Here is a 40,889-nt window from a genome sequence, read left to right on the forward strand (position 1 = left end):
CCGAAGAGGTCGGCGGCGACACGGCGGGCGCTGCGGAGATCGCGACGGCCGAGTTCGATGGCTATCCTCTCTTGATGTGCGACCCGACCGCCAACCGGATTCCGGCCGCCGCTCTCGATCGCTGCGCCGCCTGGATCGCCGACCAGCCCGGCGAAGCGGCAGCGGGAAAGGCCATGCCGCGCGATGTGTCGCAGATCCTGGACGGTCCGCATTACACGGAAAGCCCGGTGCTGATCGGACCGGCGCCGATGATCTGCGGTGTGCTTTGCCGACCGCGCGAACGCCAGACCGAGGCCGAGCCGGTGATCTTCCTCAATGCCGGTGGCGTGCCGCATGTCGGCTGGGCGCGCGGCACGGTGGAAGCGGCGCGAGCCCTGGCGGCGGAAGGCGTAGCCTCGCTGCGCGTCGACCTGCCCGGACTTGGCCTCAGCGATCCGACCGAGGAAGGGCGCCTGTTCCTTTATGACCGGCGCACGCGCCATGATGTAAGTCGTGCGATCAACTGGATGGAGCGAGCCGGCTACCCCGGGGTCGGCCTGGTCGGCACCTGCGCCGGCGCGTTTCAGGCTTTTCACGCCGCGCGAGCCGATCGGCGGGTACGGATGCTGACCATGATCAACCCGCTCTGCTTCGCCTGGAACAGTTCCTACGCGCTGGAGATGGCGGTCTGGAAGACTTACGAGACCTCCAAGGCCGTGCTCGGGCAGAACGCTGGCGCCATGCAGGAGAGCCGCGAGCCGGCCGCCCCCGCATGGCGCGGGATCGTTTCGCGATGCGCCCGGCTGATCATCCGGCGCGGGCTGGAGGCGATCAAGTCCACATTGTCGATGCTGCATCCGGCCGCGCTGCTTGGACAGCGGCGGGTGGAACGCTGGATGCGCGACCTATGCGGCCGCGGCGTGCGGGTCCTCCTCGTAACCTCGGAAGGCGATCTGAGCCTCAAGGAGATCGCCCGCCATTTTGGCTCGGAGGAAGAGCGGCTCGATAGCATTCGCGGCGTGACCAGGGTCTCGCTGCCGAATGCCGACCACACGCTGACGCCGTATCACGCACGGCGCGCCGTGATCGCTCGCCTGATCGACCATGGCGGCATCAGGCGTGACGGTTATGCTCGTTCCGAGCCGGTGCGCGCGACGGCAAGCCCTTCCTTCCTGGCGCCGTAGGCGATCATCAGTTCGGCTTGAGCATTGATATGCGGCAAGCGCGTCGCGTCTTGAAGCATCACGCAGCGATACGGTTCTCTGCGCGAAGCCGAAAGGTTTGAATAATCAGGGAAACTAAAGACTTTCGGGAGATTTCGTTCTGGTCGGAGTGGCAGGATTTGAACCTGCGACCCCATCGTCCCGAACAAGCTGTCTTGCCAGAAGAAGCCCGGAATTCCGGGCTTTTGCGATTAATGATCGGCCGTTTTTGGGGCCTTTGTTCACGTTTGTTTCCGGGGTTTCAGGTGGGTTTCAGGTGGGAGACGCCCGATCGGACGATGTTGCTCTTCTGGCGCGGCGCCGGCGCCTTGGCGGTGATCGCCGCGGCGGCGTCGGCCTGGAAATCGGGGTGATGGTGGTAGTAGTGCTTGCGCAGCACGGCTTCCGTCATGCCGCAGAAGTCGGCTGCCTTGGAAAGCTCGACGCCGTTCTGCATCAGCCAGGTCGCAGCTGTATGGCGCAGCGTGTGCGGGGTGACGTCGGTGACGAACACTTGCGTCTCGACGCCCTTGACGATCCGCGCCTCGTACCAGCCGAGGCCAGCGCTCTCGCAGGCTGACTTGAACGCCTTGCGCACCGATCGAACCGGCCCGCCTTCCCATTCGACGATGAAATCGTGCGCGATCATGCGGCCGATCGTGCGGCTTTTGCCGCGTCCCTTGGTCTTGATGTCAACCGGGGTGCGCGCCCAGCGGCGCATGTGCGCCAGCAGCCGGTCCGGCAGCCTGACCGGCGGCTGTCGCTTCCTGGTCTCGACCATGTCGGCGGCTCGCCTGAAGAAGACGCCGCGCTCAAGGTCGACGAAGCCGCGCCCCACTGTCGGCCGTGTCGCGGCCCCGCAGATGGCGGCGGATCGCGTGCCGGTGTAGAGCCCGGTCAGGATGAAGCGCGCCACGTGCCGGCCGGTCCGGCGATCGCTCTCTTGCCCCTTCCAGGTCTGCCGCATCTGCCAGGCTGCCCAGAGCAGCCTCGCCGCCTCAGATCGCGTCAGCGCGCGCTTGGCCTTCTCGGAGCGCGCCGGCAACACGATCTTCGGCACGGCCGTGATGTATTTTTCGGCGTGATAGTGGTTGATGGCCGCGCGCAGGTCCTCCAGCTGCCGGCGTGCCATCGCCGGCGTCGGCAGGATCCGGCCCTTCTTGGCCGGGCCGTTGACATATTCGCGGCAGAGTGCGCCTGAGATGTCGGCGACCGTGCCTGTGAAGAAAGTCAGAATGGCGAGCAGCCGCGCGGCCGTTTCCTTGCGATAGCTCTGCGACGGATTGAGCGCGACGACGTCCTCGGCATAGACATTGATGACGTCCGCGATCTTTACTTGGTCCGGGTCGCGGTTGCGCTGGCGCGTTGGCTGATGTTTTTCGCCGATATAGTCGGCGAGCTGCCTTTGAGCTTCAACAAGCTCGCTCTTGCCGCAGCCAGTGGGATGTCGTCTTCCGGCGTCCTCGATGTACCAGCCGGCCTTGCTGCGCAAGCTGCCGTCGGCCTTTCGGCTCTCGGACCGCCAGACGAGTCTAATTCCCTTGCTTGGACGCGGCATAGCTTCCTCATTCTCCCGATTGCTGCGAGTGTGGTGTATTCCTTGCCGGCGATGATTTCCGTCTCTAGCCGCCCGCGGTCGCGCTCCTTGCGCAAGCCGGCTGGGCCCATCGAGCCATCAGGGAAAGCAATCCGGGCCGCGATGTCCAGCCGCAGCGGCGCGTTTTCCGTGTACTCATCGGACCCGTTCATGGAGTGCCGTTGCCGCTGGTGTTCATGGCGAAAACTGCACGTTCAGCACGCCCGCGCCCCGATGCCGAGATAGCGCTGCAGGCGGTCGATGAAGGCATGCTCTGCTTTCATCGCGCCCCACGGTTCGATCGCGCCGACAAGCTTTGGCGGAGGCAGCGAAACGCGCGGCAGACAAGCGCTGTTCGGCCTGGTTCCGAACAGGGCCGCGGCCTCGGCAACCAGCATGCGATTATCCATGTCGCGGATCTGACGGCCATAGGCCGGCACGGTGTCGATATTGGGCAATTCAGCCGCCTGGTAGATCGCAAGGTCGATGCTGCGCTTGGCCGACGCGATCGCGCGGTGGGCGAGCTGGTCGATGAAATCTGCAGCCAATCCCGCGTCGCTCGCCAGTCGGCAGATGTGATGCTGGATCAGATCGACTGCCGGCCTGGTGATGTCGCCGAGCGCGTATTCATGCCCGTCATGAAGAAGGAAATAGCCGGCGGCCAAGCCGTCGCCGGTTTCGCGGAACAGCGCGTCGGCACCCATCACGCAATGCTGCGCCACGGAGTAGGCCGGGCAGCGATAGAGACCATTGAACCGCGCGAGCTTGGACAGCGTGTTGGCCATATCGGCGAAGCTGATGTCGGACGCCTTCGGTTCGAGGAGGTCGAAGGCCGACCCATCCGGCTTGAACGTTGGGATCATGGCGGGTCTGCCGCCAAGCGCCTTGCTGGCGGGCCTCATTGGTGCACCTGCGGCATGGCTGCTTCGACGGCGTTGATAACGCTCGAGCGAATGGCCGGGAAGATCGGCAGCCGGTCGAGGTAGCCCGACAGCACCGAAATGCAGCGTTCGCGTTGACCCGACCAGGGGTCGAGCAGCAGGGCGCCGTGAGCCGCACAATACTGGCCCCAGGCCAGGATGAGGCTCTGTGTAGGCTGCGCGTCGCCGGGCAGCGGTGGCCGATTGGGCGCGGCGTGCCGGGCCTTCTCAATCATGTCCGCAAGCAGATCCGGGCGAATGGTGATCTGCTTGGTGCTGGCGAGCAAAGCCAGACGTGCGGCGCTGTCCTGAAATTCGATGATTTCGGCGCTGGTGAAGCCGGCCCCGATCAAGTCCTCAAGCCGGACGCCGCCGCCAACAGCAAACAGATCGCGCATAGCCTCTGACATTTCCAAGCAGCGCGGATGGGTGTCGAACCCGGCTTCCGGAAACTCGCGGAGGGTTTGCGATGAACGTTGAACTTTATCGAGCAAGACGGGTCTCCTTGGACGGAAATCAGAGGGCGCCAACGGTGACAGCGGCGCAGAACAGGGTGGCGGCAATGAAGGCAATAGCAGCGAGCCGCTTCGCGATGGCTTCATCCTTGTGATAGCGTTCAAACCGTGCGCTACGGGCAGGGGGTATCGGATGAGAAAGTCGGTGCGAGCTGTCGTCTCGCTGTTCGTCATACCGGGGCCAGCCTTTGCCTACAGCGATGGGCAAATGGCGATTATGTCCCATGTCGGGCAGGCGATCGCCGGCACCAGGATCTGTCCGAAACTGGAAATCAACGAAGGCGCCATGGCGCTGATGCTGGCCGCCGAGGACGTCAAGCTCGACGACCCGACGGTTGCCGCGGTCATTCGGAGCAAGGTCAAAGAAACCGTCCGGGCTTGGGAGGGCAAAAGCGAAGACCTCGCCTGCGCGGCAGTGCTGATGCTCTACGGGCCGAGCGGAAAGATCGCGGGACTGCTGCGCTTCAGAAACTGATGTCACGGTCCGCCTCCATTCGGTCACATTGCAATGGTAGGTATTACCTACCTACCTTGTCAAGCCTAGTAGGTTCGTTCTGCAGCCTTGGGCTGTGGATTTGTCGCACCGACCCACTGCGTTTGTACTTGTTTTGTTCCGGTAGCCGAGTCAGATTGACGCGGCTAAGGAGGCGGCATGTGCTGACGTATTTTGTGGTTCAGAGATTCGATTTCACGCCCAAGGGAGCGATCACCGCTGGAGCGGCGGTGGAAGTCCAGGACATCGAGCATGCTTTGCGACTGGCAGAGAAACTGGCGGACTGTTCGGCCGGCGTCGTGGCGTTCAGCCGTACGGGTGATCCTTCGAGCGGCGAGTTCGACGATGCCATCATTCTCTACGCCAACGGGATCGTTCCAGCGCTTGAGGCTGAAATACCGGTAGCCTGTTGAACGTTGAGCCACCCTCAGCCACGGCGGCTTTGCGCCGCATCTCGGTCATTAAAGTTGCGGTGTCACTGCCTTAAAGCGGACATTGCCGGCGACTGCGCTGGAGGTCGCAAGTGCGCCACGAGCCGCCATTTGGCTGAAGTAGGGTTCAACGTCAGCTAACTCCTCAAAGGCCGACATTTGCACGCGCCATAGTTCTGCTTCGCGAACACGGTCGACGACAGTCGAGCGATTGGCGATGAGCCAGTTCGGCGGGGGTTAGCCGCACAACCTCGTAGGGGTCGATCGACGCAGTCGCCAGGCCAGCAAGGTGGAGGGTCGCACCGCTGACCATCACCAGCGCGTCGACGCCTGCACCATTCTCCCTCTTGCCAGCCTGCTCGACGCGGCGGGCGAAATTTACCTCCGAACCGACCAGAAAAGAGAAATCCCACTGGCGATCGTTGATGAACATCACCTCGCCGGAGTGTAAGCCGATCCTGATGCGGCGGGACAGGGAACCCGTAGAACGCTTCCAAGCGTTGCCGAGCGAGATTTGCGGTACCAGTTCCGCGACGGCGGCCAGCGCCTTTAGCGCCGTTTCGCTAGGCGTCATTTCGCTCCCCGGCCAGAGCGCTAGCACGCCGTCGCCGGTAAAGTTTTGAACGGTCCCCCCATGGGCCACCACGACCTGGCGGGTCAAGGCGAAGTGCTCGATCATGAACCGCGTGGTTTCGACCAGGCCAAGCGCGTTCGCCAAGCCGGTCGAGTCCTCCACGTCGGTAAACATGATGGTGGCGATGGCGCGCTGGAATTTCGTTTCACCGATGCCGAATGACGGGAGCACGCGGTCAGTCTGTGAATTCGTATAGGCAGTGATCGGATGCATTGGAGTCCGGCCCCGAGCGATTTCAAACGTCGCTCGAATATGACTGGACGGCGTAGGCGGATCGTAAGCCTGCCGTGGGGGGCACGTCAGAATTACGTCAGAAATCCATTCAGGCCGGCTTTAGCGGCTTGCAGGCGACCTTTTTAGTCAAATTCGGCGGGACCCTCAGCTCAACAACTTACGGAGGTCAAGCAGCCCCGCTCCAAACTGCTGATCGAACGAAGGCACCCTTCTCTCGCAATTAGGGCTATCTGGTAGAATCGGAACGTTAGCTTTTTCAAGCCAAGGCCATGAAACCTCCTTTGCGCCCGACTGGATCATCTTCGCCTTAACTTCTATGCCGTTGAGCGGCCTACCCGTGGAGCGATGTTTCGACTGCAACAAAGCGGCTGCTCCCGCGACGATGGCTGAGGCGGCAGATGTTCCGCCAAACACCGTGTACAGCCCGGCGCGGTCTCTGCTTTCGACGCTCGGTGGCTGGATCCCTTCCAACTGTCCGCCGGAATAGCCGTGGTAGCCCGGGATGTCGGTGGTGAGCACACCCTGCGGCGCGTATTCAACCTGGGGGAGCTTCTCATAGATATCGAAATTGTGGTCACGTGAACGCGGCGACTCCCTGTCCAGTCGTATTTGGCAGCGCGTGCACACCTCCTGGTCGTCGGATGGCGCGGAAATGGTGACGGAATTGTCGGTCGGATCGCCGCTGTAGTTGGAATATGCTGAACGTCTCGCCCGATAAGTGACGGCCGCTACCGCAATCACGCCGTTGCTTTCGCCGGCCTTGCTCGCCGGGTAAATCAGATGGTCGTAGCCATCGTTGCCGGCTGCGCAGATGATGGGGATTTCCTCGCTGATCGCCTCGAAAAGCTTCTCGAAATAATCCCAAATTGGCTTTGCCTGTTCGACCGAAGTATATCTGCTGTCGCCATATCCAGGATAGGAACGGTGCGCTCGCCATGGATCGGGTACTTCCCGGGGAAAGTGTATGACTGAAACCTTCTGGTCGCGGGCATAGAGGAACGCCAGAATGAGCTGCGCTGCGTCGGGCCGTGCGGAAATCTCGATCGGCAGGAGTTCAGCGCCTGGGGCGGCGCCCCAATAAGGTATCGCGCCTTCACCGTTGCCAAATTGCCTCAACTTCGCAGGCGAGGCCTCAGGGGCGCCGACCATCAGCCCGGCGCAGGCGGTCCCGTGCGCTGAGTAGCGCATACGCGAGGTCTCAGCAGTCTCCTGAATTACGCCGCGCCCATCTTTCAGTGCTCGAAGCAGCGATTTCTGAACCTCGGCTTCCTGCGCATTGTTTCTCGATTCGATCAGGCCTGCCGCCCATGCCCAGGTATCGTCGCCCACAAAGCTCTTGCTCTGCTGTTTTTCCGGCCCTCGCAAGACGGCCGGTTGCTGCTTGGGTGTGACGTAACTCAACCCGAATGGGTGAGCGGCGAAGCTGACCGCAGGACGGATACGAGGGTCGAGATTGGGATGGCTTGAGTTCACCCCCGTATCAATCTGGGCAATGACCTCGCCGTAACCGGGCTTGTCAGTAGCCAACAAATCCCAGGCGTCGGCCTCCAGCAGGTATGCGGCCTCGTGCGGCAACCGCGTTTCAGGGATGCGCGGACGATCGCGTAAGGCGCCGATTGCGATCAGGTGCCAGAGGTAGTGATACCAGTCATAACAGAGATGGCCTTCGCCCTTCTTGATGTCGTCCGTCATGGCACCCTCCTACCATTCGCTCTGGGCACGTCGGATCGTTTCATCCATCGCGTCCACCAAGTACGGAGAAATGCGCGCAGCCAGTTCCTCGCCGGCATCGGTGTCGCTGGCGTAGTGCAGCCCTGCCCATTCCCTGTTCTCGGCCACCCGGCGGGCGCGCGCATAAAGCGCGGTTACGCCTGCGTGCTCGGGCAACATGCGTTGCAGAACGTTCGCCACCGCAAATGACTGAAATGAATGGTTGGACGGGTAGGAAGCGTGCGAAGGAACCGGAAGCGCCGGCCGCAGCCTCTGCTCAATGATGTTGGGCCGCGGCCGATTGAATCGATCTTTGTAGTTGAGCCCGATCTCCTCTGTGAGTTCGAGGATCGCAACAATCAATGCGCATGTCCCCTCGAAGCCCGCGAGAGTGTCTATTCCGAGCGGTGCCGTGTAGTCCAAAATCCCGAACGATGCCTGGCGGACGATCTCCTCGCGCCGCACCGGGTCACCTTCCCTCCTCTTCTGCAGATCGAGAAGCGCTTCTGTCTCCCTGAGGCTCTCTGAAGGTCCGGGCGGGGGATCGATAAGAATGTCCTCCCAGATCGCGCCGAGATATTTGTTGGCGACGCTTAGTCCGATCGTGTGCAGGGCACGCTTGTCGTGCCACGCCGGCAAAGCCTCCTCGCCAGTTTCGAAAGCCGTCTGCCCTCTGCCGCGTCCCCGTCCTCGTCCGCGCCCTCTGCCCCTGCCTCGACCTCGACCTGCGCTCGGCCCCGCCCGGAAGGCTGGCGAAAGGCGCATGACACCCTCCACAGGGTCATCAGAAATCGTTATCACGATCTGCTCATCTTGAATCGACAGAACGCTGCTCTTGGCCATCATGGCCACGAAAGGATGCAGTTTTTCGCCGCCTCTATTTTTGATGTATTCTTCAAGAGCTTTTTCAGGTTTTGCGTCACCCAATATCAACGGATATTGTCGTATGTCCGATCCTCTGACCAGGAAGCGGGCGTTAAACAACTTGTTGTTAAGATCAATTATCGACATCATGTCCACCCCTCAACTAAAGCTTGCAAGTTCGATCCGCGTGACTTGGTGGTCGGGGCCTCGACGTAAGTGCGGTGCGCAACGCTAGGGCGCGTACCTTGGCAGCGTTATCCGCGACAGCCCGCTCTGGATAACCGAAACTCCGAGTACGCCTGCAATTGGATAATTCTCGTCCGAAAGCAGCTCGAGCGAGAAATCCGGCTCCGAGGCGCGCAGGCGTTCGACAGTTCTAACTGCTTCCAGAGTCTGCCCCAGATGCCCGTGGCAGGCAGCCGAGTATCTCAAAGCGGGTAGGTATGTAGGTTGCTGCGCAAGGACACGCTCGCCGTGACGTATCCCCTCCTCGAAGCGCCCGTTCAGAGTTGCCAAGATGCAGCACGTGGTATCGATGCAGTAACGATAAAGGGGAGGCCCGCCCAGTGCACGTGCGCGCATCGCATCCTCATATCCACGCTTCACCTCGCCGAGATAGCCGAGCGTCAGGGCCCGCATGTCCCAGCAAATGGCTTGCAGCGGGTTAGCGGCTATCGCTCGATCGGCGAGTTCCAGTGCCTGTGCGTATTCACGAAAGACGAACGAATGGGCATGAGCGGCCAACGCCAGCGTGATAGGATTGAAGGGGGCCGCTTCGACGGCGCGACTGGCGCAATCCCGAACCTGATCGTGAAAGGTGCCCGAACGGCCGACCCGTCTTTCGCCAAAGCGGGTGACAAACACAAACAGCTGCCACCCCAGATATGTGCTGCGCGGGTCGAGCTCATATGCTTCGGCGAGCATGCGCTCCGCCGAATCCAGGTCCGTATCGCGCATGCGGAACACCTGTCGCAGCGCTGTCAATGCAAGCCGAGACGCCCGGTGTCGGGGCTCGTCGCGGATGGACTTAGGATTGAGAACGAATTCGAGGATCGAAAACACGATCTGATTGACCAGCGACATCAGCTTCTGGCTCGCCGGGCCAGTCAGCTCGGCAAGCTCGAGAAAATCCGTATGCGACCACAGGAGCCGGCTGTCACCGGGCGCAATCAATCCAAATGTCAGGCCCACTCTGTTGCCCACCACCGTTGCCCTGGTTTGCAACAGCCAGTCCGGTAACGCAGTGCCAGGCGCTTGGGTCAGCGGTCCCTGCGCTTGAAAATCCACGACGTCGACCACTTCGAAATTCAGGATCGATCGAACCACAAGATCCAGGACAAGGTCGCCGACGGCCCTGTTAGCGGAGCCCTCCGTCCACCTGACATCGCGAACTAGGCCCAAGCATAGCCGCGACGAATTCAGAGGTGAGGCGATTTGCTGTCCGGACAATGGATCTGCCGCGCCAACAGGACAGATGTTTGCTGGCACTGTGCGAGGTCGGGGCCATTGGCTTCTTTGCTCACGAAGCCAATCCTCGAACTCTGGGTCGCGAATATCGAGGCCCTCAAGCAGATCACGCGTGGCAGAGCCTTCGGGCGGATCCTTCAAATCGATGCCGATCGAAGCGACGTCGAGTCGAACCACATCACGATCGGTCGAGATTAGATCAAGGCCGGCGTTGCGGAGCGACTTCCGAACCTCGGACAGTTCCTGCCGCAAGCTTGCCGCACCCTGCTCCTCGCCGCGAGTGCTCCAGAGCTTGCTTTGCAGCCATTTTCGGCTCCGCGTACCGTTGGGTGCCAGGGCAAGCATGGCCAAGAGCGCTTTGGACCGTCTGCCATGCGGCGTAACGTCCGCGCCATCCGCGCGCTCAATCGCGAATGGCCCAATCAATCTAAGGAAAGGACGGCCATCCGAGTACACTAGCGGCCCCTCGCGTCCATTGTCCCCTAATATATGATCCACTAATATAAATCTGTCTGTAGCTCTCGGCAATTCTCGATACGTCCGCTTCTATCGTCAGCATTTCAAGCTGCCTGACCGGCACCGGCCCAAAATCGGCTTCCCCGGACCGAGCCTAACTGCGCTTTTTCGCGAATGCCCACACCATCAGCGGGTATTCCTCGTCGTTGCTGAGATCCCGCCACAGGCCGTAGGCCCGCACCGGCCCGCCGATATGCGCCCTCGCACAGGCCTTGTTGCCCCAGCCGAAGGCCTGCACGTCGTCTTCTGCGAAGCCGCCCTCGATCATGACCTGCTTCAATCCCGCCGGCGTCCAGCGGTTGTAGTCATGCGGGCGTGCATGCACCCGGAACAGGAACGGTGTCGCCACCATTGCCCAGCCGCCCTGTTTGGTCATTGAATGGATGTTGGCGGCGGCCGCGAGCGGCCGCTGCACGTGCTCGAGCACCTGGTCGGCAATGACAATCGAAAATTGCTCGTCGGTGCGGTCGCGGCAGATGTCGAACTCGGGGAAATCGACCGAGCGGTAGTTTGGGCACATCGCGCGCCAGTAGCGGTTCCAGCCGGGGGAGATTTCGATGACGTCGCGGGATTTGCGGTTGGCTGCTTCGAGGAAGGCGGTGAAAGCCTCGATCTGGCGAATGCGCAGCCAGTTGCGGGAATCGTAGCCGATCAGCCGTTTCACCGCGCGCTTGCCACGGTCCTTCAGCGCGCCGGCAAGGGTCGTCGTCATCTCGACCTCCTCTGCAGCCCGCCGCAGAGACGATTTTACATCGAGAAGCGTACAAAAGGATGACGGAAGAGGGGAGCCGGCGCAGAAAACGCCGTCTCCCATAGCCAGTCACTCAAAGGATCAATAATCGCCGTTGTAATACCGGTCGTCGCAGGGCGCGGTGTAGATCTGGCCGTAGCGGTCCCGATAGCGGCAGAGCTGCTCGCCGCGGCGCTGCGGGGTCGTGGCGCTGCCAACGACGGCGCCGAGCAGCGCGCCGCTCGCCGCGCCGATCACCGTCGACTTGGTGTTGCCGCCGATTGCCTGGCCGACCAGTGCGCCGCCGGCGCCACCGATCAGCGCGCCGGTGGTGGCACGCTGCTGGCCCTCCGTTTGGGTCTCGCATCCGGCAAGTGCCGCGGTCATCAGCACCGCCACAAAAACCTTCTTGATCATCATCTCCAGAACTCCTTCAAGCCCCAAAGACCAACTAAAACAGGGGCGTACCTGGCCGAAGTGGGCTCGCATTGCGGCGGAACGGCGGCGGAGCCTGCTCACGAAATGAGTCAGGGTTTCCCGGTGGTTGAAGGCCATGGTTGCCAAACGGCAAAGGCGACCCTCTCGGCAGTAACCCTTCAGCGGGTCCTCAATGGAACAATGATGGTCGCGAGCTCCTGATTGTCGGCGTCAGCCATGATCTGTTCAAGAGAGCTAGGTTCTGGGATCGCCTCGCCATCATCAATCAGACCCTCAACATGAAAGGCGAGAGCCTGTTCGGCCAAGTCGCGCGCTTCGCCGAGGCTAGCGCCGGCGGTAACGACGCCGGGGAAGTCAGGAAAGGACACTCCGTAATCGCTGGCGTCTTCTTTGTGGATCAACCCGATGTACTGGCGCATCGTTTCCTCTTGCCGCGCGGCGGCCGGCCCCTAGCTTAGAACACCCGCACGACGGTGCAAGATGGACAAGTCTGCAACGGCTCCCGCCGGCCCCCTCGGGAGGCCAAGGATCCGTGCGGCCGAGTATCTGCGCATGTCCACAGACAGGCAGATCTACTCGATCGACAACCAGAGAGATGCGATCCGCAATTATGCGAAGGTCATGGGTTATGACATTGTTGCGACCTATGAGGATCCCGGGCGAAGTGGCCTCAGCCTCGTGGGACGCCCAGGCTTGCAGCAGCTGTTGGAAGATGTGGAAAGCCGGCGAGCCGATTTCGAAACCGTCGTTGTCTACGATGTGAGCCGTTGGGGGCGCTTCCAGAATACCGATGAAAGCGCCACCTATGAATACCGGTGCCAGATGGCCGGAGTGCGGATCGAGTTCTGCGCCGAGCTGTTCGTCAACGATGGGAGCATCGGGTCCGACGTCCTGAAGGCAATCAAACGCAGCATGGCCGCGGAGTACAGCCGCATGCTGTCGAACAGGGTCTTCGCCGGTCAAAGCCGGATAGTCGCACTGGGTTTCAGCGGCGGTGGCCCCGCCGGCTATGGCTTCAGGCGCCTTCTTGTTGACGGCTCCGGAAATCCCAAGGCGATGCTTCATCGCAACGAGCGAAAAGGGCTGGCAAGCGATCGCGTCATTCTAGTGCCGGGGCCAAAAGAGGAGGTCTCCACCGTACGGTGGATGTTCAATCAATTCGTGACGAAGGGAAAAACGGAAGCCGAAATTGCGACCGCATTGAACGCTCGCGGCCTGGTTACTGAACGCGGCCGACCATGGACCAAAGCATGCGTGGGCACGATACTGACGAGCGAGAAGTACATCGGCAACAATGTCTGGAATCGAATATCCCATAGGCTTCTGCACGACCGGGTAAGAAATCCGCCAAGCGCATTTGTTCGCGCCGACGCTGTCATCGAGCCGCTCGTGACCCGGGCGCTTTTCGATCGTGCGCAAGCTATCAGGCGCGCGCGCGCTTACCTCAGGCCCGATGAGGAGCTGCTTGCCGATCTGACCAAGCTCCTGAAAGAGCGGGGGAAGCTGTCGAGCCCAATCATTGACGCCGCCCCCTTCTGTCATTCAGCCTCCATTTACGCGCACCGATTTGGAAGCATGAAGGCCGCCTACCAGTTGATCGGATACGACGCCTCGGCGAACTATCGGAAACTCGATGTCAGCAACCGGCTCAAACAGATCCGGCAGCAAGTCGTCGAGGAATTGATGTCGAACATCGACAAGGTTGGTGGTTCGGCACTGTACGATCCCAAAACAAAGCTTTTGTGCGTCAATGACGAATTCTCCATCGCGATATGGATCGCGCGCTATCGGATTATCGTCACCGGTTATCCACGCTGGATATTTTGGAACCGCGGTCTCGTTGGGCCAGATGTGACGATTTTGATCAGAATGGAGCCTGATCATCAAACTGTTCGTGACTTCCTCATTGCGCCCGCGCATGAAGCTCAATCCGCCCTTCGCATGCTCAACGCAAACAACGGCGTGCGCCTTGATGCCTTCCTCTTCGCTTCGCTCGATCCTGTCGTGGAGATGGCGAGACGAGAATCGATTTCGGCGATCCCGTGACAGTAACCAAGGCCGAGCTTCGTCGCTTCGTCGAGAACAACCGGCATGCCGCCCGTCTGACGAGCAATTTGCAGGCGCCGCAGAATCCATTGCGTGGCCCGGCATTCTTGCGGACCTATAAACGCCAATTCGATCGGATGCAGGATTTCATCAGAGAAGCCGTCGCAGCGCGGCATCAACTGCAAGTCGTCGTCAATGCCACCGGTCAGATCCTGGCCAACGCGGCGTTCCGCGCCTTGCTGCAGGCGCATGATCTCGCAACGCTGCCTTGGATCCTGGCGCAAGTTTCGCCAACCGGACCCGATTCCCGTTCTCAAGAACAGCACGGCCCGTCGTGCTTCACAGCCGAGCCGCAGCTTGTCGGCGGTGTCTGTCTCGAGGCTCTCGACCTCCTGAACGATTTCGGCGCCCCCGTGAAGATTTTCCCCTTGTTGCGAGAGGTCGTCCCGAGCCGGCAGGTTGAAATCGTGCGTCTCATGCTAGCGTTGGACCGGGTGCAATTTCGAGTGGCGAGAGTGTTGATCGCGCTCACACCACGAGCGCAGCTCACCGATCCTTTTGCGCCCAGAAAGCAATATGAGGGCATCTCCCCGACGCGCTTGGCTGACATGCAAACTGACCTGGCCAAGGTCAGCCATGAATATCTGAGCGCCGCCAGCACCCATGGCGCAACAGTGCTCAACCTGATCGCCGTTACCGGTTATATTGACAAATTGCTGAACAACCCCGCGCTAGTGCGGTTCATGGCGCGCAATTTTGCCGGGCACCTTGAGGTGTATCAGGAATTGCTCGACTTTCGCGAAAGTGGGTTTCAGAAACGTGCACCTATCGCTGAACAAAGCGCGTGGATTTGAGCTCTCCAATCCCCGCGAGGACCCGCTTCTCTGACGTTTTCAGCTCGCTGAGAACCGTCCTCTTGCGCTGACGGGGCACCGGAGCGGCGCTCCCGCCAGGATGCACCCGTCAGTCGAGAACTTTGACGATCGTATAGCTTTCGAGGTCCACGACCACGATCCGATTGTCGATGACCGTGTATTCGTATTTCACGTTGTCCGGCGAGCCTTGTGAAGCTGATCGATTAGCGGCCGCGACGGCCAAGCCACTTGAGCCCGGGCCGTTAAAACGAAGAACGCCGGGCGATGCCGGCGTTCTAAACTCAACTCGCTTGCTACGGCTAGAACTTCAGGCCGATGCCGACGCGGAAGTCGTGAGCCTGTACCTTGTGCTCCAGCACGCAACCGCCGCCGCAATAATCGAAGCTCTTCTTGCCGAAGAAGGAAAAGTCGTACTCGCCGCGCAGGAAGACGTTGTGGGTCAGCGGCACGTCGATGCCGGCCCCGACAATCCCGCCAACGATCGTTCCGTCCCGTTCCGCAAAGCCGACCGCGTCGGTTTTCAAGTCCGACACCGTTACACCCGCCGTCAGGTAGGGCAGGTATCCGCCCAGGTCCATGCCCACGCGGCCCTTGAGCGAGCCGAAGAGACCGAGCGACTCGTCGAGGTCGCCAGGGCCTGGCACGTCGTGGAAGTGGCCCTTCTTGAACCGGTAGCCCAACTCGCCTTCAACGCCGTAGACGATGTTGCCCGACTGGAAGTTGTAGCCGACAAAACCGCCGATCGTCGGCGAGCCTACGTTGTGCGTCACGCTGCCGATGTCGGGCTCGCGGATGTTATAGTGCTCGAGCGTTCCGGCTCCGAAGGCACCGGCATAGGCGCCCTGCCATGTCCATTCGCTTGTCACAGCCGGTTCTACGATATCGGCCGCCATAACAGGGCCGCAGACAGCAAGGCCGAATACGCAAGCAAGCAAAAGAGATTTCATGTTTTGTCCCACCGCAATTTTACGTTGACTCGAGATATACCGCACAGCGCGCCGAATTGCTGTTGCGAAAATATCACGGTGCAGTGGTTCTGAGGTCGGCCGGTGGATAACTGACACTCTGATCGCGACTTCTTATGGGTCTCGCGCCCCACCTGCCCATGGAACAAGCGGGGGCTGGATCAGGTCTCACGGGCCGATAGGTCGGCTCCGCCTGGGCAATTCTGCTGGTCTGCCCTCAGGCGCTAAAGCGGATTCGACAGCCAAATACAAATGGAGCACTATCGTCTTCGGTGTCGGGGGATGCCTCAATGTATGTAAAACTGGATTTTGCCGCGGCGAGTGTGCTCCCGGTGTCGAGCTGTGCTGGCCGATCTGCCGAAAGCCGCCCGGGCGGCGCGATGTGATCGGGATCGACAAGTCCCGTTACGACGACCGCTCTAACCAGTGGCGGCGTCGCACTGGCGCGCGACGCTCACGATCCGGGCGCTGGGCAAGCGTGCCGCTTCGTCTTGTGCTCGTGACGGTGGCTGCAATTTCTGCGTTGGTCACGCAATTCGTCATGCATAACAGCGGGTCGCTGCCGGAAATCAACCTGCAGAACATCATCAAGCCGAGGCCGGCATCGGTCGGCGGGGTCGCCTCGGTGATCGACGGCGACACGATCGAGATCCACGGCCAGCGCGTGCGCTTCAACGGCATCGACGCACCGGAGAGCCGCCAATATTGTGACGACGCGAAGGGCTTCGAATATCCCTGCGGCCGCCGCTCCGCCGAAGCGCTGGACAAATTCCTGGCAGCTTCCAGGCCGATGCAATGCTCGTTCGTGACATGGGACCGCTACGGGCGCTTTGTCGGCAATTGCACACGAGCCGACGGCGCGGACGTCGCCGCCTGGATGGTCGAGCACGGGCAAGCGCTGGACTGGCCGAAATACAGCGACGGCGCTTATGCAGCGCAACAGGCCAAGGCGCAGGCGGCGAAGCTCGGCCTATGGGTGGGCAACTTCCAGGCGCCATGGGATTGGCGGGCGCAGCACAGCGATGATGTGCAGGCGCCGGCCACACCAACCTTCGCACTCGGCAGCGGCAACACCGGCTGCACCATCAAGGGCAACATTTCCGCCGAAGGCGAACGGATCTATCACCTGCCCGGGCAGAAATATTACAGCGCCACCATCATCAATCAGGCCAAGGGCGAGATGTGGTTCTGCTCAGAAGCCGAAGCCGTTGCGGCGGGGTGGCGGCGTTCTAAGCGCTAATGCCACCAAATGCGTTGGATGGGGTTCTTTGCAGGGTTGTTCACGTAAGCGAGTTGTTTCGTCAGATAGAAAATTGCAGTGATACCACCGCCCCCTATCCCAGAACATTGGGATGAAGTGGTCCCAAAGGTTGGAGAAGGTCCATGCTGTCCAGTTTAGATTTGACGAATTTTCGGGCGTTTAAGTCAGCAGCATTTGAGTTTTCCCGTTTGAACATTTTCGTCGGGCCCAACAATGCGGGTAAGTCGAGTGCGCTTAGTGCCATAAACGTGCTTGCCCAGTCGTCCACGGCCGACAATTTGGGCAGCGGTCCAGTCATTCTGAATGGTCCATTCGATCAGCTCGGCACTTATAAGGACATGGTCCACGGCGGCCGGGCCAACACGCCGATCCGCTTGGCTATGAAGATCGGCAACTATTTTTGTGACTTTGAGTTAAAATATAGGACTCAGCGTAGAGAAATTGAGCTATCGAGAATCAAACTATCGCACAGCAATAAGCCTCTATATGAATATTCGTCGTCAAAAGATCGTTACAATATTCTGATAGCCGGGCGGGATGTTGAGGAGATAGGTGCTGGTATAAAAAAGACGCGCCCGCTGATGGTTGGCTTCGTTCCGTTGTTTCAGGAAGCATTTCGCTATGACAGACAGGCAAGACAGTCGTCCGGTGGTGCAAATTATTCTGATGAAATATTCGACTTCCTAAGATATAATGAAAGGTTGATTATAAATTTCAGAAGAGCCGTTCTAGATACCTTTGAAAACTACGACACTTTGGGTGCATTTCGTGAAATGCCCCAGAGGACTTACTTACTTTCTGGCGAAACAGCGTCGAAGATTGGGCGCGCCGGTGAAAACACCGTTACCATGCTGGCGAGCGACGCCTCCAAACGAGGTAACGAGCAGGTCGGTTTCGCCGACGAGATATCAAGGTGGCTCAGGGCAACCGGTATCGCAGCCGGAATCCGAGTTAAGTACCTCACCGAACGACATTTCGAATTAGTTTTGGTCGGAAGGGATGGTTCAGACCACAACATATGTGACGTAGGATTTGGATGCAGCCAAGTGCTCCCGGTTCTTGTCGCAGGCATAGAGTTGGCTCACCGTGCCAGGCAGGGCTCATCGGCAACTCCCATATTGATGGTCCAGGAACCCGAAATTCATCTACACCCCAATGCGCAAGCAGCTCTTGGCTCGTTTTTTGCCTCGCTCTCAAGATTGCGGTCCCAAGTTTTCATCGAGACACATAGTGACAGCCTCGTGTTGCGAGTCGCTACACATGTTGCTGCGGGCGACATCAGCAGGGAGAACGTTCGGATATTTTATGTCCAGGATGTCGACGGACCAAACCGGGTGACTCCTATACAAATCTCAGACAATGGGTCCTTCGAGCCGCCGTGGCCGGGTGGGTTCTTTCCTCAAAGACAGGCGGAATCATTTGAACTAGCCAAAGCCGCAGCTGCTGGAAAATCGACAAGACCCGAGCAGCAGTCTTTCGACTTTTTCTATCCGGGAAAGCGATAGACAATGCCGACCGTAATTGATGCGAATTGCTTCAAAGGCTTTCAAGAAGAGCGAGTCGGGGACCTGGTCGGATGTTACTCGACTGTCGTGAATCTAGCTATCGAGCGTGGTTGCATTGCAATTGATGATGAGGACATGGCTCTTCAGGAATATCATGACTGCTGCCGGCCGGCGGCGGTGGGTCTCAATCTGCGCGACTGGATAGCAGATCAGCTGGTGAATAAGGTGATCGTCATGTTCCCCATGGATCGCAAAGCGGAAAGAGAACTAAGGGAGCTTGGTGTGCCGAAAAAGGATAGAAAGTGGCCCGCCATTGCCCTGGGTTCGTCGTCGGACATTATTGTAACTGACGACATTGATCTATTTGACCCTCGCGCGAAGAAATATAAGTCGAAGCAAAAGGAAAAGATTAAAAAAAGCGGTGGATGCGTGTCAAAATTGCTGGTCAGGAAATATGGTATAGCAGTTTTCTCCGCGGAAAATTTTATCGAATAAGCGGAATCGGAGCTACCGAGCGTTGTATTTCCCCACCACCCGGTGACAGATCGGCCAGTCTACGCGGCTCTCGCTGAACGTCTTCGCCGGCCGGTACTGCTCCAGCGTCCATTCGCGATCGTTCATGCCCACCAGGCGCTTGATGATCGCTTCCTCGTCGCCGCGCTCCTTGGGCGGGGTATGGAAGAACACGGCGTCGGAATCGCGCGCCGGCTGCAGATGCGGGTTCACCAGCGCGGTGTCCCCGGGCCAATAGGCGGGGATCATGGATTCGCCGCGCACCAGGATGCCGTAGCCGCCGCGCACATTCTGCAGCACCGCCGGCCGCTTCACCCAGTCGATCGCCTCGAAGGTCACGATCATGTGGCCTTCGCCGCCCATCGCCGCGGCATAGATCGGCAGGTCGCGCCCGCCCACCAGCTCGTCGCCAGGGATGATCGGCGTGCGCGACGCACGCGGCTTCGGCTCGCGTACGATCGGCACGGGTGCGGCGCCTGAGGCGTCGAGCAGCCAGGCCACGTCGGTCTTGAGCAGCGCGGCGAGCTCGGGCAGCCGCTCCATCGAGGGGCGGGTGGTGTCAGCCTCCCATTGCGTGACCGAGACACGCTTGATGCCGAAATGATCGGCGACGTCGTTCTGCGTCAGGCCGGCAGCCTCGCGGGCTTGGCGGAGGCGCTGGCCGAGTGTCGTCGAGTCGGTGCGTATCGTCGCGATCATGCCGCAGCATAGTAATTATTGCTTACTTTTTTGCAAGCGATTGCCTGTTGACATAGTAGGTAGGTAATACCTACCATCATGCCATGATCGAAATCGTCAGAATCGCAGCCGCCAAGGTTGGCGGATTGGGCGCGCTCGCCTCGCATCTCGGCATCCGCCACCAGGCTTTCTACTCCTGGAAGCGGGTGCCGGCCGAACGCGTGCTCGACATCGAGCGCGCCACCGGCATCTCGCGCCATGCGCAGCGCCCCGACCTCTTCGGTCCCGATATTCTTGCCGGTCGCGCATCCTCCCAAGCCGTGACCGGCAGCGGCGAGGAGGCGCTGCGATGAGCCGCGCCTCCTCGATCAAAGTGCCGGAAAATGGCCGAGAAGGCCAGAAAACATCGGTCGATTTCACGCTCTTTGCGCTCTTCCTCGAAGCCCGGCGCATCCATCGCGGCAAGTCGCCGACGCGCGTGGCGCAGGAGGCTGAGGTCGAGGTCGACGCCGTCTTTCGCGCCGCGCGGGGCCGCGATCCTGGCGAAGACGAGTTTCTCGCGCTCTGCGCCTGGATCGGCGAGGAGCCGGCGCTGTTTCTCAAAAAGGAGGCCAGGCATGGTCAGGCTCGCTGCCTATGACTATCGCGAACTCGGCAAGCTCTTGCGGGCGAGGCTCGAGGAAGACGGCCGCGGCTGGCGCGTTTGCGCCGCCGACATCGGGGTAAGCGCTTCCGACCTGTCCCGCATCTGCAACGGCCAGAACGTCTCGGCGCCGAAGGTCATCGCCGTTTGCGACTGGCTGAAGCTTTCCTTCCGCGCCTTTTACCTGCCGCCGCCAGTTGATGCCGGCGCGATGTTTCACGGGACGAGCACTGAAACAGGGAGCACCTGTGATGCTGGATAGACCTGCAAAAGCAATCTTCGGAACACCCGGCAGCATCGACGCGGCGACGCTCTTCAAGCTGCCTTTGCCGATGCAGGCCGAGGGCGTGCGGCTGCTGTTCGAAATGGGCCAGAGCCTCGAGCAGGTGCGGGCGCGGCTGGGGCTGTCCGCACGGCAGGTGCGAGCGCTGGTCGAAGCCGATGGTCTCTTCTCGCGCGGAGGCGAGGGCATCGGAAAAGAGTTCGAATGAACCATCGTGAAGAGATCATAGGCGCCTGCCGTTTGATCTTAGGGGATTGCCGGAAGGTGCTGTCGACGCTTTTCGGTATCAAAGCAATCCTCACTGACCCGCCGTACGGAATCGGCATTGCATCGAATCCGGTGAGGCAAAAGCATGAGCGCAAGGACTGGGACGCAAGCGCGCCAAGTGAAAGTACTTTCGATTTAATGCGGAGGGTCTCGGATCAACAGATTATCTGGGGCGGCAATTACTTCCCGCTGCCGCCCTCCCAGTGCTTTTTGGTGTGGGACAAGGTCCAACCAGAGGACTTCAGTCTTGCAATGTGTGAGCAGGCTTGGGCCTCGTTTCAGAGCCCCGCAAAGCTCTACCGTCGCCGGGTCGTCGGCTATGCCAAGAGCCACCCGACCCAAAAGCCGGTAGAATTGATGGAGTGGTGCCTTCGGTTTTTCGCGGCAGGTACAGTTTGCGACCCCTTCATGGGATCGGGCACGACTGGCGTCGCATGCGTGAAGCAGGGCCGCCCCTTCATCGGCATCGAAATTGATGCCGGCTATTTCGAGATCGCCTGCGAGCGGATCCGAAAGGCCTATGCACAGCCAGATATGTTTGTCGAAGCCCCAGCTGAGCCGAAACAGGAGTCGCTGCTTTGAGCACGCAGTCTGGTGGCTCCGTCATCGAACTGTTCCTCGAAGCGGCCCGCGACGTCTCGGTTGAAGACGCCGCCAAACGGCTCGGCCTGAAATTCACCGGCCGCCGGCACGAGCACCCGCAGCCATGCCCGCATTGCGGAGGCACGGACACCTTTGCGTTCAACACCGTCAAGAACAAATGGAACTGCCGGGCTGGCGACGCCGGCGGCAATGACGGCATCGGCATGGCTGCGCATTGCGAAGGCCTCGACCTGCATCGTCGCGAGGGGTTGCTGGAGGCGTGCTCTGTTGTGCTCGACCGGCCGGTTCCTAGCCAGGCGGGAACCGAAGATGCCGACGCCGCCACCGCTCGCCGCAGCCGCCTTGAAGAGCGCCGGCGGCTGAATGAAGCTCGGGCGGCTGAACGCGCCGAACGGCAGCTCGACTATCGCGAAAGGGAGCGGCAAAAGGCCAGGTCCATCTACGAGTCCGCCGCACGCGTCGGCCGATTTGGGAGGCTGGTCCTCGACTATCTCGAGGCACGCGGCTGCGGCCGCATTGGCGCCTCGCAATGGCTGCGCTACGCATCGGAGCTGGCTTACTGGCACGGCAACGATCAGCGCGGTCGGCCGAGTAAGCTCCATTCTGGGCCGGCGATGGTCGCGCCCTTCATCAATGCCGACCTGGAAGCGATCGGCTGCCTCATCACCTGGATCGATCTCGGCTGCTCGCCGAAGTGCCGGCCGCTGCTCACCGATCCGGCGACCGGCGAGCCCCTGCCGATCAAGAAAATGCGCGGCTCGAAGAAGGGCGGGCTGATCCCGCTTTTCGGCGATCCTTCTGCGGCACGCTGGGTCGGCGGGGAGGGGATCGAGAACGGCGCGGCCTTTGCCTGCTGGGAGAGCTGGCGCGAGGACACGTTCTATTTCGCCGCCGGCGACCTCGGCAATCTAGCCGGCCCGGCCGATCCCGCCTCGCGCTTTGCCCATCCCACGCTGAAGAAGCCGGATGCGAAAGGCGCATTGCGACCGCTGATGATTGCCGGGCCTATGCCCCGACCTGGTCAGGACCCCGAGGACGCCATGTGGGTGGGCGAACAGGTCACCGAGCTCGTGCTGCTCGCCGATGGCGACTCCGAGCGCGTTGTGACCGCGGCGGCGATGGCGCGCGCCCGTGCCCGGCATGCGCGGCCGGGCAGGGCGATCCCGATCGTCTGGCCGCGGCCTGGCTGCGATTTCGCCTCCATGGCTGCCGAAGCCGCAAAGAGGGTGGCATGAGCAGCAAGAACCCCGCCATGCCGGATCAGGTGGCCGCCGTGCTCGAGGAAGCCCAGCGCCAGGCCGCCGCCTATGGGATAGAGCCCCGATCCCCTTTGTTTGGCGCGAGTGAAACGTGGCGGCAGCTTCCCGAACAGCCCGACGAGCAGTCGGTGCTGAGCGACTGCGCCTTGGAGCCCGAGACGGATATCGGGAACGGCCGGCGTTTCCTGATCCGCTACGGCTCGCGCGTCCTGCATGTGGCGCGCGTCGGCTGGCATGGTTTCGACGGCACGCGCTGGAAAGAGGACGAGGACGGGTCCGTGGTGCGGCCGCTGGCCCAGAGGACCGCCGAATTGATCTCGGCCGAGGCGGCGCTGCTGAGCGCGACCGAAGATGAAGAGAGGGCCCTGGAGGCCGGCCGGAACGCCCGCCTGGAGCGCAAACGCCTTGGCGCGCCAAGGAAGGACTGGGACGCCGAGAAGCTCGGCCGGCTGATGGAGCTGGAAGACCTCATCGACGCCGCCAATGAGGCGCAGAAGAGCGCCAATGCGAGGAAATCGTCGCGGCATCGTCACGCCAAAAGCTCGGCCGGTTCCTCGAAGCTGGACAACATGATGAAAGAAGCGCTGCCGCATGTTGCCAGGATGGTGGGCGACCTTAACAAGGATGTCTACGCCTTCAACTGCCGCTCCGGCACGCTGCGTTTCGTGCGGATGGAGCACGAGGAGTCGGATCCGCAGGACCCTGTCTATGAGTGGCAGCCGCGCCTCGACCTCCACAATCCCGTTGATCTGATCTCGAAGAGTGGTGAAGCCGAGTATCGGCCCGGTGCCGCGGCGCCGGTGTTCGACGCTTTTCTGAAAGAGGTGCAGCCCGACCCGGAGATCAGGGGCTTCCTGCAGCGTTTTGCAGGCTATTGCCTTCTCGGCCTCACAGTCGAGCAATGCCTGGTGTTCTTCTACGGCGCAGGCTCGAACGGCAAGTCGACCTTCGTCGACCTGCTCTGCTCGATCTTCGGCGACTTCGCCGTGACGCTGTCGATCGACAGTTTCGCCGGCGATACCAGGCGAGGGGGCAATGAGGCGACGCCGGATCTCGCGCGCCTGCCTGGGGCGCGGCTGGTCGCGGCATCGGAACCCGAAATGGGCGTGAAGCTCAAGGACGCGCTGATCAAGACGCTGACCGGCGGCGAGAAGATCGCGGTGCGGCGGCTGCACCAGGATTTCTTCGAAGTGCTGCCGCAGTTCAAGATCCTGCTTTCAGGCAACCACAAGCCGCGCATCGATGACACTTCCGACGGCATCTGGCGCCGCGTCTATCTCGTACCTTGGGAAGTCCAGATCTCGAAGGACAGGATCGATCGGGACCTGCCCAAGAAGCTGCGCGCCGAAGCCGACGGCGTCTTCGCCTGGCTGGTGCGGGGAACGCTCGACTACCTGAACTATGGGTTGCGACCACCGGAAAGCGTGCTTGCCGCGACCCGCGAATACCGGGAAGAGAGCGATCCGATCGGCGCCTTCCTGCGCAACGCCTGCATCGTGACTGGCAAGGAGGATGACGAGACTTCGCCCGGTGACCTGCACCTCGGCTATGCCAACTGGGCAGCCCGCGAGGGTGCGGCGGAGTTCAAGTCGTCGACCTTCTCGCGCAAGCTTCCCGATTACACGCGGCTGACATGGCGATCGCCTGACGGCGCGATGAAGCGCTTCTGGAAGGCGAAAAGCGGCACGACGATTTACCGGGGCATCAGGGTCAAGGACGAGTTCGTGCGGCCGCCCGGCCGCGATCCAGGCCCTTCGCCGGAGGCATACGGCTTTGAGGGCTGACCCTTTCCCCACTTTGGCGCCAAGGCCGCGAGGGACGGTAGATTGCGAGTTGGGGAAGGGAGCCGGACTGAAAGGGTTTGGGAAAGCAGCAGGTTAGGAAGCAAGGGACGCTGGGGTCGATTTCTCTCGGTTCATCCGTGCGCGGATGAGATCAAGCGAAGGACAAAGAGGGATGGCGGGTGTTTCATGTATGGCGCGGATTTCATCGTCCCTTTCGACCCTCCCGTCCCGACATCCCGGCTATCCTGCTGCTTTTGTTCGCTTTGTTGCCTTTTCGATTTGGGACGAAGAGCAGCGAGTTGGGTCGATAAGAGAAAAATTGGGACGAAGGAGTGAAAGCACATGAAGACGGTGAACATAGAAGAGCTGTTGACCTGGGCCTTCGTCCATGAGCTGCCGAAGGGCGGTGGCGTGGAAGGTCTGGAAAATCCGCATTCGGCCTGGCGCATGTTGCAGGCTTCTTCCTGGGGCAAGATCACCAGCTTTGGCGAGCTTGGCGCGCTGATCGATGGAGGCCGCAAGGACTACGACAATTTCTGGATCGAGCAGGGCGAGCCGCACGAGGATGCGGTGACAGTGGGGCGGGCGGTCGCGGCGCTGGCCGCTTGCGAGGTCGTCATCCCGCAGGGCTGGAATGCCTTGGCGAATTGGCCGGATACGCACGGTTTGGCCGAACTGTACGTTGCGCGCGCAGTTGAGCGCTATCGCGCCCGTTCGCACGAGCAACGCGGCGAAGGCGTTGTCAGCCTGGTCGTCGGAACCGCGATCCTCGGGCGAGAGCCGGACTGGGGCGCGGAGCCTGCCAGGGTTCGGCTGGCCGAGCGCGCCGGCAAGCCGGCCTGGTTCGTTATGAAGCGCGTCATCGACGACAACGGCCAGGCCTACGACATCGAGGTGCATGGCTATGACGAGCGCCTCAAGCGGCCGACGAAGGGCGCTTACCGAAAGTACGAGTTCGCGACCGATCCGAGCGGCGACATCATGGGCCGGCTCGACTACCAGATCTGGGTCGCGGCGCTGCGCAGGCTCGAGGCCGAGCTCGGGCCGCAGCTGATCGCGCATCGGCTGGTGCTTTCCGACCGCTCGATTACGCCCTGGCTCGACGAGGACAGGCCGGGCGTATGGCTGCAGGACAGCGCCTCTGATCGGCGCGTGAAAAAAACTGCCTCCGTCCGTTGACGCGCGGCAGAAACTTGACATAGACCTGATCACGGTAAGAAAGAACTCGCCCCGGCGCTCCTCGCGACCGGGGCTTTTCATTTTCGGAGTGCGAGCGTGAACGGCCTGCTGACGATCAGGTGGGCCGATCTGTCTGGTCTCAAGCGGCTGGACAACGCGCTGGGCCGGTTGAGCGAGATGCAGCGCAGCTTGGTGCTGGCGCGAGCCGTAAATCATGTCGGCGATCGGTTGCGCACCAAGCTGACGCGGACGCTCGCGAACCAGACGGGGCTGCCGTACCGGACCATCCGCACGGCGATCAAGGTCGAGCGGGCCAACTATGGCGAGCTCGCCTATGCCATGCGCACCCAGGGCGGCGACGTCTCGCTCAAATACTTCAAGCCGCGCGAGACGCGGGCTGGCGTGACCGCTTCGCCCTTCGGCATGCGGCGACTGTTTGCCGGAGACTTCACCAAGGCAGGCCGGTTTCCAAATCGCGTCACCGCCAAGCGCTTGGGCGGCCACGTCTACGCGCCGGACCGGTCCTCGACGAGGTGGGGCAGGCCAGTATCCTTCGTGGACTCGGGTGTCATCATTCCCGCCGAGATGGTCAAGGGCGACACGGCGCAAGAGTTCACGGCCTTCGCCAACCGCGAGCTGCCGCCGAGGGTCATGCATGAGATCAGCTTCATGCTCCCCGGCTTCTTCGACTGACCGGGCAAGACTGCCGCGCCGCGCCCAAGGTTATAGGGACCGTATCCCACTCCTCGACCTCCAACGGGCAGACCGGCCCCTGGATTTCCGCCAGTCGCACCATCGAAAAAGTTGAGTTGTCAGGGTTGTCAGCGGCTCGAAGGAAGTTGTCTGAATGCCGTCTGAAGAAACCGTGATGGCGACGCCTGCCGAGATCGCGGCGCGCGATGGCGTCACGAAGCAGGCCGTGACCAAACTCGCGCGGCGACTGGTCGAGGAGCACGACCTTCCGGTCGAGCGCGACGCTCGCGACCGGATCATGCGGTTTTCGCTGGCGCACTACGACCATTACCGCGGCGAGTTCGCCAGCTCCGAGAAGATTGCGGCCGCTCGCAAGGACGCGCCGTCAGCCCCGCCGGCCAACTCCAGCACGTCGCGCGACGAAGCGCTTCGGCAGGAGGCCTGGCTCAAAGTCGGACGCGAGAAGCTGCGTCGGCAGGAGCATATCGGCCAGCTGGTCCGCGCCGACCGGATGCGTGAAGCCCTAACCGTCTGCGGCCGTGAGATCCAGTCGAGCATCGCCCGTCTGCAGAACAAGGCCGACGACATGGCTTTGGCAGTTTCGCGAGAAGGCGCCCATGGGCTGCGCGTGCTGTTGCGCAGCATCGCTTTCGAGTTGAACACCGAGATCGCCGATCGGCTCGGCGCCATCGTCGAGAAAGCCGCCGAGCATGACGAGGTGCTCGAGGACGAGGAGTTGTGAGCGTCCATTTCGGGCTCGGCCATCCCGGCGCGCTGCGCCTTGCCGGCATGGCGCTTGCGGAGGCGATCAGGCCTCGCCCGCCGGCGCGCTTTCGCGAGTGGCTGCCCGACAACATCGTGCTTGTCGACGGGCCTAAGAAGGGGGAACTCTGGGCGCTCGAAGACGCGCCATATCTCGGCGAGATCGCCGACTGCCTGTCGCTCGAGCATCCCTGCAATCTGGTGACGGTGCGCAAGTCGCAGCAGACCGGCGTCTCGATCCTCGCCCTTGCCTGGTCGCTCTACATCGCCGACACGGCGCCAGACAACACCATCTACGGCCTGCCTTCGATCGACTTCCTGCAGGACATGAACAGCCAGAAGCTGCAACCCCTTATCGAGGCCTGGCAGGCGAAGACTGACAAACAGGTGATCTTCCCGGCCGTGAGCCGGTCCGGCTCGGGCTCGACCATCTACGAGAAGCGCTTCGCCGGCGGATCGCTGATGCTCGCCAACGCCAACGTCGCGACCGATCTCTCGGGCAAGACCACGCGCTACGGCGTCAAGGACGAGGTCTCCAAGTGGCAGACCCATGTCAGCGGCGACGATCCGGAAACGCTCTTCTTCGGTCGCTTCACCGCCTTCCGGCGCACGAAGGCCTTCAAGATCTTCGAGCTGTCGACGCCTGAGATCGACACCGGCGACGAACTCGGCGATCTGCCGGGGCACTGCCGGATCGACCGTTCCTTCAAGCGCTCCGACCAGCGTTTCTGGAACATTGCCTGCGTTGAATGTGGCGAAGAGTTCGTTCAAAGCCGCGAGGGCTTCCACCTCGATCGACTGCATCCGCACAAGAGCTTCTATGTCTGCCCGCATTGCGGGCACATCATCTCCGAAACCGAGCGGGTCATCGGCGTCCGCAATGGCCGCTACATCGCCACCCTGACCGGTCCTGACCGGCACCCCGGCTTTCACGTCGATGCCTTCATCTCGCTTATGATGAGCTACGAAGCGATCGCGGAGGACATACTCAACCACTCCAAGGCCGGCGGTCTCGGCGACAAGGGCATTTTCAATCTGGTGTACGGCCTTCCCGCAAAGGTGAAAGGCAACGCGCCGGAATACGAGCGGCTGATGGAGCGCCGCGAACCCTTCGCGGAAATGGAGATCCCTGCCGATGGGCTCATTCTCGTCGCCGGCGCCGACGTGCAGCACAATGGCATCTGGACCGTCGTCGTCGCCTTTGGCGAAGACCGGCAATGCTGGGTGCTGGGCGTCCGCTTCTTCGAGGGTGCGACGGACAATGCAGGCGAAGGCGCCTGGACGAAGCTCGGTGAGTTCTTCGCCAAGCCGCTCCACGACGCTTTCGGTAGCTGGCGGCGGATCGAGGCACTGGCCGTGGACGGCGGCGACGGCGGCCGCACCAATCAGGTCCTGGAATGGTGCCGGCGGCGCCCCAATGCCTATGCTGTCAAGGGCGTCGGCGGACGCGGTGTGCCGGCAATCAGCGTCCCGGCCAAGAAGTCGGTCACCAAGCGCGGCAAGCGCAAGCGTTTCGGCAGCGCCATGCTATGGCCAGTCGGCACATGGAGCTTGAAGTCCGAGCTGTTCGCCAACCTGCACAAGCCCGGCCTGCGTTCCGGCGAGCCGGCCGATCCGCCGGGCTATCTGCATTTCGGCGATTTCCTGCCGAAGGAATATTTCCTGCAGCTCACGGCGGAGGCCTTCGTCGCCGAGGTCGTGCGCGGCAAGTTCCACGAGGAATGGAAACGCCTGCGGCCGGACAACCACTGCCTGGACGCGCAGGTCTACGCCATGGCGATGGCGGAAATGCTCGGGCTGTCGACCAACAGGGCAGACGACTGGGCGGCGCTGCGCGAGCGGCTGAGACCGGCTTCGGAGCCGGACCTCCTTCACGGCCTGCGCCATGCCCCGAAGCCTGAGACCACGGACCCGACGGAATCGACGACGGACGAGGCCTCGCAAGCCCGTCGCGAGAAATGGAAAAGGCGCGCATGAAGTTGCTGGAGCGACTATTCGGCAGGGAAGGCGCGTCCGCTCCTCGTCCGTCCGCAAATGCCGGGTATCTGCGCGACAGCCGTTCCCGGATCCTGTCGACGCGCGGCACCGCGCTGCGCGATCATCGCGACGAGGTTCGCACCGCGTGGCGACGCGCGGCCGGCCTTGCCATGGACATCATCCAGAATTCCGGCCGTCTGAGAGGCGCGGTCGACCAGGTCATCGCCGACACCGTCGGGGTCGAGCTCATCCTCAATCCGATGCCGGACCTGGCAAAGCTTGGTTACGACAGGAAGGAGACGGACGATTTCATCAAGCTGTTGAAGGCCGAGTGGAAACGCTGGGCGTGGAACGCGCGCGAATGCGACCTTAAGGGCAAATTCATCGTGCCGCAAAAGGTCGACATCGCTCTGCGCCATGACGTCGTCTTTGGCGAGGCGCTGATGCTGATGGACTATATGTCCGCCGGCGTCCGCCGCCGCTACGGCATCACGTCCGGAACCAAGATGTGCCTGACGACGCCTACCGCTTTGGTGCAGGACACCAGTGAGTTCGAGGGGCTGTATCAGGGCGTTATCCACGATCCAAACGGCCGTCCTGTCGCCTACCGTCTCGCCGAGAAAGAAACCGGCATCGTCGTCAAGCGCGACCATCGGGCCTTTGACGCGCAAGGACGTCAGATGGTCGCTCATGTGTTCGACCCGGTGGACGGCAACGACGTGCGCGGCATTTCTCGGCTCGTCGCGGCCTTTCGGGAATACCTGCAATGGGAGACGCTGGTCGACGTGACGATCCAGACCGGCATCCTCCAGACCGTCTTTGCCCAGGTGCTGACCAGCGAAAAGCCTTCGGCAGAGGCCTTCGAGGCTCTTGAAGCGCTCGGCGAAAGTCAGGACGGCAAGGAACTGCGCGCCCAGTTCCGCGACTACTTCCTTGCCGTCATGGACAAGGCGGCCGAAAGCGAGATCTCGGTCGGCAGCGATCCGAAAATCTCGCATTTGGCGCCCGGAGAGAAACTCGACCTGATGTCGACCGGCATTCCGGGGCCGCAATTCCTGCCCGTATCCAACGAGCTGCAGCGCGGCATGGCGCGCGCGATCGGCATGAGCGTTGCCAGCTACACGATGAACTACGAGGGCGCGACCTATTCCTCGACCCGAATGGAAGGGGCGTCCCTGCACCCGGTTGTCACCCGCCGTCGCGATCGCATCGCTTCTCCGATCTGCCAGATCGGCTTCGAGCATCTGGTGGACGAGCTGATCGGCACCGGCCGGCTGCCGTTCAAGGGTGGCTACGAGGCTTTCTCCGCAAACCGCGACAGGGTGCTTTGGGCAATGTGGCAAGGCCCGGCCAAGGCCACTGCCGACGACCAGAAGAGCGCCAAGGCGGCGAGCGAACGGTTGCTCAACGGGACGTCGACGCTTGACATGGAATGCGCGGAGATCGGGGCCGACGCGGAGGAGGTCTTCGAGCGCCGGCTCTACTGGCACAAGCGCTATGTCGAGGCGGGCATGCCGTCGCCGTTCGGTCAGGGGCCGGGCGACGCGAAGGACGACGTCATCCAGGACGAGAAGGCATCGAAGAAAAAGGAACTTGCCTGATGCCGGCCCTCGTCAGCATCAACGGCGTTGCCGTCGACCAGGATGACCCCTGCGCCCTCTATCAGGCGCTCCATGCGGTCAAGCTGCGCGCGCTCGCCGGCGAGCATGTCGAGGAACTTTCTATCCACTCGCCGGTGACGCGAGAGCAGCTTCGTTTCTCCGGCGCCGACATCAAGGCGCTCGACGCCGAACTGATGCGCCTCTCGGCCGCCTGTTCGGCAAAAAACGGAAAGCGTTCGCGCTACGCCAAGACCATGCGGTTCATCCGCTAGGAGCCCCCATGACATCGCTGATCCATATCGCCGACCGGGTGCTGAACCGGCCGCTGCTGATCACGCGTGACAAGGCCGAGGTGGTGCTTTCCGTCCTTGCCGGCAGGCTCGGCGTCAATGGGCCCGAGAGTTCCCGATTCGAGGGGGGATCGGTCGTCGAGGACGAGAACGGTGCCCGTCGCGCCGTGCCTTATCGCGTCACCCGCGACGGGGTTGGCATCATCACGGTCACCGGCTCCCTGGTCAACCGCGGCGCCTGGGTCGGTGCCAGCTCCGGTCTGACTTCCTACGAAGGGATCGGCTTCCAGCTGAAATCGGCAGCTGCCGACCCGGCTGTCAGGTCTGTCATCCTTGACATGCATTCGCCAGGCGGCGAAGCCGTGGGCGCCTTCGAAACCGCGGCCCTCGTGCGCGATCTTGCCGCAAGGAAGCGGACCGTCGCGGTCGTCAACGGCATGGCGGCTTCGGCCATGTACGCCATCGCGTCCGGCGCCAACGAGATCGTCACCACGGAAACCGGCATAGCGGGCTCGATCGGCGTCGTTCTTCTGCACGCCGACTTCAGCCGGCAGTTGGACCGCGACGGCATTACGCCGACGCTCATCCACGCCGGCGCCCACAAGGTCGACGCCAACCCTTTCGAGCCGCTTACCGACGCCGTCCGCGCGGATCTGCAGGCCGAAGTCGACGCCTTCTACGGCGCCTTCCTCGGCACGGTGGCGAAAGGGCGGGGCTCCAGGCTCACCGCAGCCGCCGCGCGCAAGACGGAAGCACGCACTTTCATTGGCAAGGCTGCGGTCGACGCCGGCATCGCCGACCGGGTCGGTTCGTTCGAAAGCGTGCTTGCCGAACTTTCCCGCGCCTCCACGCCGAACGGCGGGCGCTCAACCCCGCAGAAAGGGAGCACATCCATGAGCGAGACCACCGGCGCGGCCGCCGCCATTGAAGTTGCCGGCATTCCGAAAGCCAATCACGACGCGGCCGTCGCGGCTGCCGAGATTAAAGGCCATGCCTGCGGCGTGGCGGCCGAGAACAAGCGCCTGACGACCGCCCTTGGGGCGGAGGGCGTCAAGGGCGACGGCGGCCGCATGGCGGCGGCGCTCGACCTGGCGACCAAGTCGCCTGCCATGACCGGTGAAGATGTCGCCGCGTTCGTCGTCGCCAACGTCGCGGCGTTCAAGCCGGTAGACGCAGGCGCCGAGGTCTATGAGAAATCGCGCCTTGCCGCGGCCGGCCTCGCACAGCCCGGCGCTGGAAAGTCCGCGGCGGCATCGCAGGAAGCGGCCAACCGGATCCTGGCCAATTACCGCGCCTCGACGGGAGCGCCGGTCAGGCAGGGCTGATGCCTCGCACCATCCAATCGCAACTCCTCACCTGAAAGGGTCGATCATGACCAGCATTCCCTTTGCGCAGCCAGGCATGGCGGCACGGGACGTGTCCGATACGTTCACCTCCGCCGAAATCTTCAATTCGGCCATCCCGCACCCTGTCACCGAGGACTTTCCCGTGGCAGCGGATGTAGCGCTGCCGGCTTTCTCGGTTGTCGGCCTCGCGGCCGCGGACACCCTTGCCATGGCGACTTTTGTCCATGCGCCCGGCAGCAAGGCGACCGGCCGGCTGGTGTTCTCCGGTGTCGGGGCCGTCGACGACACCATCACCATCGGCGCGACGGTCTATACCTTGAAGGCTGCGCCGACCACTGTCGCCGGTCAGATCAAGATCGGTGCGACGGCGGCGGAGACCGCCAGCAACCTGATCGCGGCGATCAATGGCGGAGCTGGTGCCGGCACCGCATACGGTTCGCTCACCACGCCCCATCCCGATGTCAGCGCTCAGTCCGATGCCGCTGGCATCGTCGGTATCGTCGCCAAGACCGCGGGAGCGCCCGGCAACGCGATCGCAACCACCGAGACCGGCGCGGCCATCGCATTTTCGAACACCACCCTCGTCGGCGGGGCGGATAAGCTCGGTGTGGCGCCGCTCGGCATCACGACTGCCCCGGTGGTCGACACCGATGTCGCGCAGCGCGTCGCGATCTACCGGGCCGGCAATTTCAATCCGGATGCGCTCAATTGGGATGCCTCGTTCAACACGGATGACAAGCGCGAGGCCGCTTTCCGGGGCGCGCCGGCGCCCACAAACATCCTCGTCCGCAAGCGGCTCTGAGCGCAAGGCGCAAACCCTCAACGCAATCGCGGCCCCGGCCGCCTCTTTCAAAGGGCCACGACCATGGCGGATTTCGACAACTACGAACTTTGGGATACGCACACCCTGCTCGGTGTGTTCCGCGAACTCGACATCGTGCCGAGCTACTGGCTCGACCTTCTCTTCCCCAACCAGATGTCATCGACCGACGAATATATCGACCTGGAGAAGATTCCGCGTTCGGGGCGGAAGCTCGCGCCCTTCGTCGCCCCAATGGCTCAGGGCCGGGCGATCTACGAGGAAGGCGCGCGCGTCGAGCGCTTCAAGCCGGGTTATGTCAAGGCCAGCGATCCGGTGTCGCCGCTGCGGGCTCTCACCCGCCGCCCGGGCACCTTGCTCGGTCCCAATTCGCAGAGCCCCGCGGCGCGCTACGATGCGGTCAAAGCCGACATCCTGCAGTTCCATCGCGTTGCGGTCGAAAGGCTCTGGGAATGGATGGCCGCCAAGGCCGTCATCGACGGCAAGGTCGTCATCGAAGGCAAGGACATGCCGCAGCGGCTGGTCGACTTCGGTCGCGCGGCCGGACACACCGTGGCGCTCGGCGCCGGAGCGCGCTGGGGCGATCCCGGGGTGTCCATCCTCGACGACATCCAGGGCTGGGCGGACACGATGCATTCGGCCGAATTCGGCGGCGCGCCGAACCGCATCACCGTCGGCACGGATGCTTGGGGTGTCATGCGGCGCGACAGCGAGATACTCGCCGAGATGGACTTGACCAGGCGCGGCAATGCCGACCTGACGATCAAGACCGGCCTCATGACCACCGGCGAGGTCCGCTATGGCGGCACGCTCGGTGGCGGCATCGAAGTCTGGGTCTATAAGGACTACTACACCGTCAACGGCTCGGTCACTTCGTTCATGTCGCCCAAGGATGTCGTGCTGACCGGGCCGAACGTGCAGGGCTATCGCTGCTTCGGCACGATCGTCGACGTGCATGCGCAGTTCGAGGCGCTGCCGATCTTCCCGCGCAACTACATCCCCGAAGGCGATGTGGCGATCGAGCAGATCCTCACCCAGTCGGCGCCGCTGATGGTGCCCGTCAATCCGAACGCGACGCTGAAGGCGACCGTCCTCGGCTGATTGCCCCGGTCCGACATCTTTTCTCGGCAATTCAACACAATTGGAGAAAGCATTATGGTCAAAGCCGTTGCTTTGAGCACCGTTCACCTGTGCAGGTCGCCAGGCGAGAAGAGCCCGGAAGGCAAGACAATCAAGCGCGCCGAAATCGAGGTGAAGGCGCCTGGATCAATCATTGACGTCGACAAGAAGCAGCTCGACGATCTTGTCGCAAAGGGTGCCGCGCGCCCTGCCAGCAAGGTTGACCTCGTGAAGGCGGACGAGGCGAGCCAGATGGATCTCGGCCAGGCCTGAGGTCTCATCTCGTTCGGAGCCTCTCATGGATATTCGTGCAGCTCGATCGCGCCTTGTCCATGAGACGCGCTCCCGCATGGGCGACCTCATCACGGTCCGCGCCAAGCTGCGTTGCGAGATGTCGGTGGCCGACGATCCGTCGCGCCCGGCCATGGTCGGCCTGGAAGGTCGGTTCGACATCGACCCGGACCTGGAGATCATCGGCGGCCGCGATCGCGGCATGGCCCCGACCCGCTACGCCGGCCGGCTGTGCACCGTTTCGATCCCGCGTGCCGACATGCCCTGGCTGCCGAAGGCCGGCGATCAGTGCGAGGTCACCAGCCGCCCGGCCGAGCCGATCTATTCGATCGAGCGCGTCGTCGATGACCTGCCCGAGGTGATCGTGTTCTATCTGTCGAACCTGAAGGCGGCGTCGTGATCTCCGCCGAAGGCGGCGAGGGCGGCCGCCCGTCGGGCACGTTTGGCCGGCCGTCCGCAGCGGCCGGCGAAGCCGCGGCAAGCGAAGGACAGAACGGATGAGCCTGGTCAACGCAATGCTGCGCATGCTTGCCGTGCAGGCCCTGCGCGGGAACACAATCGCCGCCGACGGCGTTACCGATTCTTCGATCGAGGCGCTGTCTTCGATCATGAGCGACCGGCAGGCGCCGGTCATCCTGGTGCGCATCGACGAAACCAAGTATGCCGCCCAGAACGAAGGCTTCTTCGTCACTTCCGGCACCGTGACCTTCGCGCTCGACCTCATCGTCGCCAGCAGCGTCACCTATCAGACGACCGACGGCCAGGCGGTCAACCAGATCGAGATCGCGCCGACCGATGCCGGTCTTGAATTCTCGCTCGACATGCTCGACCGGCAGTGGCGGCGCGTGCTGTCCGATCCCAACAATGCCTTCGCGGAATGCTTTCGCTCGCTTGTCGCCGCGATCGGGCCGGTGAAGGCCGCTCGCGGCGTCGATCCGGAGGGCGGCCGCAAGCACGCCATCCGCATGGTCGAGATTGAGATCGAGCCGGTCTGCGATCCCGCTCCGGGCGCCGAGCTGCCTCCCGTCATTGACGCGGCACTGACCAAACTGGCGACGGTCGCGGACTACCAGTCTGCGGTCGTCATCATGCGCGGCGAGTTCGCCAAGGGCGTCGACCTGATGAGTTGGCAGAAGATCCAGTCGACCCTGATGACGACGGCCGCGGTGCCGGCCATGCTGGGCGTCGCGCCGCCCGATGCCGGCGAAGTCGTCGGGTTCGACCAGGTCGGCACCGTCATCAACGGCGAGCAGACCGAACTGACGGACGATATCCTGCCCGATCCCGATCTCGGCGGGTCCGCCTGATGCATGACACGGAACTGGTGAAGGTCATCCTCGGCCTGCAGGCCGATATCGCCGCGCTAAAGCGCATGGTCGCCGGCAACCTGCGGTTCGGCACGGTGAAGAAGGTGGATCACGACGCCAAGCGCGTGCAGCTCTTGCTGTCGGACGCCAATGGCCGCGAATTCCTGTCGCCCCTGCGGCCGTGGGGCGAGATCGCTGGCACCGAAAAGTCCTGGCGGCCGCCGACGCAAGGCCAGCAGATGATGCTGGTCGCGCCGCATGGCGACATGCGCCAGGCCGTAGCGCTGCCGATGACCTTTTCGGACCAGAACGCCGCGCCGTCTTCCGATCCCGGCACGCGGATCCTGTCGACCTTCGGCGGGGCGACGATGCTGTTCGACGGCGGCGGCGACCGCGCGGAACTGTCGGCATCCCGCGTCGACCTCGGCGCGGCCGAGGGGAAGAAGGTCGCCCGCATCGGCGATCGCGTCCATGTCATGTCGGGATCCTCGACCGGCCTTTGGCCGATCGTCGAGGGCTCCTCGAAAGTATTCGCCGCCGACTAGGAGCTTCCATGAAATTCGTCGTCACCCCATCGCGCGCCGAAGCTCGGCGCCGCCGGCTCGACCGTCGAAATGACGCGGTCGCAGGCGGCCTATGAGCGGCTGCGCGGCCATGTCGTCGAGCCGGCGCAGCCGAAGGCTGATGGATCGGCCGACGCTCCGGCGAAGCAGAGCAGGCGCGGGAAGCGCAAGTGAACAATTCGGCATGGACCGCTCGAACGGGCTGCGGCAGAGCGGCTGGGACAACGTCATCCAGGCGATCGAGATCCTGCTGACGACACGCTATTTCGAGCGCGTCTTGCGTGAATATGTCGGCAGTCCGGTCCCGGCGCTGCTCGGCGAGCTCGCCAACGTCCAGACCGTCATCCGCTTCCAGTGGTCGGTCGCGGCCGTGATCCTGCTTTTCGAGCCGCGCCTCACGCCGACGCGCATCTCGCCGCTGACACTTGACCGCGCCGGCGCTTCCGCCTGGGTCATCGAAGGCATCTACCGGCCGCGCGCCCATCTCGGCGACTTCACGCCGGCCGGCACCGTCTCGCTGCGCCTCGGTCAGGCCGGCGGCCAACTGATCGTAACTTCTTCATAGCCTCACGCCGCGCACGGCTTCGCCGCCTGCGGCTCCGGTGGGGCGCGGCATCAGCCGCGACGGCCAGTCGGCCTTGCGGGCTTCGCCCGGAAGCAGGAACCGCCATGCTCGATCTATCCACGCTCGAGGGCCTGCCCGATCCGCAGGCGATCAGCGTCACCTCCGAGGCTGCCGCGCTGGCCGGGATCAAGGCCGTCTTCGTCGACCTGGCGACAGCCAGCGGGCTCGACGTCTCCGGCATCATCGACCTCGAGGGCGAGCCGGGCAACATCCAGTTGCAGGTCGGCGCGTTCCGCGAGGTCCTCTACCGGGCGGCCATCAACGACGCCGTCAAGGCCAACCTCCTCGCCTTCGCCGGCGGCGCCGATCTCGAACACCTTGCCGCGTTCTACGATGTCGTGAAGCTCGACGGCGAGATGGATGACCGGCTTCGCGCCCGCACTGTGCTTGCCATTTCCGGCCGCTCCACGGCCGGCTCCGAGGACTGGTACAAAAACGCCGCATTCCGGGCCAGCATCCGCGTCAAGGATGTCGCCGTCTATCGCGTCGGCACCGGGCCAGACATCCGCATTGCCGTGCTTGCGACCGACAATTTCGGCGAGCCTGACGCCGCTTTGCTCGCCGCCGTCGATGCAGAGGTGCAAAAGAGCAGTGTGCGGGTGATTTCCGACCGCATCACGGTCTTGTCCGCCACCAGCGCCACGGTCAACGTCGCCGCCGATATCTGGCTGTTGCCGACGACGCCGATGACCGTGTTCGACAGCCTCGAGGCGCTGATGCGCCAGGCGCTCGCCGACGAGGGCGGGCTCGGCTTCAACCTGACGCGCTCGTGGCTGGTCTCGAAACTCCAGGTGCCTGGCGTCCAAAAAGTGTCCCTGGCCGCCCCGGTCGTCGACACGATCATTGATGACGGCGCCGCGGTGAAGCTAGGCACTGTCACCCTAACCTACAGGGGCCGCGACCGGTGACCGATCGGCAGAACCTGCTGCCGCAGAACGCGACGGCCTTCGAGCGCGCGCTGTCGGAATCGCTCGACCGCCTGCCGGAGCTCGAGCCGGGCTTCGAGGAACTGCGCGGCTTCAAATTCGCGCCGGTTCAACCGTCGATCCTGCCGTGGCTTGTCGTCGAATACGGGCTCGGCGCGATCTCGCAATATCTGCCCGACCTTGCCTCGGTCATCGAATACGGTCTCCGCTGGCAGCGCGTGAAAGGCACGCCGCAGGGCGTGGCCGAAAGCCTGACATGGGTAGGCTACGCCTTCTCGACTTTCTACGAAGCGCCGGTGCGCCGCACCCGATGGCATCTCTACGAACTCGAGCTCGATCGTTTCCGCGACGACGAGGATGATCTCGGCGCGATCGAGGCCGTGGTGCGCCTGTCGGACCCGGTCCGCTCCGAGTTCTACCGCGCCTGGAACGGCTACAATGTGCGCGAGCACGATTGGGCCTGGTCGCGCTGGGGCGATGGTATCTGGGGCGACAGTTCCGGCGTCTTCCTCCATGTCGGCGGCGTCAAATGGTCGTTCGGCCGCACCTTCGACGCCGGCCAGCACGATCTGACGGAAGCCGAGCTGAGCGCGCTTGGCGCCTGGATCGAGCCGGTCGAGGGCGGGTCGATCGGCTGGGGACCGTTCCCTTGGATTTCGCCCGGCCTCAAATGGGTCTCGGATGCGGCTCTGTCGCGGGCGCAGATCATCGCGACCGCGCTGCTGGCGAAGAGTTGCTGGATCGGCGTCTATCGCGAGGACGGCTCGCCGATCGGCTTCCGCAAGGCGCGGGTTTATCGGCCGGTCAGCGCTTCCTTCGGTGGCTACTACCAGGCGGCAGGGCAGGGCTGGGTCGTGGCAAGCGGTGTCGGCCCGAACATCTATGTCGAAGCCACGCTGGAACTCGGCGAAGGCGAGGGCGAGACCATCCGGTCCTGGAGTGTGACGCTTGGCGGCGCGCCGGTCGGTGCGCATCCGGCCGGCATCATGTGGCTGCCCGGCGCGGGGCTCTCCGGCGGCACCATCGTCGGCGATTTCGCCATAGTGCCGGCGCTTCTCGGCATGACATCGCGCGAACGTTTTCGCGCTCTCCTGAAGATCGTTTGAGGCGGTATGCACGAGCACAAATCCAACCTGTCGGGCGCCTATGACCGCTCGATCGCCTTTCCCCTGTGGGACAGCGTCCTGACGCGAGAAGGCAAGATTGGCCAGGCGGCCGAGATGGTTGAAGCGCAGTCGCTCTTGCAGCGGAAGATCCGCTCGATCGGCAACCTGGTCGCGCGCGACGGCGACCGCGTCGAGGGCGCCGACATCATCATCGACGCCGAGGCAGGCACGGTGACGCTCACGCCCGGCAGGCTCTATGTGAACGGTCGCGTTCTCGACGCTCCGGGCGCCGTGCTTGCTGCGGTTCCGATGGCGGGCGCCGTGCATATCGGCGTGCGCGTGATCGAGACCTATGTCACCGAGCTCGAGGAGCCCGCTCTGCTCGGCCTGATGCCAGGCTCGCTGTCCGAGGGCGAAGCCGGCGCCGCGCGCGTCATTTTCGCGCTGGCTTGGGGTTTCTCCGGCGACGGCGGCGAAGGCGATCTCTATTCGGTCTACCTGCTGAAGGACGGCGTCGCGATCGACCAGACCCCACCGCCGAATCTCACCGGCATCAACGCGCAGCTCGCGATCTACGACTTCGACGCCAACGGAAACTATATCGTGTCCGGCTGCTCCGTGTCGGCGCTGGGCAAGGATGGCGCCGACCAGGTCTTCTCGATCGCGGAGGGCGTTGCCAACATCAAGGGCCAGAAGCGCACGCGCTATGCGGCGCTGCGCCACCGCGAGACGGAAAGCTTCGATCTCTTCCGCATCCCGACCGAGGTTCACACCTTCGGCGCCAACCCGACGGTCGTCACGCTCAACCATGGGCCGATCGCCACCATTCGCGAAGTCCTGGTCGAGAAGGAGGTGACCGATACGGTCGTTCGCGGCGGCACCCCGAACGGGTCCGACGCGCTGGCCAACACTGGCGTCACCGCCATCCTCGAGGTGAAGCAGGGTGCGACGACCTATGCCACGGCGGCCGATTACACAAAGGCAGGCGACCTCGTCTCATGGGCGGCCGGCGGCGCGGAGCCGGCGACCGGGTCGAGCTATACCGTCAAATATCGCTATCTCGGCATTGTCGTTCCGACCGACATCACCGCGACCTCGATCACCATTGCCGGCGGCGTGAACGGCGGCCAGATACAGGTCGACTATGACTTCAAGCTGCCGCGCGTCGACGTGCTCGGTTTGGATAGCGACGGCAACTCGGTCTACCTGAAGGGCGTTTCGAGCCGCACCAACTCGCTGCCGCCGACGGTGCCGGCCGACGTGCTGCCGCTCGCTTTGCTCGAGAACATCTGGACCGGCACGCCGAACGTCACCAATATCGGCGTGCGCGCCTACACCATGGCGAAGATCGACCGGATGTATAACAGCCTGGTCGACGCTCTGGACCTGATCGCGCTCGAGCGCCTGCAGCGCGACATTGACAGCCGAGAGCCGATCTCGAAGAACGGCGTGTTCGTCGATCCCTTCACCTCCGACCGCTACCGAGACGAGGGCGAGGCGCAGACCGCGGCCGTGTTCGGCGGCTTGCTGCGGCTGGCGATCGACCCGACCTTCCATGCGGTCAACCTGCCCGGCGTGACGCTGCTGAACTGGACGGAAGAAGTCGCGGTCGAGCAGGCTCTCGCCACCCGCTGCACCAAGATCAACCCCTATCAGAACTTCACGCCGCTGCCGGCGTCGATGACGATCAACCCGCCGGTCGACTACTGGACCGAGAGCGCCACCGAATGGGCCTCCGACAGCGCGGCGGCTCTGTCGTCGCCGGTTGTCATCACCACGTCGAAATCGACCGCCGGCCGCACCACGACAACCACGACGACCACGCAGAAGGAGACGATCGAGAGCTCGACGCGCGAGGAGACGCTCGCCTATCTGCGCCAGATACCGCTGCAG

General features: G+C 62.8%; 44 protein-coding genes and 1 pseudogene. 33 read left to right on the forward strand and 12 right to left on the reverse strand.

Annotated elements, in window-relative coordinates:
- The coding region (locus tag EOA75_RS01905; RefSeq protein WP_127323463.1) for an alpha/beta fold hydrolase at window positions 1-1,163 on the forward strand (1,163 nt) is incomplete at its 5' end.
- Window positions 1,164-1,443: 280 nt separating this feature from the next.
- On the opposite strand, the gene EOA75_RS01910 is transcribed toward EOA75_RS01905, so the two are convergent.
- The 3 genes from EOA75_RS01910 to EOA75_RS01920 all read right to left on the reverse strand — a co-directional run bounded on the left by EOA75_RS01910 (window position 1,444) and on the right by EOA75_RS01920 (window position 4,171).
- Complete coding sequence (locus EOA75_RS01910) at window positions 1,444-2,739, reverse strand: tyrosine-type recombinase/integrase (protein WP_127323464.1); 1,296 nt, start codon at window positions 2,737-2,739, stop codon at window positions 1,444-1,446.
- A gap of 233 nt (window positions 2,740-2,972) precedes the next feature.
- Window positions 2,973-3,620, reverse strand: a complete 648-nt coding sequence (locus EOA75_RS01915; protein WP_127323465.1) for a hypothetical protein — start codon at window positions 3,618-3,620, stop codon at window positions 2,973-2,975.
- A gap of 35 nt (window positions 3,621-3,655) precedes the next feature.
- Entirely contained in the window at window positions 3,656-4,171 is a 516-nt protein-coding gene (locus EOA75_RS01920; protein ID WP_127323466.1) for a hypothetical protein, read from the reverse strand.
- 154 nt (window positions 4,172-4,325) lie between these two features.
- Here EOA75_RS01920 and EOA75_RS01925 point away from each other — a divergent pair, with 154 nt between their 5' ends.
- Both EOA75_RS01925 and EOA75_RS01930 read left to right on the forward strand, forming a co-directional pair.
- Complete coding sequence (locus EOA75_RS01925; protein WP_127323467.1) at window positions 4,326-4,667, forward strand: hypothetical protein; 342 nt, start codon at window positions 4,326-4,328, stop codon at window positions 4,665-4,667.
- A gap of 179 nt (window positions 4,668-4,846) precedes the next feature.
- Window positions 4,847-5,098: a hypothetical protein gene (locus tag EOA75_RS01930; protein WP_127323468.1), complete on the forward strand. Its 252-nt coding sequence runs from the start codon at window positions 4,847-4,849 to the stop codon at window positions 5,096-5,098.
- A 163-nt stretch (window positions 5,099-5,261) separates the two neighbouring features.
- Here EOA75_RS01930 and EOA75_RS01935 read toward each other — a convergent pair whose 3' ends face one another.
- The 7 genes and pseudogenes from EOA75_RS01935 to EOA75_RS01965 all read right to left on the reverse strand — a co-directional run.
- Window positions 5,262-5,963, reverse strand: coding sequence for an adenylate/guanylate cyclase domain-containing protein (locus EOA75_RS01935; RefSeq protein WP_095800229.1), 702 nt, complete (start codon window positions 5,961-5,963; stop codon window positions 5,262-5,264).
- Between the two features lie 165 nt (window positions 5,964-6,128).
- Window positions 6,129-7,676: a S8 family serine peptidase gene (locus EOA75_RS01940; protein ID WP_127323469.1), complete on the reverse strand. Its 1,548-nt coding sequence runs from the start codon at window positions 7,674-7,676 to the stop codon at window positions 6,129-6,131.
- A gap of 9 nt (window positions 7,677-7,685) precedes the next feature.
- A complete protein-coding gene (locus tag EOA75_RS01945) occupies window positions 7,686-8,708 on the reverse strand; it encodes a phosphatase PAP2 family protein (RefSeq protein ID WP_127323470.1) in 1,023 nt (340 codons plus the stop codon).
- Between the two features lie 81 nt (window positions 8,709-8,789).
- Window positions 8,790-10,376 (reverse strand): hypothetical protein, encoded by a 1,587-nt coding sequence (locus EOA75_RS01950; RefSeq protein WP_127323471.1) that lies wholly within the window; start codon window positions 10,374-10,376, stop codon window positions 8,790-8,792.
- 259 nt (window positions 10,377-10,635) lie between these two features.
- Window positions 10,636-11,253, reverse strand: a complete 618-nt coding sequence (locus EOA75_RS01955; RefSeq protein ID WP_127323472.1) for a methyltransferase domain-containing protein — start codon at window positions 11,251-11,253, stop codon at window positions 10,636-10,638.
- 120 nt (window positions 11,254-11,373) lie between these two features.
- On the reverse strand, window positions 11,374-11,691 hold the full coding sequence (locus EOA75_RS01960; protein ID WP_127246343.1) for a YMGG-like glycine zipper-containing protein: 318 nt from the start codon (window positions 11,689-11,691) through the stop codon (window positions 11,374-11,376).
- A gap of 182 nt (window positions 11,692-11,873) precedes the next feature.
- A pseudogene (locus EOA75_RS01965) lies at window positions 11,874-12,128 on the reverse strand (type II toxin-antitoxin system HicB family antitoxin); the annotation flags it as partial.
- A gap of 61 nt (window positions 12,129-12,189) precedes the next feature.
- Here EOA75_RS01965 and EOA75_RS01970 point away from each other — a divergent pair.
- Both EOA75_RS01970 and EOA75_RS01975 read left to right on the forward strand, forming a co-directional pair.
- Window positions 12,190-13,755, forward strand: coding sequence for a recombinase family protein (locus EOA75_RS01970; protein WP_245466537.1), 1,566 nt, complete (start codon window positions 12,190-12,192; stop codon window positions 13,753-13,755).
- A complete protein-coding gene (locus EOA75_RS01975; RefSeq protein ID WP_127323473.1) occupies window positions 13,752-14,609 on the forward strand; it encodes a plasmid partitioning protein RepB C-terminal domain-containing protein in 858 nt (285 codons plus the stop codon). Before EOA75_RS01970 ends, EOA75_RS01975 begins: the two co-directional genes overlap by 4 nt.
- A 320-nt stretch (window positions 14,610-14,929) precedes the next feature.
- Here the strand turns inward: EOA75_RS01975 and EOA75_RS01985 are convergent, their stop codons facing one another.
- The gene (locus EOA75_RS01985) at window positions 14,930-15,523 is read right to left on the reverse strand and encodes an outer membrane beta-barrel protein (RefSeq protein ID WP_164747240.1); all 594 of its coding nucleotides are present in this window, start codon (window positions 15,521-15,523) and stop codon (window positions 14,930-14,932) included.
- Window positions 15,524-16,073: 550 nt separating this feature from the next.
- Here EOA75_RS01985 and EOA75_RS01990 point away from each other — a divergent pair.
- The 3 genes from EOA75_RS01990 (at window position 16,074) to EOA75_RS02000 (ending at window position 18,856) form a co-directional block, all read left to right on the forward strand.
- Window positions 16,074-16,835: a thermonuclease family protein gene (locus tag EOA75_RS01990; RefSeq protein WP_245466538.1), complete on the forward strand. Its 762-nt coding sequence runs from the start codon at window positions 16,074-16,076 to the stop codon at window positions 16,833-16,835.
- A gap of 143 nt (window positions 16,836-16,978) precedes the next feature.
- Window positions 16,979-18,361, forward strand: a complete 1,383-nt coding sequence (locus EOA75_RS01995) for a DUF3696 domain-containing protein (RefSeq protein WP_127323475.1) — start codon at window positions 16,979-16,981, stop codon at window positions 18,359-18,361.
- A 3-nt stretch (window positions 18,362-18,364) separates the two neighbouring features.
- Complete coding sequence (locus EOA75_RS02000) at window positions 18,365-18,856, forward strand: hypothetical protein (RefSeq protein WP_127323476.1); 492 nt, start codon at window positions 18,365-18,367, stop codon at window positions 18,854-18,856.
- A gap of 12 nt (window positions 18,857-18,868) precedes the next feature.
- Here EOA75_RS02000 and EOA75_RS02005 read toward each other — a convergent pair whose 3' ends face one another.
- A complete protein-coding gene (locus tag EOA75_RS02005) occupies window positions 18,869-19,573 on the reverse strand; it encodes a helix-turn-helix domain-containing protein (protein WP_127323477.1) in 705 nt (234 codons plus the stop codon).
- A gap of 83 nt (window positions 19,574-19,656) precedes the next feature.
- Between EOA75_RS02005 and EOA75_RS02010 the strand changes: the two genes are divergently transcribed.
- From EOA75_RS02010 to EOA75_RS02125, 25 genes are all read left to right on the forward strand, one after another.
- Entirely contained in the window at window positions 19,657-19,905 is a 249-nt protein-coding gene (locus EOA75_RS02010; RefSeq protein ID WP_127323478.1) for a Cro/CI family transcriptional regulator, read from the forward strand.
- On the forward strand, window positions 19,902-20,192 hold the full coding sequence (locus EOA75_RS02015) for a hypothetical protein (protein ID WP_127323479.1): 291 nt from the start codon (window positions 19,902-19,904) through the stop codon (window positions 20,190-20,192). Before EOA75_RS02010 ends, EOA75_RS02015 begins: the two co-directional genes overlap by 4 nt.
- Complete coding sequence (locus tag EOA75_RS02020; protein WP_127323480.1) at window positions 20,170-20,457, forward strand: hypothetical protein; 288 nt, start codon at window positions 20,170-20,172, stop codon at window positions 20,455-20,457. The genes EOA75_RS02015 and EOA75_RS02020 overlap by 23 nt, the downstream gene beginning before the upstream one ends.
- Window positions 20,447-20,686, forward strand: a complete 240-nt coding sequence (locus EOA75_RS02025) for a hypothetical protein (protein WP_127323481.1) — start codon at window positions 20,447-20,449, stop codon at window positions 20,684-20,686. The genes EOA75_RS02020 and EOA75_RS02025 overlap by 11 nt, the downstream gene beginning before the upstream one ends.
- On the forward strand, window positions 20,683-21,327 hold the full coding sequence (locus tag EOA75_RS02030) for a site-specific DNA-methyltransferase (protein ID WP_127323482.1): 645 nt from the start codon (window positions 20,683-20,685) through the stop codon (window positions 21,325-21,327). The genes EOA75_RS02025 and EOA75_RS02030 overlap by 4 nt, the downstream gene beginning before the upstream one ends.
- The gene (locus tag EOA75_RS02035) at window positions 21,324-22,583 is read left to right on the forward strand and encodes a P4 alpha zinc-binding domain-containing protein (protein WP_127323483.1); all 1,260 of its coding nucleotides are present in this window, start codon (window positions 21,324-21,326) and stop codon (window positions 22,581-22,583) included. The genes EOA75_RS02030 and EOA75_RS02035 overlap by 4 nt, the downstream gene beginning before the upstream one ends.
- On the forward strand, window positions 22,580-24,391 hold the full coding sequence (locus EOA75_RS02040; RefSeq protein WP_127323484.1) for a phage/plasmid primase, P4 family: 1,812 nt from the start codon (window positions 22,580-22,582) through the stop codon (window positions 24,389-24,391). The genes EOA75_RS02035 and EOA75_RS02040 overlap by 4 nt, the downstream gene beginning before the upstream one ends.
- Before the next feature lie 342 nt (window positions 24,392-24,733).
- The gene (locus EOA75_RS02045; protein ID WP_127323485.1) at window positions 24,734-25,570 is read left to right on the forward strand and encodes a hypothetical protein; all 837 of its coding nucleotides are present in this window, start codon (window positions 24,734-24,736) and stop codon (window positions 25,568-25,570) included.
- A gap of 96 nt (window positions 25,571-25,666) precedes the next feature.
- Window positions 25,667-26,263, forward strand: a complete 597-nt coding sequence (locus tag EOA75_RS02050; protein WP_127323486.1) for a phage tail protein — start codon at window positions 25,667-25,669, stop codon at window positions 26,261-26,263.
- 154 nt (window positions 26,264-26,417) lie between these two features.
- Entirely contained in the window at window positions 26,418-27,005 is a 588-nt protein-coding gene (locus tag EOA75_RS02055) for a hypothetical protein (RefSeq protein WP_127323487.1), read from the forward strand.
- A complete protein-coding gene (locus tag EOA75_RS02060; RefSeq protein ID WP_245466539.1) occupies window positions 27,002-29,002 on the forward strand; it encodes a terminase gpA endonuclease subunit in 2,001 nt (666 codons plus the stop codon). The genes EOA75_RS02055 and EOA75_RS02060 overlap by 4 nt, the downstream gene beginning before the upstream one ends.
- Window positions 28,999-30,603, forward strand: a complete 1,605-nt coding sequence (locus EOA75_RS02065; protein WP_206516953.1) for a phage portal protein — start codon at window positions 28,999-29,001, stop codon at window positions 30,601-30,603. The genes EOA75_RS02060 and EOA75_RS02065 overlap by 4 nt, the downstream gene beginning before the upstream one ends.
- Window positions 30,603-30,875: a hypothetical protein gene (locus EOA75_RS02070; protein WP_127323489.1), complete on the forward strand. Its 273-nt coding sequence runs from the start codon at window positions 30,603-30,605 to the stop codon at window positions 30,873-30,875. The genes EOA75_RS02065 and EOA75_RS02070 overlap by 1 nt, the downstream gene beginning before the upstream one ends.
- Before the next feature lie 8 nt (window positions 30,876-30,883).
- Window positions 30,884-32,218, forward strand: coding sequence for a S49 family peptidase (locus EOA75_RS02075; protein WP_127323490.1), 1,335 nt, complete (start codon window positions 30,884-30,886; stop codon window positions 32,216-32,218).
- A gap of 46 nt (window positions 32,219-32,264) precedes the next feature.
- Window positions 32,265-33,041 carry a hypothetical protein gene (locus EOA75_RS02080; protein ID WP_127323491.1) on the forward strand — a complete coding sequence of 259 codons (777 nt, stop codon included), beginning with the start codon at window positions 32,265-32,267 and terminating at the stop codon, window positions 33,039-33,041.
- A 63-nt stretch (window positions 33,042-33,104) separates the two neighbouring features.
- A complete protein-coding gene (locus tag EOA75_RS02085; protein WP_127323492.1) occupies window positions 33,105-34,160 on the forward strand; it encodes a major capsid protein in 1,056 nt (351 codons plus the stop codon).
- A 54-nt stretch (window positions 34,161-34,214) separates the two neighbouring features.
- The gene (locus EOA75_RS02090) at window positions 34,215-34,451 is read left to right on the forward strand and encodes a hypothetical protein (protein ID WP_127323493.1); all 237 of its coding nucleotides are present in this window, start codon (window positions 34,215-34,217) and stop codon (window positions 34,449-34,451) included.
- 76 nt (window positions 34,452-34,527) lie between these two features.
- Window positions 34,528-34,869 carry a hypothetical protein gene (locus EOA75_RS02095; protein WP_127323494.1) on the forward strand — a complete coding sequence of 114 codons (342 nt, stop codon included), beginning with the start codon at window positions 34,528-34,530 and terminating at the stop codon, window positions 34,867-34,869.
- A 97-nt stretch (window positions 34,870-34,966) separates the two neighbouring features.
- Window positions 34,967-35,776 (forward strand): hypothetical protein, encoded by an 810-nt coding sequence (locus EOA75_RS02100; protein WP_095781610.1) that lies wholly within the window; start codon window positions 34,967-34,969, stop codon window positions 35,774-35,776.
- On the forward strand, window positions 35,776-36,321 hold the full coding sequence (locus EOA75_RS02105; protein ID WP_127323495.1) for a phage baseplate assembly protein V: 546 nt from the start codon (window positions 35,776-35,778) through the stop codon (window positions 36,319-36,321). Before EOA75_RS02100 ends, EOA75_RS02105 begins: the two co-directional genes overlap by 1 nt.
- A 69-nt stretch (window positions 36,322-36,390) precedes the next feature.
- Window positions 36,391-36,513, forward strand: coding sequence for a hypothetical protein (locus tag EOA75_RS35535; RefSeq protein WP_281058517.1), 123 nt, complete (start codon window positions 36,391-36,393; stop codon window positions 36,511-36,513).
- A gap of 10 nt (window positions 36,514-36,523) precedes the next feature.
- A complete protein-coding gene (locus EOA75_RS02110) occupies window positions 36,524-36,904 on the forward strand; it encodes a GPW/gp25 family protein (RefSeq protein WP_164747241.1) in 381 nt (126 codons plus the stop codon).
- A 104-nt stretch (window positions 36,905-37,008) separates the two neighbouring features.
- Window positions 37,009-37,872, forward strand: a complete 864-nt coding sequence (locus EOA75_RS02115) for a baseplate J/gp47 family protein (RefSeq protein ID WP_127323497.1) — start codon at window positions 37,009-37,011, stop codon at window positions 37,870-37,872.
- A complete protein-coding gene (locus EOA75_RS02120) occupies window positions 37,869-38,996 on the forward strand; it encodes a phage tail protein (RefSeq protein ID WP_127323498.1) in 1,128 nt (375 codons plus the stop codon). Before EOA75_RS02115 ends, EOA75_RS02120 begins: the two co-directional genes overlap by 4 nt.
- 6 nt (window positions 38,997-39,002) lie before the next feature.
- A partial coding sequence (locus tag EOA75_RS02125) for a DUF4815 domain-containing protein (RefSeq protein WP_127323499.1) occupies window positions 39,003-40,889 on the forward strand: 1,887 nt, incomplete at its 3' end.

The sequence above is a fragment of the Mesorhizobium sp. M1A.F.Ca.IN.022.07.1.1 genome, from assembly GCF_003997575.1.
Classification (GTDB): Bacteria; Pseudomonadota; Alphaproteobacteria; order Rhizobiales; family Rhizobiaceae; genus Mesorhizobium.

Coding starts and splice junctions, on each gene's coding strand:
- EOA75_RS01940 (WP_127323469.1), bottom strand. CDS start 7,676: ATGACGGACGACATCAAGAAGGGCGAAGGCCATCTCTGTTATGACTGG.
- EOA75_RS02045 (WP_127323485.1), top strand. CDS start 24,734: ATGAAGACGGTGAACATAGAAGAGCTGTTGACCTGGGCCTTCGTCCAT.
- EOA75_RS01935 (WP_095800229.1), bottom strand. CDS start 5,963: ATGCATCCGATCACTGCCTATACGAATTCACAGACTGACCGCGTGCTC.
- EOA75_RS02100 (WP_095781610.1), top strand. CDS start 34,967: ATGAGCCTGGTCAACGCAATGCTGCGCATGCTTGCCGTGCAGGCCCTG.
- EOA75_RS01925 (WP_127323467.1), top strand. CDS start 4,326: ATGAGAAAGTCGGTGCGAGCTGTCGTCTCGCTGTTCGTCATACCGGGG.
- EOA75_RS01985 (WP_164747240.1), bottom strand. CDS start 15,523: ATGGCGGCCGATATCGTAGAACCGGCTGTGACAAGCGAATGGACATGG.
- EOA75_RS01955 (WP_127323472.1), bottom strand. CDS start 11,253: ATGACGACGACCCTTGCCGGCGCGCTGAAGGACCGTGGCAAGCGCGCG.
- EOA75_RS02115 (WP_127323497.1), top strand. CDS start 37,009: ATGCTCGATCTATCCACGCTCGAGGGCCTGCCCGATCCGCAGGCGATC.
- EOA75_RS02010 (WP_127323478.1), top strand. CDS start 19,657: ATGATCGAAATCGTCAGAATCGCAGCCGCCAAGGTTGGCGGATTGGGC.
- EOA75_RS02030 (WP_127323482.1), top strand. CDS start 20,683: ATGAACCATCGTGAAGAGATCATAGGCGCCTGCCGTTTGATCTTAGGG.
- EOA75_RS01995 (WP_127323475.1), top strand. CDS start 16,979: ATGCTGTCCAGTTTAGATTTGACGAATTTTCGGGCGTTTAAGTCAGCA.
- EOA75_RS01970 (WP_245466537.1), top strand. CDS start 12,190: ATGGACAAGTCTGCAACGGCTCCCGCCGGCCCCCTCGGGAGGCCAAGG.
- EOA75_RS02020 (WP_127323480.1), top strand. CDS start 20,170: ATGGTCAGGCTCGCTGCCTATGACTATCGCGAACTCGGCAAGCTCTTG.
- EOA75_RS02025 (WP_127323481.1), top strand. CDS start 20,447: ATGCTGGATAGACCTGCAAAAGCAATCTTCGGAACACCCGGCAGCATC.
- EOA75_RS02075 (WP_127323490.1), top strand. CDS start 30,884: ATGACATCGCTGATCCATATCGCCGACCGGGTGCTGAACCGGCCGCTG.
- EOA75_RS02105 (WP_127323495.1), top strand. CDS start 35,776: ATGCATGACACGGAACTGGTGAAGGTCATCCTCGGCCTGCAGGCCGAT.
- EOA75_RS01945 (WP_127323470.1), bottom strand. CDS start 8,708: ATGATGTCGATAATTGATCTTAACAACAAGTTGTTTAACGCCCGCTTC.
- EOA75_RS01910 (WP_127323464.1), bottom strand. CDS start 2,739: ATGCCGCGTCCAAGCAAGGGAATTAGACTCGTCTGGCGGTCCGAGAGC.
- EOA75_RS02095 (WP_127323494.1), top strand. CDS start 34,528: ATGGGCGACCTCATCACGGTCCGCGCCAAGCTGCGTTGCGAGATGTCG.
- EOA75_RS02015 (WP_127323479.1), top strand. CDS start 19,902: ATGAGCCGCGCCTCCTCGATCAAAGTGCCGGAAAATGGCCGAGAAGGC.
- EOA75_RS02085 (WP_127323492.1), top strand. CDS start 33,105: ATGGCGGATTTCGACAACTACGAACTTTGGGATACGCACACCCTGCTC.
- EOA75_RS02070 (WP_127323489.1), top strand. CDS start 30,603: ATGCCGGCCCTCGTCAGCATCAACGGCGTTGCCGTCGACCAGGATGAC.
- EOA75_RS02005 (WP_127323477.1), bottom strand. CDS start 19,573: ATGATCGCGACGATACGCACCGACTCGACGACACTCGGCCAGCGCCTC.
- EOA75_RS02055 (WP_127323487.1), top strand. CDS start 26,418: ATGCCGTCTGAAGAAACCGTGATGGCGACGCCTGCCGAGATCGCGGCG.
- EOA75_RS02065 (WP_206516953.1), top strand. CDS start 28,999: ATGAAGTTGCTGGAGCGACTATTCGGCAGGGAAGGCGCGTCCGCTCCT.
- EOA75_RS02090 (WP_127323493.1), top strand. CDS start 34,215: ATGGTCAAAGCCGTTGCTTTGAGCACCGTTCACCTGTGCAGGTCGCCA.
- EOA75_RS02080 (WP_127323491.1), top strand. CDS start 32,265: ATGACCAGCATTCCCTTTGCGCAGCCAGGCATGGCGGCACGGGACGTG.
- EOA75_RS01915 (WP_127323465.1), bottom strand. CDS start 3,620: ATGATCCCAACGTTCAAGCCGGATGGGTCGGCCTTCGACCTCCTCGAA.
- EOA75_RS02110 (WP_164747241.1), top strand. CDS start 36,524: ATGGACCGCTCGAACGGGCTGCGGCAGAGCGGCTGGGACAACGTCATC.
- EOA75_RS35535 (WP_281058517.1), top strand. CDS start 36,391: ATGACGCGGTCGCAGGCGGCCTATGAGCGGCTGCGCGGCCATGTCGTC.
- EOA75_RS02040 (WP_127323484.1), top strand. CDS start 22,580: ATGAGCAGCAAGAACCCCGCCATGCCGGATCAGGTGGCCGCCGTGCTC.
- EOA75_RS02000 (WP_127323476.1), top strand. CDS start 18,365: ATGCCGACCGTAATTGATGCGAATTGCTTCAAAGGCTTTCAAGAAGAG.
- EOA75_RS01960 (WP_127246343.1), bottom strand. CDS start 11,691: ATGATGATCAAGAAGGTTTTTGTGGCGGTGCTGATGACCGCGGCACTT.